General features: G+C 55.1%; 57 protein-coding genes (2 of these 57 only partly in view). 26 read left to right on the plus strand and 31 right to left on the minus strand.

Annotated elements, in window-relative coordinates; all coding sequences use genetic code 11:
- The 4 genes from fadD to BEI65_RS16460 all read right to left on the minus strand — a co-directional run.
- Positions 1–2 carry a 2-nt sliver of a long-chain-fatty-acid--CoA ligase FadD gene (fadD, locus tag BEI65_RS16445; protein ID WP_099064258.1) on the minus strand. 1,687 nt of this gene lie to the left of the window's left edge, so a 2-nt sliver of its 1,689-nt coding sequence is all that appears in the window; its start codon straddles the left edge of the window (only 2 of its three bases are visible, at positions 1–2); its stop codon lies off the left edge, out of view.
- Positions 3–209: 207 nt separating this feature from the next.
- The gene (locus tag BEI65_RS16450) at positions 210–800 is read right to left on the minus strand and encodes a Slp family lipoprotein (protein WP_099064259.1); all 591 of its coding nucleotides are present in this window, start codon (positions 798–800) and stop codon (positions 210–212) included.
- 100 nt (positions 801–900) lie between these two features.
- Positions 901–1,602 carry a tRNA (adenosine(37)-N6)-threonylcarbamoyltransferase complex dimerization subunit type 1 TsaB gene (tsaB, locus tag BEI65_RS16455; protein WP_099064400.1) on the minus strand — a complete coding sequence of 234 codons (702 nt, stop codon included), beginning with the start codon at positions 1,600–1,602 and terminating at the stop codon, positions 901–903.
- An 80-nt stretch (positions 1,603–1,682) separates the two neighbouring features.
- A complete protein-coding gene (locus tag BEI65_RS16460) occupies positions 1,683–3,587 on the minus strand; it encodes an ATP-dependent DNA helicase (protein ID WP_099064260.1) in 1,905 nt (634 codons plus the stop codon).
- Positions 3,588–3,720: 133 nt separating this feature from the next.
- On the opposite strand from BEI65_RS16460, the gene BEI65_RS16465 reads away from it, so the two are divergent.
- Complete coding sequence (locus BEI65_RS16465; RefSeq protein WP_044551823.1) at positions 3,721–4,065, plus strand: RidA family protein; 345 nt, start codon at positions 3,721–3,723, stop codon at positions 4,063–4,065.
- Positions 4,066–4,123: 58 nt separating this feature from the next.
- On the opposite strand, the gene mdtI is transcribed toward BEI65_RS16465, so the two are convergent.
- The 4 genes from mdtI to zwf all read right to left on the minus strand — a co-directional run bounded on the left by mdtI (position 4,124) and on the right by zwf (position 7,643).
- Positions 4,124–4,453: a multidrug/spermidine efflux SMR transporter subunit MdtI gene (gene mdtI / locus BEI65_RS16470; protein ID WP_012145489.1), complete on the minus strand. Its 330-nt coding sequence runs from the start codon at positions 4,451–4,453 to the stop codon at positions 4,124–4,126.
- Positions 4,440–4,808 (minus strand): multidrug/spermidine efflux SMR transporter subunit MdtJ, encoded by a 369-nt coding sequence (gene mdtJ / locus BEI65_RS16475; protein ID WP_176979420.1) that lies wholly within the window; start codon positions 4,806–4,808, stop codon positions 4,440–4,442. The genes mdtI and mdtJ overlap by 14 nt, the downstream gene beginning before the upstream one ends.
- 565 nt (positions 4,809–5,373) lie before the next feature.
- On the minus strand, positions 5,374–6,015 hold the full coding sequence (locus BEI65_RS16480; protein ID WP_099064261.1) for a bifunctional 4-hydroxy-2-oxoglutarate aldolase/2-dehydro-3-deoxy-phosphogluconate aldolase: 642 nt from the start codon (positions 6,013–6,015) through the stop codon (positions 5,374–5,376).
- A 152-nt stretch (positions 6,016–6,167) separates the two neighbouring features.
- Entirely contained in the window at positions 6,168–7,643 is a 1,476-nt protein-coding gene (gene zwf / locus BEI65_RS16485) for a glucose-6-phosphate dehydrogenase (protein WP_085117144.1), read from the minus strand.
- Between the two features lie 352 nt (positions 7,644–7,995).
- On the opposite strand from zwf, the gene BEI65_RS16490 reads away from it, so the two are divergent.
- The 3 genes from BEI65_RS16490 (at position 7,996) to BEI65_RS16500 (ending at position 11,490) form a co-directional block, all read left to right on the plus strand.
- Positions 7,996–8,868 carry a MurR/RpiR family transcriptional regulator gene (locus tag BEI65_RS16490; RefSeq protein ID WP_099064402.1) on the plus strand — a complete coding sequence of 291 codons (873 nt, stop codon included), beginning with the start codon at positions 7,996–7,998 and terminating at the stop codon, positions 8,866–8,868.
- Positions 8,869–9,056: 188 nt separating this feature from the next.
- Positions 9,057–10,499 carry a pyruvate kinase gene (gene pyk / locus BEI65_RS16495; protein WP_085117145.1) on the plus strand — a complete coding sequence of 481 codons (1,443 nt, stop codon included), beginning with the start codon at positions 9,057–9,059 and terminating at the stop codon, positions 10,497–10,499.
- A gap of 106 nt (positions 10,500–10,605) precedes the next feature.
- A complete protein-coding gene (locus tag BEI65_RS16500; RefSeq protein WP_099064262.1) occupies positions 10,606–11,490 on the plus strand; it encodes a leucine-rich repeat domain-containing protein in 885 nt (294 codons plus the stop codon).
- A gap of 66 nt (positions 11,491–11,556) precedes the next feature.
- Here the strand turns inward: BEI65_RS16500 and lpxM are convergent, their stop codons facing one another.
- The 3 genes from lpxM to znuA all read right to left on the minus strand — a co-directional run bounded on the left by lpxM (position 11,557) and on the right by znuA (position 14,984).
- Entirely contained in the window at positions 11,557–12,525 is a 969-nt protein-coding gene (gene lpxM, locus BEI65_RS16505) for a lauroyl-Kdo(2)-lipid IV(A) myristoyltransferase (RefSeq protein ID WP_012145495.1), read from the minus strand.
- Positions 12,526–12,674: 149 nt separating this feature from the next.
- Complete coding sequence (gene mepM, locus BEI65_RS16510) at positions 12,675–13,997, minus strand: murein DD-endopeptidase MepM (RefSeq protein ID WP_099064263.1); 1,323 nt, start codon at positions 13,995–13,997, stop codon at positions 12,675–12,677.
- A gap of 21 nt (positions 13,998–14,018) precedes the next feature.
- Entirely contained in the window at positions 14,019–14,984 is a 966-nt protein-coding gene (gene znuA, locus BEI65_RS16515) for a zinc ABC transporter substrate-binding protein ZnuA (protein WP_099064264.1), read from the minus strand.
- 78 nt (positions 14,985–15,062) lie between these two features.
- On the opposite strand from znuA, the gene znuC reads away from it, so the two are divergent.
- Both znuC and znuB read left to right on the plus strand, forming a co-directional pair.
- A complete protein-coding gene (gene znuC / locus BEI65_RS16520) occupies positions 15,063–15,821 on the plus strand; it encodes a zinc ABC transporter ATP-binding protein ZnuC (protein ID WP_099064265.1) in 759 nt (252 codons plus the stop codon).
- Positions 15,818–16,603: a zinc ABC transporter permease subunit ZnuB gene (znuB, locus tag BEI65_RS16525; RefSeq protein WP_099064266.1), complete on the plus strand. Its 786-nt coding sequence runs from the start codon at positions 15,818–15,820 to the stop codon at positions 16,601–16,603. Before znuC ends, znuB begins: the two co-directional genes overlap by 4 nt.
- 70 nt (positions 16,604–16,673) lie before the next feature.
- On the opposite strand, the gene ruvB is transcribed toward znuB, so the two are convergent.
- From ruvB to BEI65_RS16560, 7 genes are all read right to left on the minus strand, one after another.
- Positions 16,674–17,678, minus strand: coding sequence for a Holliday junction branch migration DNA helicase RuvB (ruvB, locus tag BEI65_RS16530; protein ID WP_099064267.1), 1,005 nt, complete (start codon positions 17,676–17,678; stop codon positions 16,674–16,676).
- A gap of 20 nt (positions 17,679–17,698) precedes the next feature.
- Positions 17,699–18,310, minus strand: coding sequence for a Holliday junction branch migration protein RuvA (gene ruvA / locus BEI65_RS16535; protein WP_099064268.1), 612 nt, complete (start codon positions 18,308–18,310; stop codon positions 17,699–17,701).
- Between the two features lie 112 nt (positions 18,311–18,422).
- Entirely contained in the window at positions 18,423–18,944 is a 522-nt protein-coding gene (gene ruvC / locus BEI65_RS16540) for a crossover junction endodeoxyribonuclease RuvC (protein ID WP_085117154.1), read from the minus strand.
- A 73-nt stretch (positions 18,945–19,017) separates the two neighbouring features.
- Positions 19,018–19,761: a YebC/PmpR family DNA-binding transcriptional regulator gene (locus tag BEI65_RS16545; RefSeq protein WP_099064269.1), complete on the minus strand. Its 744-nt coding sequence runs from the start codon at positions 19,759–19,761 to the stop codon at positions 19,018–19,020.
- Positions 19,762–19,780: 19 nt separating this feature from the next.
- Positions 19,781–20,227 (minus strand): dihydroneopterin triphosphate diphosphatase, encoded by a 447-nt coding sequence (nudB, locus tag BEI65_RS16550; RefSeq protein ID WP_099064270.1) that lies wholly within the window; start codon positions 20,225–20,227, stop codon positions 19,781–19,783.
- On the minus strand, positions 20,227–22,008 hold the full coding sequence (gene aspS, locus BEI65_RS16555; RefSeq protein WP_099064271.1) for an aspartate--tRNA ligase: 1,782 nt from the start codon (positions 22,006–22,008) through the stop codon (positions 20,227–20,229). Before aspS ends, nudB begins: the two co-directional genes overlap by 1 nt.
- A 74-nt stretch (positions 22,009–22,082) precedes the next feature.
- Complete coding sequence (locus BEI65_RS16560; RefSeq protein ID WP_332871787.1) at positions 22,083–22,313, minus strand: zinc ribbon domain-containing protein; 231 nt, start codon at positions 22,311–22,313, stop codon at positions 22,083–22,085.
- Between the two features lie 202 nt (positions 22,314–22,515).
- On the opposite strand from BEI65_RS16560, the gene BEI65_RS16565 reads away from it, so the two are divergent.
- The 5 genes from BEI65_RS16565 (at position 22,516) to cmoB (ending at position 26,290) form a co-directional block, all read left to right on the plus strand.
- Entirely contained in the window at positions 22,516–23,088 is a 573-nt protein-coding gene (locus BEI65_RS16565) for a hydrolase (protein WP_099064272.1), read from the plus strand.
- Between the two features lie 74 nt (positions 23,089–23,162).
- Complete coding sequence (locus BEI65_RS16570; protein ID WP_099064273.1) at positions 23,163–23,978, plus strand: DUF72 domain-containing protein; 816 nt, start codon at positions 23,163–23,165, stop codon at positions 23,976–23,978.
- Between the two features lie 102 nt (positions 23,979–24,080).
- Complete coding sequence (locus BEI65_RS16575; protein ID WP_099064274.1) at positions 24,081–24,476, plus strand: MAPEG family protein; 396 nt, start codon at positions 24,081–24,083, stop codon at positions 24,474–24,476.
- Between the two features lie 102 nt (positions 24,477–24,578).
- Positions 24,579–25,322, plus strand: a complete 744-nt coding sequence (cmoA, locus tag BEI65_RS16580; RefSeq protein ID WP_099064275.1) for a carboxy-S-adenosyl-L-methionine synthase CmoA — start codon at positions 24,579–24,581, stop codon at positions 25,320–25,322.
- Positions 25,319–26,290, plus strand: coding sequence for a tRNA 5-methoxyuridine(34)/uridine 5-oxyacetic acid(34) synthase CmoB (cmoB, locus tag BEI65_RS16585; RefSeq protein ID WP_099064276.1), 972 nt, complete (start codon positions 25,319–25,321; stop codon positions 26,288–26,290). Before cmoA ends, cmoB begins: the two co-directional genes overlap by 4 nt.
- A 71-nt stretch (positions 26,291–26,361) precedes the next feature.
- Here the strand turns inward: cmoB and cutC are convergent, their stop codons facing one another.
- Positions 26,362–27,120 (minus strand): copper homeostasis protein CutC, encoded by a 759-nt coding sequence (gene cutC / locus BEI65_RS16590; protein ID WP_099064277.1) that lies wholly within the window; start codon positions 27,118–27,120, stop codon positions 26,362–26,364.
- Between the two features lie 101 nt (positions 27,121–27,221).
- On the opposite strand from cutC, the gene BEI65_RS16595 reads away from it, so the two are divergent.
- Entirely contained in the window at positions 27,222–28,373 is a 1,152-nt protein-coding gene (locus tag BEI65_RS16595; RefSeq protein ID WP_099064278.1) for a MalY/PatB family protein, read from the plus strand.
- Here the strand turns inward: BEI65_RS16595 and BEI65_RS16600 are convergent.
- On the minus strand, positions 28,370–28,933 hold the full coding sequence (locus tag BEI65_RS16600; RefSeq protein ID WP_099064279.1) for a VOC family protein: 564 nt from the start codon (positions 28,931–28,933) through the stop codon (positions 28,370–28,372). The two genes, BEI65_RS16595 and BEI65_RS16600, sit on opposite strands and share 4 nt — an antisense overlap.
- Before the next feature lie 897 nt (positions 28,934–29,830).
- Between BEI65_RS16600 and argS the strand changes: the two genes are divergently transcribed.
- Positions 29,831–31,561, plus strand: coding sequence for an arginine--tRNA ligase (argS, locus tag BEI65_RS16605; protein ID WP_099064280.1), 1,731 nt, complete (start codon positions 29,831–29,833; stop codon positions 31,559–31,561).
- A 75-nt stretch (positions 31,562–31,636) separates the two neighbouring features.
- On the opposite strand, the gene murJ is transcribed toward argS, so the two are convergent.
- From murJ to rimJ, 4 genes are all read right to left on the minus strand, one after another.
- Complete coding sequence (gene murJ, locus BEI65_RS16610; RefSeq protein ID WP_099064281.1) at positions 31,637–33,172, minus strand: murein biosynthesis integral membrane protein MurJ; 1,536 nt, start codon at positions 33,170–33,172, stop codon at positions 31,637–31,639.
- Between the two features lie 122 nt (positions 33,173–33,294).
- The gene (locus BEI65_RS16615; protein WP_099064282.1) at positions 33,295–34,215 is read right to left on the minus strand and encodes a Gfo/Idh/MocA family protein; all 921 of its coding nucleotides are present in this window, start codon (positions 34,213–34,215) and stop codon (positions 33,295–33,297) included.
- Positions 34,208–34,852, minus strand: a complete 645-nt coding sequence (locus BEI65_RS16620; protein WP_099064283.1) for a YceH family protein — start codon at positions 34,850–34,852, stop codon at positions 34,208–34,210. Before BEI65_RS16620 ends, BEI65_RS16615 begins: the two co-directional genes overlap by 8 nt.
- Positions 34,853–34,861: 9 nt before the next feature.
- A complete protein-coding gene (gene rimJ / locus BEI65_RS16625) occupies positions 34,862–35,446 on the minus strand; it encodes a ribosomal protein S5-alanine N-acetyltransferase (protein ID WP_085117187.1) in 585 nt (194 codons plus the stop codon).
- A 345-nt stretch (positions 35,447–35,791) separates the two neighbouring features.
- Between rimJ and mdtH the strand changes: the two genes are divergently transcribed.
- The 5 genes from mdtH to BEI65_RS16650 all read left to right on the plus strand — a co-directional run bounded on the left by mdtH (position 35,792) and on the right by BEI65_RS16650 (position 40,489).
- Positions 35,792–36,997: a multidrug efflux MFS transporter MdtH gene (mdtH, locus tag BEI65_RS16630; protein WP_099064284.1), complete on the plus strand. Its 1,206-nt coding sequence runs from the start codon at positions 35,792–35,794 to the stop codon at positions 36,995–36,997.
- An 86-nt stretch (positions 36,998–37,083) separates the two neighbouring features.
- On the plus strand, positions 37,084–37,332 hold the full coding sequence (locus BEI65_RS16635) for a hypothetical protein (protein ID WP_085117173.1): 249 nt from the start codon (positions 37,084–37,086) through the stop codon (positions 37,330–37,332).
- 129 nt (positions 37,333–37,461) lie between these two features.
- A complete protein-coding gene (gene grxB, locus BEI65_RS16640) occupies positions 37,462–38,109 on the plus strand; it encodes a glutaredoxin 2 (protein WP_099064285.1) in 648 nt (215 codons plus the stop codon).
- Positions 38,110–38,138: 29 nt separating this feature from the next.
- Positions 38,139–39,779, plus strand: a complete 1,641-nt coding sequence (locus BEI65_RS16645; RefSeq protein WP_099064286.1) for an AarF/ABC1/UbiB kinase family protein — start codon at positions 38,139–38,141, stop codon at positions 39,777–39,779.
- Between the two features lie 146 nt (positions 39,780–39,925).
- A complete protein-coding gene (locus tag BEI65_RS16650; protein WP_099064287.1) occupies positions 39,926–40,489 on the plus strand; it encodes a lipoprotein in 564 nt (187 codons plus the stop codon).
- Between the two features lie 94 nt (positions 40,490–40,583).
- Here BEI65_RS16650 and yebF read toward each other — a convergent pair whose 3' ends face one another.
- The 4 genes from yebF to dbpA form a co-directional block, all read right to left on the minus strand.
- A complete protein-coding gene (yebF, locus tag BEI65_RS16655) occupies positions 40,584–40,943 on the minus strand; it encodes a protein YebF (RefSeq protein WP_099064288.1) in 360 nt (119 codons plus the stop codon).
- A 70-nt stretch (positions 40,944–41,013) separates the two neighbouring features.
- Complete coding sequence (yqfB, locus tag BEI65_RS16660) at positions 41,014–41,322, minus strand: N(4)-acetylcytidine aminohydrolase (protein WP_099064289.1); 309 nt, start codon at positions 41,320–41,322, stop codon at positions 41,014–41,016.
- 39 nt (positions 41,323–41,361) lie between these two features.
- On the minus strand, positions 41,362–41,685 hold the full coding sequence (locus tag BEI65_RS16665) for a YebG family protein (protein WP_099064290.1): 324 nt from the start codon (positions 41,683–41,685) through the stop codon (positions 41,362–41,364).
- An 88-nt stretch (positions 41,686–41,773) separates the two neighbouring features.
- Entirely contained in the window at positions 41,774–43,156 is a 1,383-nt protein-coding gene (gene dbpA / locus BEI65_RS16670; protein ID WP_099064291.1) for an ATP-dependent RNA helicase DbpA, read from the minus strand.
- 242 nt (positions 43,157–43,398) lie between these two features.
- Here dbpA and purT point away from each other — a divergent pair, with 242 nt between their 5' ends.
- The gene (purT, locus tag BEI65_RS16675) at positions 43,399–44,577 is read left to right on the plus strand and encodes a formate-dependent phosphoribosylglycinamide formyltransferase (RefSeq protein WP_099064292.1); all 1,179 of its coding nucleotides are present in this window, start codon (positions 43,399–43,401) and stop codon (positions 44,575–44,577) included.
- Between the two features lie 33 nt (positions 44,578–44,610).
- On the opposite strand, the gene BEI65_RS16680 is transcribed toward purT, so the two are convergent.
- Complete coding sequence (locus tag BEI65_RS16680) at positions 44,611–44,856, minus strand: YoaH family protein (RefSeq protein ID WP_085117181.1); 246 nt, start codon at positions 44,854–44,856, stop codon at positions 44,611–44,613.
- A gap of 63 nt (positions 44,857–44,919) precedes the next feature.
- The gene (locus BEI65_RS16685) at positions 44,920–45,927 is read right to left on the minus strand and encodes a glycosyltransferase (protein ID WP_099064293.1); all 1,008 of its coding nucleotides are present in this window, start codon (positions 45,925–45,927) and stop codon (positions 44,920–44,922) included.
- Positions 45,928–46,369: 442 nt separating this feature from the next.
- Here BEI65_RS16685 and pabB point away from each other — a divergent pair, with 442 nt between their 5' ends.
- From pabB to BEI65_RS16705, 4 genes are all read left to right on the plus strand, one after another.
- Entirely contained in the window at positions 46,370–47,743 is a 1,374-nt protein-coding gene (gene pabB, locus BEI65_RS16690) for an aminodeoxychorismate synthase component 1 (protein ID WP_099064294.1), read from the plus strand.
- Positions 47,740–48,318, plus strand: coding sequence for a CoA pyrophosphatase (locus tag BEI65_RS16695; protein ID WP_099064295.1), 579 nt, complete (start codon positions 47,740–47,742; stop codon positions 48,316–48,318). Before pabB ends, BEI65_RS16695 begins: the two co-directional genes overlap by 4 nt.
- Before the next feature lie 445 nt (positions 48,319–48,763).
- Positions 48,764–50,128 (plus strand): L-serine ammonia-lyase, encoded by a 1,365-nt coding sequence (sdaA, locus tag BEI65_RS16700; RefSeq protein ID WP_099064296.1) that lies wholly within the window; start codon positions 48,764–48,766, stop codon positions 50,126–50,128.
- A 280-nt stretch (positions 50,129–50,408) separates the two neighbouring features.
- Entirely contained in the window at positions 50,409–52,025 is a 1,617-nt protein-coding gene (locus BEI65_RS16705) for an EAL domain-containing protein (RefSeq protein WP_099064297.1), read from the plus strand.
- A 17-nt stretch (positions 52,026–52,042) separates the two neighbouring features.
- On the opposite strand, the gene BEI65_RS16710 is transcribed toward BEI65_RS16705, so the two are convergent.
- Positions 52,043–53,587, minus strand: coding sequence for a TerC family protein (locus tag BEI65_RS16710; protein ID WP_099064298.1), 1,545 nt, complete (start codon positions 53,585–53,587; stop codon positions 52,043–52,045).
- Positions 53,588–54,162: 575 nt separating this feature from the next.
- Between BEI65_RS16710 and manX the strand changes: the two genes are divergently transcribed.
- The 3 genes in view from manX to BEI65_RS16725 are tightly spaced (at most 55 nt apart) and all read left to right on the plus strand, a layout consistent with a single transcriptional unit that may run on beyond the window.
- Positions 54,163–55,134: a PTS mannose transporter subunit IIAB gene (gene manX / locus BEI65_RS16715; protein WP_099064299.1), complete on the plus strand. Its 972-nt coding sequence runs from the start codon at positions 54,163–54,165 to the stop codon at positions 55,132–55,134.
- Positions 55,135–55,189: 55 nt separating this feature from the next.
- Positions 55,190–55,990: a PTS mannose/fructose/sorbose transporter subunit IIC gene (locus BEI65_RS16720; RefSeq protein WP_085117191.1), complete on the plus strand. Its 801-nt coding sequence runs from the start codon at positions 55,190–55,192 to the stop codon at positions 55,988–55,990.
- 15 nt (positions 55,991–56,005) lie between these two features.
- Positions 56,006–56,531, plus strand: the 5' portion of a protein-coding gene (locus BEI65_RS16725; protein ID WP_085117192.1) for a PTS mannose transporter subunit IID. Its footprint extends 317 nt past the window's final position; only the first 526 of its 843 coding nucleotides appear in the window; it begins with the start codon at positions 56,006–56,008; its stop codon lies beyond the right edge, outside the window.

A 56,531-nucleotide genomic window follows, 5' to 3' on the forward strand; every position in this document is an offset into this window, starting at 1 on the left:
AAGGTATTACTCCTGAAATCATTATTCATTGTCATCGCAGCCCCTAAATATGCAGCCAAACCATAACAATATTTTAACTCAGCAGACCAGTTTGAGTTTTAAACAATATTCAGGTTGCGATGTACGTCACTAATTGGCGCCGTTTCCCTGCGCCAAAAGAAAAAGGCGGCCGGAGCCGCCCTAATAAAATAGTGGATGCCTAACTAACACTACTCGGTAACGATGGTTTGCACCTGTGCCGGGCCTGGATTGTACCAGCCATAACCCACGCCCCACCCCGGGCCCCAGGTACCGCCACGCCAACCCCATGGCCCCATCGGAGCCGGCGGCATCATCACCTGTTGGGTGAGGTGCCAGCGTTTATAGCCGGTAGCATTCATGGTGACAAACTTGTACGGCGTCATGCCAATCTTGCCGTCTCTCACGCCGGTGATCGGTCCGACCACGGTAACCAACTGACCTTTGAAATCCACCGGCTCCAGGAAACCGTTAACCGAGGCTAACAAACGCCCCCGCGACGGTTCGCCCAAAATAGGCCGGGCGCCGGAGTCGAGCGGCACAGCGGCGATTTCCAACACCGTGCGCCCCTGCTCATTGGCAACATTCACCACGGTGCCACCAAAACGGGCCTCGGCCCCAACAAACAGGTTCGGCGCATTCTGCACCGAGGATAACTGCTGCACCGGTGTTTCCGTGCTGCCTTTAATGGCGTCGGGTACGGTTACGCAGCCCGACAGCACCAGCGCGCCACCGGCAATGGCCAGCAGCGACATTTTTTTATTTACAGTGCGGGTTAACATCGTCGCAATCTCCTGAAATAGCTGTAACTTTGACATCAATTCACAGAGCAAGTTGCAGTTCATTCATATCCCGATTGCTACCAAAGCACAATAGGTTGTGCTATTCACGCCCCGGCAATTTTTTCCAGGTGACTTCATTACGCAGGTAGGTTGGTTCGGCATTTTCAACCGCGACCGCCAACCCCTGTTGCCAGGCATGCAACGCCAACGGCAGCATATCTTCCGCCTGCGGCAGCAGCATTTGACCATCACCCAGGCTTAACGAGGAACCGGTGACCAGATCCGGGTAGGTTTGCCAACCGGTACCCACATGCGCCCAATGCCCTTGCAGGCCTTGCGCTCGTTCCAACGCTTGCGGTGGTGAAAGTACCGCTTCGCCTTCGCTTTCCAGCCAATGGCCGTCTTGCTGACGCTCAAACTGGCCCCAGTAAACCTCACCCATGCGCGCATCTATCGCCGCCAGCACCCGATCAGCCCCGGTGACGCGCCAGGCGCCTTGCGCCATAGTCTGCAACGTAGAGATACCCAGCAGCGGCAAGCCGGCACCCAACGCCAGGCCCTGCGCGATACCAATACCAATGCGCACGCCGGTAAAGCTGCCGGGCCCACGGCCGAAGGCCAGAGCATCGAGCTGATTAAGGGTGATACCGGATTCCGTCAGCACTTGCTGCACCATCGGTAAAATGCGTTGCGTATGCTCACGTGGGCACAGTTCAAACAGGGCGTGGATTTCGCCTTGATTCCAGATAGCAACGGAACAGGCTTCCGTCGCTGTATCGATCGCTAAAATTCGCGTGGACATGCCAACCTCAGGCGGGAAAAAAACAGGGTTTTTCATACAGGGCGCGCATTGTAGCACAGCCCTGAGGTCACGCCTATCCGCTAGCGCTCTGCCTGCAAGAAGGCAATTGCCTGGGCGATATCACGGGTGCGTGGCGTCGGCGGCAGGCTGTTGAGGAACACTTCGCCATACGGCCGCATCACCAAGCGGTTATCGCAGATCACCAGTACGCCGCGATCGTCGGTATCGCGGATCAGACGCCCAACGCCCTGTTTCAGGGTGATGACCGCATCCGGCAGTTGCACGTCGTTAAACGGATCGCCACCGCGTAACCGACAATCTTCAATCCTCGCTTTCAACAGCGGATCTTCAGGCGAGGTAAACGGCAGTTTGTCGATGATCACGCACGACAAAGCATCGCCACGCACGTCCACCCCTTCCCAGAAGCTGCTGGTCGCCACCAGCAACGCGTTACCGGACTCAACGAACTGCGCCAACAGTTGGCCCTTACTGGTTTCCCCCTGCAGCAGGACCGGCAAGGTCATGGTCGCACGGAACTCTTCCGCCAGTTCGCGCATCATCTGGTGTGAGGTACAAAGGAAGAAACAGCGGCCGTTATTGGCCTCAATCAGCGGGCGCAGCATACGCGCCAGTTGCCGAGCACCACCCGGCTGATTCGGTGACGGCAAAAAGCGCGGTACACACAGCAATGCCTGTTTGGCGTAGTCGAACGGGCTGGCCAGCAGCAAGGTTTTCGCCTTGTTCAGGCCAAGGCGCTCGGTAAAGTGCCCCATTTGTTCATTAACCGACAGGGTTGCCGAGGTGAAGATCCAACTGCCCGGTTTCTCGTCCAACAGTTCACGGAAACGATCGGCTACCGTCAGCGGTGTCAGCGCCAGGACAAAATGGCGTGAGTTGCACTCATACCAGTAGCTAAAGCCCGGTTCATTGACTTCTTTCAAACGTTTGAGACGCGCGCGATACAGCGTGGCACGCTCGAAGGCGGCGTCCAGCAGGGCCGAACGGCCCAGAGACAGTTTGACCACGTCGTAGCACAGCTCCAACGCGTCATCGAGCAGCAGTAAGGCACGTTGCACATTGGGTTGGCTTAGTACCTCGCGCAGGTTGCCGCGAAACCCCGGCTCCCCCAGCATCAGGCGGAAGTCCTGCGTGCTTTGGCTGAGGCGGTCAGCGCTTTTTTGTAACTGAGCCGCGTCACGCACTTCGGTGCGGTAGGCAATGGAAATGTCTTTGGCCAGATCCAGCAGTTGGCGGCTGGTCAGCTGTTTGCCGAAATACTGGCTGGCGATATCCGGGATCTGATGCGCTTCATCGAAGATCATCACATCGGCCTCGGGGATCAGTTCGGCAAAGCCGCCCTCTTTCACCACCATGTCTGCCAGGAACAAATGGTGGTTTACCACCACCACGTCGGCATCCATGGCCCGGCGACGCGCCTTGACCACAAAGCAATCTTTATACAGAGGACAGTCGCTGCCCAGACAGTTATCGTTGGTGCTGGTCACCAGCGGCCAGACGAAGCTGTCTTCCGCCACGTCGCTGCAGCTACTGATGTCACCCTCTTTGGTCATTGATGACCACTTGCGCAGATAGACCAGATCGATCAGCGCCTGTCCTGCCAGCTCACCACCGGCCATCGACTGCTGTTCAAGACGTTCCAGACACAGATAGTTGGATCGCCCCTTCAACAACGCCATCTTGCCTTTGTACTTCAGCGCTTTGGCGACGGTGGGCAGATCGCGTGCATAAAGCTGATCCTGCAGCGCTTTTGAACCGGTGGAGATAATCACTTTGCGATCGGCCCGCAGTGCCGGTGCCAGGTAGGCGAAGGTTTTACCGGTGCCGGTGCCCGCTTCGACCACCAACTCCTGCTTGAAGTTAATGGCTTCGGTAACCGCCTCTGCCATCTGCCGCTGTGCTTCACGCGGTTTGAAACCCTTGATTGCCTGCGCCAGGGCGCCGTCTGTTGCGAAATCGTCTGTCACGCTATCTCTCTGCCGGTGTAATTCAGCGTTGATTATGCCAATCCTGCCGCGCGGCTACCACCGACTTTATCATCAAGCATTTCTACCGGGGGCTGTGATACCCTTAAGGTGATGATGATATGGAGATAACTGAATGAATATCGAACGAATTGATCCGGACCAGCGTTGGTCAGAAGCCGTGGTTCACAACGACACGGTTTATTACACCAGCGTGCCGGAAAATCTGGATGATGACGCCACTGCGCAGACCGCTAACGCGCTGGCGGCGATTGATGTGATCCTGGCCCGTGTGGGTTCTGATAAAAGCCGGGTGCTGGACGCCACTATTTTTCTGGCCGACGGTGCCGACTTTGCTGCAATGAATGCGGCCTGGGATGCCTGGGTGGTTGCTGGTAGCGCCCCTGTACGTTGCACTGTGCAAGCCAAACTGATGAACCCGAAGTACAAGGTTGAAATCAAAATTATTGCCGCGCTGTAAAATAAAAAAACCGCAGACGATAACGCCTGCGGTTTTATTGGGTGTCACCGGCTGCTGATTAAGCCAGTTTGATGATCACCATTCCCGCCAGTAACAATACCAGGCCGATCCAGCCTTTGGCATTCAGCCGTTGACCGAACAGGATCCAGCCGGCTGCGATGGTCGCGGCAATACCGAAACCGCCCCACAATGCATAGGCAACCGACAGATCAATCCCCTTCACTGCCTGCGCCAGCGCACTGAACGCCCCCAGCACCGACAACAAAGACAACAGACCCAACCAAACCTTGCGGAAGCCGTCCGACATTTTCAGGAAAATGTTGGCAATAATCTCCAGCACGATCGCCAGCCCCAGAAACGCGATGTGGTACAACTCAAGCTGTTGCATGGTTGTCACCTCGCGGAGTGGCCTGTTTGCGTGGCTTGCGGGTACCGGATTTGACCAGCATGATACCGGCAATCAGGGTGACCAGACCCAACACTTTCAACGCCGAGATCGGCTCATCAAACCACATCACGCTGAACAGGGTAATAAACAGGATACCGATACCTTCCCACAAGGCATAAGCGACCCCCAGAGCAACGCGTTTAACTGCCAACGACAGCATCACATACGAGGCGGTGATCATCACATACATCACAATATGGCCGGTCATGCCGCCGCTGACGCTGGCGTATTTCATTGACAGGGTACCGATAATTTCGGTCACAATGGCCAAACCTAAAAAGATCCAATAAATCATGATTTCTCTCCCAAACGGCGAATAACGCACGCTAAGGCATATTTATCCCGATTTATCTCGTCAGACAGGCGCAACGAGGCGCTGACGACGCAGAGATCCCTGGGGATAAACTGACCCAAACGTAATAAAAATGTTTGCCCGGCTACGCGGAATGACGGAGGACTGAGCCTGTCACCAGCACCGGTTAAGGGAGAAAGACGCTATAGCTCGCTGCACCAGTGATGCTCACTGGCAAGGATGGCAGACAGGAAAAGCTGGCAAGTAGAGGTTCTGAGGGTAATTCCATTAGTTGTCATCATAAGTATTCTCTATTCTCAGCCGCACATAATCTTGTTACACGGAGTGCGATTTGCCCAATATCCTCATCAAGTAAAATTTTTAACTGAGATAGTTGTACCATAGCAATAATTATAAAGCAAACCGCTGTTTTCGCAAAAACGATAAAAAAACAGTTTAAAAATAAGAAAGTTAACTAATTTAAAAATAAAAAAAGACCCAACAAGTCGTTGAGCCTTCGTTTAAGTTGGACCGACCCAATAATCGGCGATCCCAGGCCCGGCGCGGGTTACGCCGTGGCGCCGTTAACTGCGGTTCGCGCCAGTTCAGTGATGCGGGCGTAGTCACCATTTTCCAGCGAATCGGCTGGCACCAACCAGGATCCACCGATACACAGCACGCTTTTCAGCGCCAGGTAATCACGGTAATTGTTCGGCGTAATACCGCCGGTCGGGCAGAAACGCACCTGCGGGAATGGGCCGCCGATCGCCTGTAGTGCCTTCACACCGCCGTTGGCTTCCGCCGGGAAGAACTTGAACTCCCGCAGGCCATGATCCATCCCCAGCATCAGCTCTGAAACGGTGCTGATGCCCGGAATCAATGGAATGGTACCTGCGGTAGCCGCTTTCAGCAGCGACGCTGTCAGGCCTGGGCTGATGGCGAATTGCGCACCGGCTTCGGTCACCGCCTGCAACTGCTGCGGGTTAAGCACCGTACCGGCACCGATAATCGCCTCCGGCACCTCAGTGGCAATAGCGCGGATCGCGTCTATGGCACAGGCGGTGCGCAAAGTGACTTCCAATACGCGCACGCCACCGGCTACCAGCGCCCTGGCCAACGGCACCGCATGTTCCAGCTTGTTAATCACAATCACCGGAACTACCGGGCCTGCGGTCAGGATCTGTTCTGCGCTGGTTTTCCAGTTTTTCATCGTTACTTCTCCATTACTTACGGGTTATCAATGGCACGCCCCTGCCACAGGGCTCCGCATCTAAACGCGGGCGTCCGGCCGTACCCCAAGTGATGTGGTGCCCCGGCACTGCAGGCAAAAAAATGCCGGCAGATAATCTGCCGGCCGGGTCATTATTCGAACTCGTTCCAGGAACGGCCATCGCGGGTGATCATCGCCACCGAGGCAACCGGGCCCCAGGTGCCGGACTGATACGGCTTCGGCGCTTCGTTATCCGCTTTCCACGCGTCCATGATGGAGTCCACCCACTTCCAGGCTTCTTCCACTTCATCCCGGCGCACAAACAGCGCCTGGATGCCACGCATGGTCTCCAGCAACAGGCGCTCGTAGGCATCAGCCACGTGCTCCTGGTTGAAGGTCTCTGAGAAACTCAGATCCAGCTTGGTGGTTTGCAGACGGTGCTTGTGATCCAGCCCCGGGACCTTGTTCAACACCTGGATCTCGATGCCTTCATCCGGCTGCAGACGAATGGTCAATTTGTTCTGCGGCAACTGCTGGTAAGAATCGCTGAACAGGTTCAACGGCGGGTTCTTGAAGTAGACCACCACTTCAGAACATTTGGTCGGCAAACGCTTACCGGTACGCAGGTAGAACGGCACGCCGGCCCACTGCCAGTTGTCGATATCGACACGGATGGAGACGAAGGTTTCGGTATTGCTGCTTTTGTTCGCCCCTTCCTCTTCCAGGTAGCCCGGTACCTTTTTGCCCTGTACGAAGCCGGCGGTGTACTGGCCACGCACCGTGGTTTCACGCACATTGGTCTGATTGATGCGACGCAGTGAGCGCAGAACCTTCACTTTCTCATCACGAATGCGGTCAGTGCTCAAGTCCGCCGGTGGTGACATGGCGATCATGGTCAGAATTTGCAGCAGGTGGTTCTGGATCATGTCGCGCATCTGGCCGGCCTGGTCAAAGTAGCCCCAGCGCCCTTCAATCCCCACCTCTTCCGCCACGGTGATCTGTACGGAGTCGATGGTGCGGTTGTCCCAGTTGGAGGCGAACAGTGAGTTGGCAAAACGCAGCGCCAACAGGTTCAACACCGTCTCTTTACCAAGATAGTGGTCAATACGGTAAACCTGGGTCTCATTGAAGTATTCCGCAACCTGATCGTTAATCACGCGGGAAGACGCCAGATCGGTACCGAGCGGTTTTTCCATCACTACGCGCGCCGGATCGTGGTTCAACTTGGCTTCACCCAAGCCTTTGCAGATCGCGCCGAAGGTGCTTGGCGGCATGGCAAAGTAGTTAATGGTGGTGCGATGCTTCTGGTCCAGCATTTTGCCCAGTTTGGCAAAGTTCTTGCTGTCGTTCACATCCAGGTTGCAGAAATCCAGGCGCGCGCTCAGCGTGGCCCAAAGTTCGTCATCCAGTTTTTCTTTCATAAAGGTGCCAAGCGCTTCCTTAACCACCTTGGTGTAGGCTTCTTTATCCCACTCGGCACGGCCGACGCCGATAATACGGGTATCCGGGTGGATATGACCGGCTTTCTCTAACTGGTACAGGGAAGGCAACAGCTTACGACGCGCCAAATCGCCTTTCGCGCCGAAAATAACCAGGTCACACGCCTGGGCTGTAGAGGTTACCGCCATGTTCATCTCCTCGTTGCAGGATATTTGTAATTTTCTTACATTACTAATGTACTCTCTTTAACTACGGCCAGTAAACCCGGATCAAAAGCAGAAAAAAAGCCCCAGAAATTGCAGTGTTAAGCGCTATCGGTGGTATATGCCGCGGACCAAACTAAAAACTGTAATTTTCTGTCTTTTTTGACGCCCTTTTACCATTATGAAAGTTAGACACAGGTCATGTTCTGATGAAAAAACTCTGCATACCCTCTGTCGACACTGCCAACGGTTACCAGCACGTAGTATATTTTCACTAAACCGGCATTGATTTCTCCTTTGATTGAAATCGACAAAACCCATGAGTGACTCTCGTTATATGAATACGCTGGAAAAAATCCAGAGCCATCTGGAGCTGTTGAGCAAATCTGAACGGAAAGTCGCTGAGGTGATCCTGGCCTCCCCGCAGACCGCCATTCACTCCAGTATCGCGACGCTGGCCCGCATGGCGGACGTTAGCGAACCCACCGTCAACCGCTTTTGTCGCCGTCTCGATACCAAGGGTTTTCCCGATTTTAAACTGCATCTTGCCCAAAGCCTGGCCAACGGCACCCCGTACGTAAATCGTAACGTGGAGGAAGATGACAGCGTTGCTTCCTATACCGGTAAAATTTTCGAATCTGTAATGGCCAGTCTCGATACAGTAAAGGCAAATTTGGATATTGCAGCAATCAATCGTGCGGTTGACCTGCTCACCCAGGCAAAAAAAATCTCTTTCTTCGGTTTAGGCGCCTCGGCGGCCGTCGCCCACGACGCCATGAACAAATTTTTCCGCTTTAATATCCCGGTGGTCTATTTCGATGACATCGTCATGCAACGCATGGGATGCATGAACTCCAGCGAGGGAGATGTAGTGGTGTTAATCTCCCACACCGGCCGCACCAAAAACCTGGTGGAAATGGCACAGCTGGCGCGTGAAAACGACGCCACAGTCATTGCCATCACCTCACGTGATACCCCTCTGGCGCAAGAGGCAACCCTGGCATTGTTGCTCGATGTACCGGAAGATACCGACGTTTATATGCCGATGGTGTCACGAATTGCGCAATTAACGCTCATCGACGTTCTGGCCACTGGATTTACCTTGCGCAGAGGGGCCAAATTCAGAGATAACTTGAAGCGGGTCAAGGAAGCGTTGAAAGAATCGCGCTTTGATAAGGGGGTAGTCATCCCCAACAATTTCGACTCGTAACCGATGTGAAAAAACCTGTCGTTCAAAATAGTCTGAACGGCGGCATTAGAGGCAGTACCCTGTTAAAACGCTCATGCGGGTAACCCGAGTGAAATATCAGTGTAGTAAAATTACATTTCACTCCTGGTTTCGTTATCCGACGTTATCGCAACACCAATAATTTGCTTCACCAGTCAACGGAGTAATACATGTCCAGACGGCTCAGAAGAACCAAAATTGTTACCACCCTGGGTCCGGCTACTGACCGCGACAATAATCTGGAAAAGATCATTGCCGCCGGCGCTAACGTAGTTCGGCTCAACTTTTCCCACGGCACGGCAGAAGACCACCAGATCCGCGCTGACAAAGTGCGTGAAATTGCTGCCAAGTTGGGACGTCACGTCGCTATTCTGGGTGACCTGCAAGGGCCGAAAATTCGCGTTTCTACCTTTAAGGAAGGCAAAATCTTCCTTAACATCGGCGATAAATTCCTGCTTGATGCCAACATGTCCAAGGGCGAAGGCGATAAAGAAAAAGTCGGTATCGACTATAAAGGCCTGCCTGCCGACGTGGTGCCAGGCGACGTACTGCTGCTGGATGACGGCCGCGTACAGCTGAAGGTGCTCGAAGTTCAGGGCATGAAAGTGTTTACCGAAGTGACCGTTGGCGGCCCGCTGTCCAACAACAAAGGCATCAACAAGCTGGGTGGCGGCCTGTCCGCTGAAGCCCTGACCGAGAAAGACAAGGCCGATATTGTCACCGCGGCAAAAATCGGCGTCGACTACCTGGCAGTTTCCTTCCCGCGTACCGGCGAAGACCTGAACTACGCCCGCCGTCTGGCCCGCGATGCAGGCTGTAACGCCAAGATCGTGTCCAAGGTGGAACGTGCCGAAGCCGTCTGCAGCGACGAAGCGATGGATGACATTATCCTGGCCTCCGACGTAGTGATGGTAGCCCGTGGCGATTTGGGCGTCGAAATCGGCGATCCGGAGCTGGTCGGCATCCAGAAAAAACTGATCCGTCGCGCCCGTACGCTGAACCGCGCCGTGATTACTGCGACCCAGATGATGGAGTCGATGATCACTAACCCAATGCCGACCCGCGCCGAAGTTATGGACGTGGCGAACGCCGTGCTGGATGGGACTGACGCCGTGATGCTGTCTGCTGAAACTGCGGCAGGCCAATACCCGGCAGAAACCGTGGCGGCGATGGCACGCGTTTGTCTGGGCGCTGAGAAGATCCCAAGCATCAACGTCTCCAAACACCGTCTGGACGTGCAGTTCGACAACATTGAAGAAGCTATCGCCATGTCTTCAATGTACGCGGCTAACCATCTGAAAGGCGTGACTGCCCTGATCGCCATGACCGAGTCCGGCCGCACAGCGCTGATGATGTCACGTATCAGCTCCGGCCTGCCGATCTTCGCCATGTCACGTCATGAGCACACGCTGAACCTGACCGCGCTGTACCGTGGCGTTACGCCGGTGTACTTCGACAGCCACGAAGACGGCGTCATCGCAGCCAATGACGCGGTTAACCGCCTGCGCGACAAAGGCTTCCTGGTATCCGGCGATCTGGTGATCGTCACCCAGGGCGACGTGATGGAAACCGTAGGGACCACCAACACCAGCCGTATCCTGCGCGTCGAGTAACCCAGACTGCTGCCGGCCGTACCTCGGCCGGCATTTTTTCCCGCTCCGCCCTTCCCCCCTGTTAAACTCATTTCCAGTCGCCACTATGGCAAATGGAGAGCCATCGATGCTTCATCAACACCCACAGCAAAACCACACTGAACAAGCGCTGGATCTCGACGGCCTGGGAATGGAGAATTTGGCAGAGGGAAGCCTGCGGGGTAACTCGCTGCTGAAAATCAGTCTGTACGACAATCGACTTCGCCAGTTCCCAATGCAAATCCTGCAGCATACCGATCTGCAGGTATTGAATATCTCCTGCAACCAGCTTAGTGAGCTTCCGGTCGAAATAGGCCAACTGCGAAGGCTGGCAATGCTGGATTGCGGCCACAATAAGGCCAGCAGCGTACCTGCAAGCATCGGTGAACTGCGTGAGCTGACCTATCTTTATCTGAGCGACAATGCCTTTTGTGACCTGCCTGTCGAGCTGGGCCGGTTACACAAGTTGCGCTATCTGAACGTGACGGATAATCAGCTCAGTGAACTGCCGGCGGCCATTGTTCAACTCGGTGCCCTGCAGGAATTGCGGTTGTACAATAATCAACTTGTCAGTTTGCCAACCACTGTCGGGCAGTTGACCGCACTGCGGGAACTGCACCTGATGAAAAACCGCCTGACCACGCTACCGGATGAAATTGCCCTGTTGGCTGAGCTGGCCGTGCTGGATCTGGAAAACAATGCCATCAACCGGCTACCGGCTGCATTTTGCCACTTGCCCAGCCTGACTCACCTCAACCTGCGAACTAATCAGCTACAGCAGTTACCGGCGGATTTTGGCCAGCTAACGGCCCTGAGCACGCTTGACCTGCGCGCTAACCACCTGAGCAGCCTACCGGACAGCATGACGGCATTGACGAACCTGCGACGGTTGGACCTGCGCTGGAACAACTTTGCCCAGATACCCGCCGTACTGGAGCCGCTGATGGCTCAGGGTTGCATGGTCCATATTTAAGCACAGCAAAAACAAAGGGCCAGACACCCTGAGATGACTGGCCCTTAACCCCAAGCAAAACCTCGCTTAGCGGTATAAATCATCACGCGAATAAGGTTCTATCTCACCTTCTTTACGCGTTTTCAACAGCTTGAGGATCCAGGTGTACTGCTCCGGGTTCGGACCCACCAGATTCTCCACCTCTTCATTCATCCGACGCGCAATAGTGTGGTCATCGGCCGTAGCCAAATCATCCATCGGCGGGCGAATATAAACATCCAGCATGCTGGTCTTGCCATCATACACCGGGAACAACGGCACAATGGCCGCGCGGCAAACTTTCATCAGGCGTCCAACCGCCGGCAACGTCGCCTTATAGGTGGCGAAGAAATCGACGAATTCACTGTGTTCAGCACCGTGATCCTGATCGGGCAGATAATAGCCCCAATAGCCCTGACGCACGGAGCTGATAAACGGCTTGATGCCGTCATTGCGCGCATGCATCCGGCCACCAAATTTACGGCGCACCGTATTCCACAGATAATCGACTAACGGATTGCTCTGGTTGTGGAACATCGCCGCCATCGGCTGACCGCGAGCCGCCATCAGCATCGCCGGAACATCCACCGCCCAACCATGCGGCACCAGGAAAATCACGTTACGGCCTTCTTCACGGATTTTATCCAGCACCTCTTCACCATGCCAGCGAACGCGCTTGAGCACTTTCTCCGGTTTGGTGCAGGCCAGTTCGGCCATCAGGATCATCGATTGCGGCGCGGTGGCGAACATCTCATCAATGATGTGCTCACGCTCGTTTTCCGGCACTTCCGGCAGGCAGTACAGCAGGTTGATACGCGCGCGGCGTCGGGCACCTTTGGCCACTTTGCCGGCCAGCTTGCCAACCGCACCAAGCACCGGATCGCGCAGGCGAGCAGGCACCAATGAAATGCCGGCCATCAGCCCGGTTCCCAGCCAAACGCCCCAGTAGCGTGGGTGGTAAAAGGCTTTTTGAAATTGTGGAATGAACTCTGAGTTCGATTTTTTTTCGTTTTGCATGCACAAGCTCTTAACTTAGCGGTTCGGCTAATCATAATTGCAAAGGTCGATTTTGCAATTAACCACGGCGAAGCACCAATATAAAACAACATCGGCCCGAAATCAGGCCGATGGAATCACTGGCGCAGTAACGCGCCCGAACAAAGGGATTAATCCAGTTGCAGTTGCGGAGTGACTTCCTTCACCTGCGCCAGATAATCACTGCGATCTTTACCGCTCAGCCCTTCAGAGCGTGGCAGTTTCGCCGTCAACGGGTTCACCGCCTGTTGGTTGGTCCACATTTCAAAGTGCAGATGCGGGCCGGTTGAGCGGCCGGTGTTGCCGGACAACGCAATACGGTCACCACGTTTCACCTTCTGCCCTGGCTTAACCAGCAGCTTTTTCAGGTGCATATAACGCGTGGTGTATTGGCGGCCATGACGGATCGCCACATAGTTACCGGCAGCGCCGCTACGCTTGGCGATCAACACTTCACCGTCACCCACGGCCAACACCGGAGTACCGACCGGCATCGCAAAATCGACACCTTTGTGCGGCGCAATGCGCCCGGTGACCGGATTAACCCGACGCGGGTTGAAGTTGGAAGAAATGCGGAACTGCTTCATGGTTGGGAAACGCATAAAGCCTTTCGCCAGACCGGAACCCTGACGATCGTAGAATTTACCGTCCTCGGCACGGATAGCATAGTAATCCTTGCCGCCGGTACGCATGCGCACACCCAGTAACTGGCTCTGAGCACTCTTGCCGTCAAAGTGTTCGCGGGACATTAATACCGAGAATTGATCGCCCTTGCGCAGTTTGCGGAAATCCAACTGCCACTGCAGCGCTTTGATCACCGAATTGATTTCTGCTCGGCTCAGGCCGGCACTGCTGGCGCTGCTGACAAAGCTGCCGTTCAAACGGCCGCTGATCACGTTGTTGCGCCATTCGCCCTGTTGAGATTCCTGGGTTTCTTTGAAGTTGTTGCCAGTACGATCGTAGGTGCGGGTCTCACGCCGGGAGACTTCCCAGGTCAAACGCTGCAGATCGCCGGCATCATTCACTGTCCATGACAGCTGCTGGCCGATTTTCAGATTACGCAGATCGCGGTTTTGCGATGCCAGCAGCGTGACGTCCGACATATCGATACCATATTGGGTCAGGATACTGCCCAGGGTATCGCCAGTGGAAACCACATATTCATGCACTCCATCCTCACCGGCGACCTTCTGGTCCAGCTCATCCTGTGGGATGTCATCATCGGGGGTGGCTTGGTCGAGATCGATCGGCTCACTGGCTTCGGGCAGCAAGGACCGTAACTGACTGGATTCTAATTCAATACTCTTAACGATGGGGTTATGTTCTGGGTGATAAACAAAAGGCCGCCAGACGGCAACGGCCAATGTAACCACTGTCAGCGACCCCAGCATGACGCGATGGGGCCGTGGCAGGTTGTTATACGCCAGAGCGATAGTTTTGACTATCTGCTGCACTCGATTTTATCCTCATAATCTTTACTTCAGGCAGCTCACGTACTGGTTTGACAGCTGAGTCAGGAAGTTCCCGTAGCTGTCTTTCCCCAGTGCGATGCCGGTGCCCAGCGGGTCCAGCGTTCCAGAACGCACTTTGGTCCCCTTGGCAACCGCATTGATTACGGCTGGCCTGAATTGTGGCTCAGCAAAAACGCAGACTGCTTTCTGCTCAACCAACTGTGTTCGAATTTGGTGTAAGCGCTGTGCTCCAGGCTGGATTTCGGGATTAACGGTGAAATGGCCCAATGGGCTCAACCCGAAATGTTTCTCAAAATAGCCGTAAGCATCATGAAAAACAAAATATCCCCTACCTTGCACAGGCTTAAGCATGTTACCAACATTTTTGTCAGTTTGCGTCAGCAGATTCTCGAACTGGCGCAGGTTTGCGTCTAATTTGTCCTTATTTTGTGGCATAAGTTCCAATAACCTGTCGTGAATCGCGATCGCGGTCACTTTTGCCACCTCCGGAGACAGCCAAACGTGCATGTTATACTCGCCGTGATGGTGTCCATCGTCCCCGGCATGATCGGCATGATTATGCGCATCGGCTGCATGATCATGGTCGTGCTCATGGTCGTGTTCGTCGTCTTCACCCTTCATCAGCAGAGGTTTCACCCCACTCAATTCGCTGATGGCAAGTTGGCGGTTAGCCGCCACTGAGGTTAAGGGTTTGGTCAGAAAAGCCTCCATATCCGGCCCCACCCACACCACCAGATCGGCGGCGCGCAGACGCTGGATATCGGAAGGCCGCAGCGCGAAATCGTGTGGTGATGCACCCGCCGGCAACAGCACCTCGGTCGGCGTCACGCCGTCGGCTATTGCCGCAGCGATAAAACCGACCGGGCGAATCGAGGTCACCACCGCCGCAGAGGCGCTGCTCAGGGGCCCGGCCATCATCAATGCGGTTGCCAGCAGCGTGCGCTGCAGCCATTTATTTTTCTGTGCCATTCTCAGTTATCCCGTCGTTTTCATCAGCGAGGCGTGATATTATAACATTCGGTTAGTTCTGCAAAATGTAATCATGAGATGTCCACACTGACAACGCTAAAAAATATCTCCGTCTCCTTTGGTAACCGCAAGGTGCTGTCGAATATTTCGCTCAGCCTTCAGCCGGGCCGTATTCTGACGCTGCTCGGCCCTAATGGTGCGGGCAAATCCACGCTGGTGCGAGTGGTGCTGGGCCTGGTTGCGCCCACCGAAGGAACACTGGTGCGTGAGCCTGGCCTGCGCATTGGTTACGTGCCGCAAAAATTGCACCTCGACGCCACTCTGCCGCTTACCGTCAGCCGCTTTATGCGCCTGAAGCCCGGCGTCAAAAAGGCCGATATTCTGCCTGCGCTGAAACGCGTGCAAGCGGCCCACCTGCTCGATCAACCCATGCAAAAACTCTCCGGCGGTGAAAACCAGCGCGTATTGCTGGCCCGTGCGCTGCTGAACAAGCCACAACTGCTGGTGCTGGATGAGCCGACCCAGGGGGTAGACGTCAACGGCCAACTGGCGCTGTACGATCTGATCGACCAACTGCGTAAAGAGTTGGGCTGTGCGGTATTGATGGTGTCCCATGACCTGCACCTGGTGATGGCAAAAACCGATGAAGTGCTGTGCCTCAACCAACACATCTGCTGTTCCGGCGCACCGGAAGTGGTCTCGATGCATCCTGAATTTATCGCCATGTTCGGTAACCGCGGTGCGGAACAGCTGGCGGTCTATCGTCACCACCATAATCACCGTCACGACCTGCAAGGACGAATTGTGTTGAAGAATACCGGGGGCCGTGAGGCATGATCGAACTGTTATTACCCGGCTGGCTGGCCGGCGTGTTGTTGGCCTGTGCCGCCGGTCCGCTCGGCTCATTTGTGGTCTGGCGTCGTATGTCCTATTTCGGCGATACCCTGGCGCACGCTTCATTGTTAGGCGTGGCGTTCGGCCTGCTGCTGGACGTGAACCCCTTCTATGCGGTGATTGCCGTAACGCTGGTCCTGGCGCTGGTGTTGGTGTGGCTGGAGCGTCGCCCGCAGCTTTCCGTTGATACTCTGCTCGGCATTATGGCGCACAGCGCACTTTCATTGGGGCTGGTCGTGGTCGCGCTGATGTCCAACGTGCGGGTCGATCTGATGGCCTATCTGTTTGGCGATTTGCTGTCAGTCACCCTCACCGATATCTGGATGATTGGCATTGGGGTCACAGCCGTGCTGCTGATCCTGTGGTGGCAGTGGCGTAATCTGCTGTCGATGACCGTCAGCCCTGAGCTGGCACACGTTGACGGCGTTAATCTGGTGCGCGCACGTACCGTGTTGATGCTGGTGACCGCCCTGACCATTGGCCTGGCGATGAAATTCGTCGGTGCGCTGATCATCACTTCACTGTTGATTATTCCTGCGGCGACTGCACGTCGCTTCGCTCGCACGCCGGAGCAAATGGCGGGATATGCGGTGTTGGTGGGCGTGCTGGCCGTAACCGGCGGGTTAACCTTCTCGGCCTTCTACGATACCCCGGCTGGCCCATCAGTAGTCTTAAGCGCCGCAGTGCTGTTTGTTTTGAGCTTATCCAAAAAGCAGCAGGCCTGATTTCAGGCTGCTACAGATGTACAAAGGGCCGCAACGCGGCCCTTTTTTGATGCTGACGGTTATCCAATACTTACTCTTCGCGCACCATGCCAAAGTGTTTATAGGCATGATTGGTAGCCATGCGTCCGCGCGGCGTGCGTTGGATAAAGCCTTGCTGGATCAGGAAGGGTTCGATAACGTCCTCGATAGTTTCCCGCTCCTCGCCTATCGCGGCTGCCAGGTTATCCAGACCCACCGGCCCGCCAGTGAACTTGTCGATAATCGCCAGTAGCAGCTTGCGGTCCATGTAGTCGAAACCTTCGGCATCAACGTTCAGCATATCCAGCGCCTGCATCGCCACTTCACCATTGATCACCCCATTGGCACGGACTTCGGCAAAGTCACGCACCCGACGCAGTAAGCGGTTGGCAATACGCGGAGTCCCACGTGCGCGGCGAGCCACTTGATGGGCCCCCTCTTCCGACAGATCCAGTCCCAGGCAATTGGCGCTGCGTGAAACGATATGCTGCAAATCGGCGACCTGATAAAACTCCAGACGCTGCACAATGCCAAAGCGGTCACGCAGTGGCGAGGTCAGTGAGCCGGCGCGGGTGGTTGCGCCCACCAGCGTGAACGGCGGCAAATCGAGTTTGATCGAGCGTGCGGCCGGGCCTTCGCCGATCATGATATCCAGCTGATAATCTTCCATCGCCGGATACAGCACTTCTTCTACTACCGGAGAGAGACGGTGGATTTCATCGATAAACAAAACGTCGTGAGGTTCGAGGTTGGTCAGCATCGCGGCCAGATCGCCCGCCTTTTCCAATACCGGCCCGGAAGTGGTGCGCAGGTTAACGCCCATTTCATTGGCAACGATGTTGGCCAGCGTGGTTTTACCCAACCCTGGTGGACCGAAGATCAGTAAATGGTCCAGCGCGTCGCCACGCTGCTTGGCCGCCTGAATAAAGATTTCCATCTGCTCGCGGACATGCGGCTGACCAACGTATTCTGTCAGCAGCTTCGGCCGAATGGCGCGATCAAGAAATTCTTCTTCATTGATCGGTTCGGCAGAAATCAGGCGATCGGCTTCAATCATTATCTACCCCTTATTGACGCTTACAGCGCGGCGCGTAACGCGTCACGGATCAGGGTTTCGCAATCGGCGCCCGGTTTGGCGATTTTGCTGACCATGCGGCTGGCTTCTTGCGGTTTGTAGCCCAGGGCCACCAGCGCAGAGGCCGCTTCGGCTTCCGCATCCATTTCGGCAGCTTGTGCTGCGGTGGGGAGCGTGATTTCACTGCTGTTGTTGAACAGATCGCCATTAAGCCCTTTGAAGCGGTCTTTCATTTCCACCACCAGACGCTCAGCGGTTTTCTTGCCAACCCCAGGCAATTTCACCAGCGTGGTGATCTCTTCACGCTCTACCGCACTGACAAACTGTTGCGCTGACATGCCGGACAAAATAGCCAGCGCCAGCTTTGGCCCTACGCCGTTGACTTTGATCAACTCGCGGAACAACGCACGCTCTTGTTTATCATTAAAGCCGTACAGCAGTTGTGCATCTTCGCGCACCACAAATTGGGTAAACACGATAGCCTCTTGCCCCAGTTCCGGCAGCTCATAAAAGCAGGTCATCGGCATATGCACTTCATAGCCCACGCCGTTTGCCTCCAGTAATACCAGTGGTGGCTGCTTTTCCAGAATATTTCCTCTGAGACGACCTATCATTTACCCTCCTGCAGAATTCATGAGCATGACCTGCTGCCATGCCGTGCTGGTAAAGCTTATAACATAAAAAAGGCTGGATGAATATCCAGCCCAAGTGATCACTGATTAAACCCTACTTTAAACGTCCCCGCGCCAGGCTCAATCGCCCTTCGCTCATCCGCAGCACGTTTTGGCTGAGATGGCAGTGGGTGATGGCGATGGCCAACGCATCGGCGGCGTCAGCCTGGGGATTGGCCGACAGTTTAAGCAAGGAGCGCACCATATGCTGCACCTGCGCTTTTTCCGCCGCGCCGGTACCGACCACCGTTTGCTTCACCTGGCGAGCCGCATATTCAAACACTTCCAGATCCTGGTTCACGGCAGCGACAATCGCCACGCCGCGCGCCTGCCCAAGCTTGAGCGCCGAATCCGGATTCTTCGCCATAAACACCTGTTCGATGGCGAAAAAGTCCGGTTTAAACTGGGTGATGATTTCGCTAACGCCCGCATAAATCAACTTCAAACGCGTCGGCATATCATCCACCACGGTGCGGATACAGCCGCTGGCAATATAGGTCAACTGGCGGCCCTGCTGGCGAATAAGGCCATAACCGGTGACGCGCGATCCGGGATCGATACCGAGAATGATCGTCATCCCTACACCCACCTTGCGTTAAGCATTAACTTCGCCAGGCGCTGCCACAAAGCAGCGCCGTACTTCAACCCGATTACAGCGTCGCTGCAACTTCGTCGGAGATCTCACCGTTGTGGTAAACCTCCTGCACATCGTCACAGTCTTCCAGCATGTCGATCAGGCGCAACAGCTTAGGCGCGGTTTCCTCATCCATATCGGCCTTGGTCGATGGGATCATGGAAACTTCTGCCGAGTCGGCGGTAAAACCGGCTGCGGTCAGCGCGTCTTTCACTTCGCCGAGGTTTTCCCAGCCGGTGAATACGTCGATCACACCGTCGTCGTAGCTGACGATATCTTCAGCACCGGCTTCCAGTGCCGCTTCCATCACCACGTCTTCATCCAGGCCCGGTGCGTAAGTGATTACGCCCTTCTTGGTGAACAGGTAAGCCACGGAGCCGTCGGTGCCGAGGTTACCGCCGCACTTGGTGAAGGCATGACGCACTTCGGCCACGGTACGGTTACGGTTGTCACTCAGGCATTCGATCATCACGGCAGTGCCGCCTGGACCGTAGCCTTCATAGATGATGGTTTCCATGTTGGAATCATCATCGCCACCCACGCCGCGCGCAATGGCACGGTTCAGGGTGTCACGCGTCATGTTGTTGGACAGCGCTTTGTCGATCGCCGCACGCAGACGCGGGTTAGCCCCCGGGTCGCCACCGCCCAGTTTCGCGGCAGTCACCAGCTCGCGAATAATTTTGGTGAAAATTTTACCGCGCTTGGAATCCTGCGCTGCTTTACGGTGCTTTGTGTTGGCCCACTTACTATGACCTGCCATAAAAAATCTCCGAAAAAAATTACTGGACTGAATTAATCACAAACTCTTCAATCGCCTGCTGATTGCTCCAGGACTTGGTCAACTTCACGGCTTGTGCCGCCTCAAGCCACTGGTAGGCGTGATGCTCGGTAATCACCGGATCGCGCTCTTCAGGCAAAGCCAGACAGAACCAGTGCTCTTTATTGCGCGTGGTTCCCGGGGCATAGCGATGTCGCAAATGGACAAAGAGTTCAAACTCCACACAGCGCTGGCAATCGAACAACGGCAGATTCTCTGCTTCGATATCGATGCCGACTTCTTCCATGACCTCACGCCGTGCGGCATGCGGCGGCGACTCATCCTCCTCCAGGCTGCCGGTCACCGACTGCCAGAATTCAGTATCATCGCGCCGCTGTAACATCAGCACCCGGCCACTGGAGATGGCATAAATCACTACCAGAATTGACTCGGGTCGCTTGTAGTTCATCACTCGCTCTCTTGTTCAGAGGCTTTCTTCACCACACAAATCCCCAACTCCTGCAACGACGCCGGGTTGGCGAAGCTCGGCGCTTCGGTCATCAGACAGGCCGCAGCGGTGGTTTTCGGGAAGGCGATGACGTCACGAATGTTGTCGGTACCGGTCAGCAGCATCACCAGACGGTCCAGGCCGAAAGCCAGGCCGGCGTGTGGTGGGGTACCGTACTTCAAGGCGTCCAACAGGAAGCCAAACTTCTCGCGCTGTTCGTGTTCGTTAATCCCAAGGATGCTGAACACCGTTTGCTGCATTTCGCTGCGGTGAATACGCACCGAACCGCCACCCACTTCGTAACCGTTGATGACCATGTCATAAGCGTTGGCAATGGCGGTGGTTGGCGCAGTTTTCAGCTCTTCCGGGCTCATGTCGCGCGGTGCGGTAAACGGATGGTGCATCGCCGCCAGACCGCCTTCGCCGTCTTCTTCGAACATCGGGAAGTCGATCACCCACAGCGGTGCCCAGCTGTCGAGTTTGGTCAGTTGCAAGTCACGACCCAGCTTCAGACGCAGCGCGCCCATCGCATCGGTCACAATCTTGAAGCTGTCGGCACCGAAGAACAGAATGTCGCCAGACTGCGCGTTGGTGCGCGCCAGGATCGCTTCCAGCACTTCCGCGCTGAGGAATTTGGCGATCGGGCTCTGTACGCCTTCCATGCCGGCGGCGCGGTCATTGACCTTCAGCCATGCCAGGCCTTTAGCGCCATAGATATTAACGAAAGCACCGTACTCGTCGATCAGCTTACGGGTCAGCTGTGCGCCGCCCGGAACGCAGATCGCGGCAACGCGGCCTTTGGCATCGTTAGCCGGGCCGGAGAACACTTTAAACTCTACGTCTTTCACCAGATCGGCAACGTCCACCAGTTCCAGCGGGTTACGCAGGTCGGGTTTGTCGGAGCCGTAACGGCGCATGGCTTCTTCGAAGGTCATGATCGGGAAATCGCCCAGATCTACCTTCTTCACGTCCAGCCACAGTTCACGCGCCAGTTTCTCCATCACTTCACGCACCTGTTCGGCAGTCATGAAGGAGGTTTCCACGTCGATCTGGGTAAATTCAGGCTGACGGTCGGCACGCAAATCTTCGTCGCGGAAGCATTTGACGACCTGGTAGTAACGATCAAAACCGGACATCATCAGCAACTGCTTGAACAGCTGTGGTGACTGCGGCAACGCGTAGAATTTGCCTTTATGTACGCGGCTCGGTACCAGGTAGTCACGAGCGCCTTCAGGCGTGGCTTTGGTCAGCATCGGCGTTTCGATGTCGAGGAAGCCATGGCTATCCATAAAGCGGCGCACGAAGCTGGTGATCTTGGCGCGGGTTTTCAGACGGTCAGCCATTTCAGGGCGACGCAGATCCAGGTAGCGATATTTCAGGCGCGCTTCTTCGCTGTTGACCTGGTTGGAGTCCAGCGGCAATGGCTCGGAGCGGTTGATGATCTCCAGAGCATGGGCGAACACTTCCACTTCGCCGGTCGCCATATCTTTATTGATCTGGCTGTCCGGACGGGCACGCACGGTGCCGACGATCTGGATGCAGAATTCATTGCGCAGGTCATATGCCTTATCGAACGCAACCTTTTGGTCCGGATCGAAGAACACCTGCACGATGCCTTCGCGGTCGCGCATATCAATAAAGATCAGGCCGCCCAGATCGCGACGACGGTTGACCCAACCACACAAAGTGACTTCCTGGCCCACGTGAGACAGATTCAACTGCCCGCAATATTCAGTACGCATACGCTATCCTTTTGGCTTAAGCCGATGCCGCGCGGGCTTTTGGCACCTGCCACACGGCTGTTTTCTGATGAACTCTATTTATTACCCGGTTTGGCGTCTGATGCATACCAACCGGTGCCCTTTAACTGGAAACCGGTGGAAGAAATCAGCTTGGTTAACGCGGGCTGCCCACACGCCGGACAATCTGTCAGCGGCGCATCGGAAAATTTTTGCAGTTTCTCTAATCGAAGGCTGCAAGCACCACATGCATATTCATAAATCGGCATAGGTCGTTGGAGTAAAGTGTGTTGAAAAAAGGCGATCATTATAAAGGAAATTCATGCGCCAGATAAGTGCGAACACAGCTTTGTTGCAGCACTAAATGACCTGTTTTTGTCCGAAATAACACATTGCTTAACAAATTTCTCATTAACCCGTGACGCTTTTTTCACGTAGCCTGAATCCACGCTTGTTTGGCGCGTCACTTCAGTTGCGCGTATTTCATCCACCCCGTAACGAGATCTTCCCATGTTAAAACTTGATGCTCAAACCACAGCTTTGGTATTGATTGATTTGCAAAAGGGTATTCTGCCTTACGCCGGCGGGCCTCACAGCGCCGAGAGCGTGGTGGCCAACGGAGCGCAACTGGCGGCACACTTTCGCTCACTGGGCGCACCGGTGATCCTGGTGCGCGTCGGTTGGTCAGAGACCTTTGCCGAAGCGCTGAAACAACCGGTGGATCAACCTTCCCCAGCCGGTGAGTTGCCTGCCAACTGGTGGGAATTCCCTGAATCGCTGGCGGTTAACGACGGCGACATTCTGGTGACCAAACGCCAATGGGGCGCATTTTACGGTACCGACCTTGATCTGCAACTGCGTCGTCGCGGCATTAAATCCGTCGTGCTGGGGGGGATTGCCACCAACATTGGCGTGGAATCAACCGCCCGCGCTGCCTGGGAGCACGGCTACGAGTTGGCGATCGCCGAAGACCTGTGCAGCGCACCTAACGCTGAAATGCACCAGTTCGCTTTCGACAACATCTTCCCGCGTCTGGCGCGCGTTCGCAGCACCCGCGAAATTCTTGCCGCCCTCAGCAAGTAACGTTAAGTTGTAAGGGCGCGGCATACTGCGCCCGCGTTTGACTGACAGGGAAAATTAAGGAAGATGCCAGCTTGATGTATATCGGACTCCCACAGTGGCAACACCCGGCCTGGAACCGTATCGGGCTGCGCGATCTGGCGGATTACAGCCGCTACTTTAACTGCGTGGAAGGCAATACCACCTTCTACGCGTTACCTAAACTGGAGATCGTTCAGCGCTGGCGCGACATGACCACTGATGATTTTCGCTTCTGTTTCAAATTCCCCGCCACCATCAGCCATAAGGCCGCACTACGCAACTGTGATGCCGATCTACAGGCGTTCTACCACTGTCTGAGCCCGGTGCATCAGCGCATCGGCCAGCTTTGGCTGCAACTGCCTGCCGCGTTTGGCCCGGCGGAATTACCGGCGATGTGGCAATTCTTTGATGCCTTGCCGAAAGAGTTCACCTACGGGGTGGAAGTTCGTCACCCGTCGTTTTTCGCCAAAGGTGAAGAGGAACGGCTGTTAAATCAGGGGTTGCATCAGCGCGGCATCAATCGGGTGATCCTCGACAGTCGCCCGGTGCATCACGCCGTCCCCAACAGTGCAGCGGTTCGTGATGCTCAGCAGAAAAAACCCAAACTGCCGGTGCATGCGCTGGTCACCGCCAACAATCCGCTGGTGCGTTTTATCGGTGGCGATGTGTTGCAAGATAACCTGCGCTGGTTTGATGCCTGGCAACAAAAACTGCCTGCCTGGCAATCACAGCATCAGCCTTTCCTGTTTATCCATACGCCAGATAACGGCGATTCCCCCCAGCAGGCACAGAAAATTTGGCAGCAACTGCGTCAGGCTATTCCGAATTTACCGCCCCCACCAGACTGGCCCGAGCAGGATGCACTGTTTTGACCTATTAATCTGACCAATAACATCAGATTTTTCCTCGCGACAGTGAATGCAATGGCGGCTATGATGCTGGCTGCCAGTTTTGGTTAGGGAATGGAGTTAAAAATGGTAAGCGCGCTTTATGTCGTGCTCGGCGCACTGTTGTTGATCAAACTATCTTATGACGTGGTTAGGCTAAGGATGCAATACCGTGTCGCTTACGGAGACGGCGGCTTTTACGAGCTACAAACCGCCATCCGCGTTCACGGCAATGCCGTAGAATACATTCCTATCGCCGCCGTTTTGCTGGTGATCATGGAGATGAACGGCGCTGAAGTGTGGATGATCCATATTTGTGGCCTGATGTTGATGGCCGGCCGTCTGGTGCATTATTACGGTTTACGCAATCGTGAAGTCCGCTGGCGTCGTTCCGGCATGACTGCCACCTACCTTTCGTTGGTGTTAATGGTGCTGGCCAATATTTTCTATCTGCCGTGGGATATTATTTTCAGCCTTCATTGATCCCCGCACGACCTCAGGCGGTTACGCCGCCTGCTTCCGCTGCTCTTTCTTGCCATTTTCTGTTAGCATATGCGCCTTCGAATTCTGAACTGATTTGCCGCCATGCCAAACCGCGATACTCTTTTTTCTGCCCCAATCGCCAAACTGGGCGACTGGACCTTCGACGAACGCGTCGCTGAAGTGTTCCCTGACATGATCCAGCGTTCCGTTCCCGGCTATTCCAATATCATTTCGATGATTGGCATGCTGGCCGAACGTTTCGTTCAGCCCGACAGCCAGGTCTATGACCTCGGATGTTCACTGGGCGCAGCAACGCTGTCGATGCGAAGGAATATCAAGGTGGCCGGGTGCAACATCATTGCCGTAGACAATTCCCCGGCGATGGTGGAACGCTGCCGCCGCCATATTGACGCCTTCCGCGCCGACACCCCGGTAGAAGTGATCGAGGCCGATATCCTCGATATCAACATCGAAAACGCCTCCATGGTGGTGCTTAACTTCACCCTGCAATTCCTCGAGCCGGCCGATCGCCTGCGCCTGCTGGAACAGGTTTACCGCGGGCTGCGTCCGGGTGGCGCGCTGGTGTTGTCGGAGAAATTCAGCTTTGAAGATACCGATGTCGGTGAGTTGCTGTTCAACATGCATCACGATTTCAAACGCGCCAACGGCTACAGCGAACTGGAAATCAGCCAAAAGCGCAGCATGCTGGAAAACGTCATGCTGACCGACTCCGTTGCCGCCCACAAGACCCGTCTGAAACAGGCCGGTTTTGAACATGCGGAAGTTTGGTTCCAGTGTTTTAACTTCGGTTCACTGATCGCCCTGAAATCAGGAGCTGCAGCATGATTGAGTTCGGTGATTTTTATCAGCGCATCGCGAAAAGCAACCTCAGCCACTGGCTGGATACTCTGCCCGCGCAGCTCAGCGCCTGGCAGCGAGAATCGCTGCACGGCAAGTTCAAACAGTGGTTTAACTCGGTTGAACACCTGCCGGCGCTGACGCCGACCCGCCTCGACCTGTTGGACGGCGTGCGTACCGAAATGGACCCACCGCTGTCACCGGGCCAGTTGGAAGGTATCGAAAAAATGCTGCGCACCATGATGCCGTGGCGTAAAGGGCCGTTCTCTTTGTATGGCATCGATATCGACACTGAATGGCATTCCGACTGGAAATGGGATCGCGTTTTACCACACATTTCACCGCTGGCCGGTCGTACTATTCTCGATGTCGGCTGCGGCAGCGGCTATCACCTGTGGCGCATGCTTGGCGCGGGTGCGCAGTTGGCGGTGGGCATCGACCCGATGCAGCTGTTCCTGTGTCAGTTCGAAGCGGTGCGTAAACTGCTGGGCGGCGATCAGCGCGCTCACCTGTTGCCACTCGGCATTGAACAACTGCCTGAACTGGCTGCCTTCGATACGGTATTTTCGATGGGCGTGCTGTATCACCGTCGCTCGCCGCTGGATCATCTGTACCAGTTGAAAAACCAGTTGGTTAACGAAGGCGAATTGGTATTGGAAACCCTGGTGATAGAAGGCGACCGTAATCAGGTCCTGGTGCCAGGCGACCGCTATGCGCAAATGCGTAACGTCTACTTTATTCCGTCAGCCGAAGCGCTGAAATGCTGGCTGGAGAAGTGCGGGTTCGTCGACGTGAAGATTGCCGACATGTGTGTGACCAGCACCGAAGAACAGCGCCGCACCGATTGGATGACCAGTGAGTCACTGGCCGAGTTCCTCGACCCTAACGACCCTGGCAAAACCATCGAAGGTTACCCCGCCCCGCTGCGTGCCGTGCTGGTGGCCCGGAAGCCTTAAGGCACAAAACAATCATCCCCGCTGGATTTGCATTCAACGGGGATGATGTTGTCAGTCAGTAAAGGGTTTGGCTAGGCGCTTTGCGCCAGCGGATCAACCAGCGCCAGCGAGTTTTTCATCGCCTCAACCATTTCACCATCCACGCAATAATGACTAAACTCATCAAACTCACTGTCTGAACACATGGTCACACCGGCTTTACGATAGCGCATGGTCGAAGGCACCGCATGACCGGATGAGCTGTGCAGTTCCTGAATGCCGATATCAACAAACTTATGCAGATTGCTCAGCCGCACACCGGCACCCGCCATAATCATCGGCCCCTCACTGGCCTGCAGCAGGTCACGTAGCAAGGGTAAACCCAGTTCTGCGTTTTGCTGTTGGCCGGAGGTCAGTATCCGCGCGACACCCAACTGAGTCAGTTGATCGAGCGCGACCATCGGGTTCTGGCACATGTCAAAAGCACGATGAAAAGTCACCGCCATATTGCCACTCAACCGCATCACTTCGCGCATGCGAGGCAGATCGATATGCCCTTCTTCATCCAGCATGCCAACCACCACACCGGCAAAACCCATATCGCGGATCTGTGCAATATCATGCTTGATTACGTCGAAATCCACCGCACCGTAGCAAAAATCTCCGCCACGTGGGCGAATGATAGGATGCACCGGCACGCTGACTCTGTCGCGCGCCAGGCGTAATGAGCCGTAGCTGGGTGTCAAACCGCCCTCACTCGGGCTGGCACACAATTCTATGCGATCGGCACCTGCCCGCTCAGCCGTCAGCGCGCAATCGACGCTATAGCAGCAAACTTCCAGTTTAATCATTGTCACCCCCAGATGACGGCTAACCTGCGACGGCAATTGTTAATTTTTCCATTTATCTCGTAGGCTGATACAAAGGTATAAACCTATACAGGGTAGTAACTATGGCATTCAATTTTGATCAATGGGTAGACCGTAGTCACAGTGACAGCGTTAAGTGGGATAAATATCGTGACCGCGACATCATTCCACTCTGGGTCGCCGATACCGATTTCCCGTCACCGCCGGCTATCATCGACGCATTACAGCAGCGCGTAGCGCATGCAGTATTCGGCTACAGTCATCCCTCCCCTGAACTCATCGAGGTTTTTACCCGCCGCATGCTAGAGCGCTACGGTTGGCGTATCAACCCCGAATGGCTGATTTTCCTGCCTGGAATGGTTTGCGGTCTTAATTTATGCGTGCGCGCCTTTACCGCCGAAGGTGAAGGCACCCTGGCTCCGTCACCGATTTACCCCCCGTTTCGCAAGGCGGCAAAATTCGCAGGTCGCTCACAGCTGTCGGTGCCCTTAACCCTGCACCACCGTCGCTGGCTGTTAGACTTCAATGCCATCGCCGGTCAGCTCAATGGCAAAGAGAAATTACTGTTGTTGTGCAATCCGCAAAACCCGGGTGGAACCGTCTACCGCAAACAGGAGCTATTGCAGCAACAGGCGTTTGCCCAGGCCCATGGGTTGATCGTCTGTTCGGATGAAATTCATTGCGACCTGTTGCTTGAACCTGGCTGCGAACACATCCCCTTTGCTACCTTGAATGAAGACGCTGCCCAGCGCAGCATCACGCTGATGTCGCCGTCGAAAACCTTCAACATTGCCGGGCTGGGCGCCTCGATGGCGATTATTCCCAACCCAGAGTTACGGCAAAAGCTGGTCCGTGCGCGCAGTGGCATCGTGCCGGAGGTCGACGTGCTGGCACTGGTTGCCGCACAGGCCGCCTACCAGCATGGACAAGCCTGGCTTGACGCGCTGTTGATATATCTGCGCGCCAACCGTGATTTGGTGACCGAACGTATTAATGCCATACCCGGTCTGTTGCTACAGCCCATCGAAGCGACCTATCTGGCCTGGATCGACTGCAGCCAACTGGCGGTCGATAACCCACACGCCTTCTTTGAGCAGGCCGGAGTCGGTTTAAGTCCGGGGCTGGATTTTGGCAACCGACGCTTTGTCCGCTTAAATTTCGGTTGTCGGCGCGAGTTGTTGCTCCAGGCGCTGGATCGCATGACGCTGGCAACCCAGGCGCTGATGCCAAATTAGGCTTGTTCGCTGGCGACAATGTCCCGGATCGAATAAGGATGAAATTTAATGGTCACCGTACCGTCGGTGATCGCCAGGGTTGGGTTCGGCAAACGTTCGCCCTCGCCCTGCGGAGAGCTCTGTTTCAATTTAATCCCGGGTGCCAGCAGCGCCTCATCAGGCAAATGACTCAATGCCCGCGCATACAAGGTGGCCGGTTCGCCGCTCAACACCAGCTCAACATGTTCCCAACCCTCATGCGGATAACGTTTATCGCCGGGATAAGGCAGCTCCACGCAGTCAATCAGCCAGGGTCCAACCTCAAGCGGCTGTTGGAGATCAAACAAACAAATCGGACGACCATTAATCATCGACTCTGACAACAGTGAGCCACACTGCTGCAACCCCTGCCGCCAGCGATCGGCCGTGGTGTTTTGGTGACAACGTACCGAAATATGATCGGCCGTAAACTGGGACAAATCCAAGTGTAGTTTTTCGGCAAACCGGCTCAACGCCAGTTCAAAGCGTGGCAGGTCCAGCGCTAAATCATTCAGTTCGGCAATCGCCGGGAAGGTGGTCATAGGATCCTCGCAACTACGGAAAGCGGTTTTCAGGGGGGGTAATTTACACGCCTGAGGCGTAGCTATCCACTCGGCTGACGGGGAAAGTGGCCATTTCCTGGTTCAAATTTCCACGCCAGAATAAATCTGCCATTCATTTGTCATAAAAAGCACAAAAGAATAATTTCCTCGGCTTTATTACACTTTGGCTTAGCCTTTGCTGGTTTTTAATTCATGAAAATAGTTGCAGCATAAGTTTATAGCTTTTTCTTATGACTGGCATGTTGAAAGTATTACTAACTTATTAAGTAAGGCCATTCACGCCATCCGTTACTTACAAAAGCTTAAGAAATAGTTAACCTCCTAACGAGGAAAATGGAGCCAGACTCAAACAAAAATACCAACAGACTGTTTTTACATCACTTTATTAATCACCACACCTGAGAATCTTCCTAAACAGAAGCGACGTAATTGCTTGAAAATATCAATTGAGCTACTTTAGTGAAAATTGAGTTAGAGATAATCACTTATGTTCCTTTTAATAGTTTCTTTGCTATTGGTAGTCATTGCTGCCTATGCGATATATCGCCACTTTAAATCGCGTCGCAATAACACGCTGGATGCTGGCCGTCGAAAGAAAAAACACTAACCTCGCTGATTCCATTTTATCCCATTCATGTCTTTTCTCGTATGCACCCCTCATTGCCATCTGCATTTTTCACTCATAGCCGGCGGGCATTTATGAACCCCGACTTTCGCCTAATCCTCCCGCGTCAACTGCTGACGTAACCCATCAGATCGGTTACAATTACAGGCTGTTTTGTGGTGGGCCGCCGTCTTGACGCGCAGCCAGAAAACCACCTTTGAATCCCGCAGGGGCATGGCACACGGCCCCTCGTTCGTCATTAAGGTAACCCGGTGAATATTCAGGTTCTTCTTTCAGATAAAGTCAGCCAGGCGCTGATTGCCGCAGGCGCACCCGCCGATTGCGAAGCCCAGGTCCGTCAGTCCGCAAAAGCGCAGTTTGGCGACTATCAGGCCAATGGCGTGATGTCCGTTGCCAAGAAACTTGGCATGCCACCGCGCCAGTTGGCGGAAAAAGTGGTGCAACTGCTTGATCTCGGCGACGTCGCCAGCAAAGTAGAAATCGCCGGTCCCGGCTTTATCAATATCTTCCTGAACAGTTCATGGGTCGCGCAGCAAGCCGATCGCGTGCTGAGCGCACCCAAACTGGATATTGCCCCGGTAAAACAACAAACCATCGTTATTGACTACTCTGCCCCTAACGTGGCGAAAGAAATGCACGTCGGCCACCTGCGTTCCACCATCATCGGTGACGCCGCCGCACGTACCCAGGAGTTCCTGGGCCATAAAGTGATCCGCGCCAACCACGTTGGCGACTGGGGCACCCAGTTCGGCATGTTGATCGCCTATCTGGAAAAAATGCAGAACGAAAACGCCAGCAATATGGACTTGTCCGATCTGGAACAGTTTTATCGTGAAGCGAAGAAGCACTACGATGAAGACGCCGATTTTGCCGAACGCGCTCGCGCCTATGTGGTGAAGCTGCAAGGCGGCGATCAATACTGCCTGAAGATGTGGCGCAAGCTGGTCGACATCACCATGGCGCAAAATCAACTGACCTATAACCGTCTGAACGTCACCCTGACCGAAGACGACGTGATGGGTGAAAGCCTGTACAACGCGATGCTGCCAGGCATCGTTGCCGATCTCAAGGCTAAAGGCCTGGCGGTGGAAAGCGAAGGCGCTACCGTGGTCTTCCTCGACGAATACAAGAACAAAGACGGCGATCCAATGGGCGTCATCATCCAGAAAAAGGATGGCGGCTACCTGTACACCACCACCGATATCGCCTGTGCCAAATACCGTTATGAAACGCTGGGCGCCGATCGCGTGCTGTATTACATCGATTCGCGTCAGCACCAACACCTGATGCAGGCCTGGACCATCGTGCGCAAAGCCGGCTACATCCCGGACAGCCTGTCGCTGGAACACCACATGTTCGGCATGATGCTGGGTAAAGACGGCAAGCCGTTCAAAACCCGCTCAGGCGGTACGGTGAAACTGTCCGATCTGCTGGATGAAGCTGTGGAGCGCGCCGGTAAACTGATTACCGAGAAAAACCCGGACATGCCGGCGGAAGAAATGCAAAGCCTGGCCAATGCCGTGGGTATCGGTGCGGTTAAATACGCCGACCTGTCAAAAAGCCGCACTACCGATTACATCTTCGATTGGGACAACATGCTGGCGTTTGAGGGCAATACCGCACCTTATATGCAGTATGCCTATACCCGCGTGGCCTCCGTATTTAAGCGCGCAGGGATTGACGAAAGCAATCTGACCCTGCCGTTGGTAATGACCGAAGAGCGTGAAATCACTCTGGCGACCCGTCTGCTGCAGTTTGAAGAAGTGATCACCACCGTGGCGCGCGAAGGCACTCCGCACGTGATGTGTAGCTACCTGTACGACCTCGCGGGTCTGTTCTCCGGCTTCTACGAACACTGCCAGATCCTGAATGCGGACAGTGAAGAAGCACGTCAGAGCCGCCTGAAGCTGGCGCTGCTGACCGCCAAAACGCTGAAAGCGGGTCTGGATACGCTGGGTATCGAAACCGTCGAACGTATGTAAGCCATCAAGGCTGAATACGAAAAAGGGTCGCCGAGAGGCGACCCTTTTTACTGTATTGGTGACAGGGATATCCGTTTATGCCACCCGACGGGCAAAGTCGCGAGGGCGGAAGCCCAAACCGCCCAACACGCCAAAGTAAGCTACCACGCCGGTGACCACCACCAACGCCAGACGCAGCAAACGCTCCAGCATATTGCCCTGATCCCAGGCCGGCATCAGCCACATCACACCCACCAGCACTACCGACATCACAATCACCGCGATCACCAGCTTGGTCAGGAACATCGCCCAACCCGGTTGTGGGTGGAAAATCTTCTGCTTACGCAACTGCCAGTACAGCAGCGAGGCGTTAATACAGGCCCCGAGACCGATCGACAGCGACAGCCCGGCATGTTTCAACGGCCCGATAAACATCAGGTTCATCACCTGAGTCAAAATCAACGTGATAATGGCAATTTTAACCGGCGTTTTAATGTCCTGGCGCGAATAGAACCCGGGTGCCAACACCTTGACCACGATCAGCCCCATCAGCCCGACCGAATAGGCCACCAGCGCACGCTGAGTCATGGCAGCGTCAAAGGCGCTGAATTTGCCATACTGGAACAGCGAAACGGTCAGCGGCTTGGCCAAAATACCCAGGGCAATCGCACTCGGCAGCGCCAGCAGGAAGCACAGGCGCAGGCCCCAATCCATCAGGCGTGAATACTCGTCGTGGTTACCACTGGAGAAACTTTTCGCCAGTGACGGCAACAGAATAGTCCCCAGTGCCACGCCCAGCACGCCGGAAGGGAACTCCATCAGACGGTCGGCATAGTACATCCAGGAAACCGAACCTGAAACCAGGAACGAGGCGAAAATGGTGTTGATAATCAGTGAAATCTGGCTAACCGAAACGCCAAAAATCGCCGGTCCCATCTGACGCATCACGCGCCATACGCCGGCATCGCCAAGCTTGATGCGCGGCAGCACCAACATGCCGATCTTCTTCAGGTGCGGAAGCTGGTAACCCAGTTGCAGTACCCCACCCACCACCACCGCCCAGGCCAGCGCCATCACCGGTGGATTGAAGTAAGGGGCGGCAAACAGCGCAAAACCGATCATGCTGACGTTCAACAACGTCGGCGCAAACGCCGGGATCGAAAAACGGTTCCAGGTATTGAGGATCGAGCCGACCAGCGAGGCCAGCGATATCAACAAAATATAGGGAAAGGTGACGCGCAACAGCGACGACGTCAGGGCAAACTTGTCCGGCGAATCGGCAAAGCCCGGAGCCGTAATGTAGATAACCCAGGGCGCGGCCAACATGCCCAACACCGTCACCAGCGCCAGTATCAGCGTCAACAGCCCGGATACATAGGAGATAAAGGTCCGCGTCGCCTCTTCACCCTGCTGGTTTTTATATTCGGCCAGGATCGGCACAAACGCCTGCGAAAATGCCCCCTCGGCAAAAATACGCCGCAGCAGATTGGGCAGTTTGAACGCCACGAAGAAGGCATCTGTTGCCATACCGGCGCCAAATACCCGCGCCACGATCGCGTCACGGGCAAAGCCCAGCACCCGCGAAAACATCGTCATAGAGCTGACGGCGGCCAATGATTTTAGTAGGTTCATGTGGTTTTTCTGATGTGCCCTGTAAATGTCGACGCCTGCATCAGCAGGCGTCAGTAAAACTATCGGCTAAGTTTACCCGTCCACGGCAGAATAGCTACTGCCATATGTTACATGGGGTTACCTTATAAACCGGCATCACGCAGCAGTTTTTCAATCACCCTTTGGGCGGAAATTGCCTGCTCGCCGGCGGTTTCCGGCACCGTCTGATTGCTGACAGCAGCAATGAAATGGCGGATCGCGCCGTCAAAGCCGCGCTGTGCCAACGTGGTTTGCCAGCCTGGCGCCGGTTGCTCCAGCACGCCTTGTGAGTCTTCCCGCAACCACTGGCGCATATCGTTCAACTGATAGACTGCACCCTCGGTTACCGCCTGCACGCTTTCACGCTGACTGCCGGCCCGGCGATGCATACTGGTGGTGACCAGCGTTTCACCGCACGCAAAATGATGCTCGGCATAGATCAACTCACCGGCATCCGTAGCACGCAGGCTACCGCTGAGCAATGTCCCCGCATCGCCACCCAGCCACAGCGCGGTATCCACCACGTGCAGATAATCGTCCAGCAGGGTAAAACGCAGGCCGTTTGGCCCGACGCTGTCGGCGCGATGTTTGTCCATGCGAATCGACGCCGGTTGCTGCATCTGTTGCTTTAACTGACGATACAGTGGCGCAAAACGACGGTTAAACCCCACCATCAGCGTTTTGCCCTGTTTTTCCGCCAGCGCGATCAACTGTTCGCCCTGCTCTACCGTCTCCGCCAGCGGCTTGTCGACATAAACGTGGACGCCCAGACGTAGCAACTCCTCGATCACCTGAAAATGACTGGCGGTGCTGCTGTGCACGAATACCGCATTACACTGCTGTGCCAGGCTGTCCAGCCGCGAAAAACAGGTCATGCGATAGCTGTCACAAACCGGCTGCGCCTTTTGCTGATTAGGCGAAAATCCGCCGACCAGCGTCCAGTCCGCCGCCTGGCTGAGGATCGGCAAATAGGCTTTTTGCGCAATACCACCCAGCCCAACCACACCAATGCGTAATTTACTCATCCGTCCCCCGGGCCAATAGCGCCTGCAGTTGTTGCTTGAGCTGCGCCACTTCGTTTTCCAGTGCGCTCACTCGCTCGTTCAATTCGGCGTCATTGGCCGGGAGTGCTTCTGCCGGTGCCTCGTCAATTTGGCCACTGAACAGATGCATAAATCGGCTTTCGCGCTTACCCGGTTCCCGCGCCAACCGCACCACAAAGGGCCCATCCTCACGAGCACTCAGGTTCGCCAGCACCTGCTCCACTTCGGTAACGTCATTAAATTCATGCATGCGATTGGTACGGGTACGCAGTTCACCGGGCGTTTGCGCGCCACGCAGCAGCAAGGTGGCAATCACTGCCAACTCGGCAGCAGACAGCTTTAGCTGACCAAACTCCGAATTGCAGAAGCGGTGCTCATACTTGACCACCCGATTGCCGAAGCCGCTCAAGGTGCGCAGAAAATGTTTCTTCAGCAGCAGGTCGAGGATTTGCTGAACTTCGCTTTCCGTCAGTTCCATCACCGGCTCGCGGTTGGTTTTCTGGTTGCAGGCAAGCTGAATGCCATTGAGGGAAAGGGGATACTGGTCCGGCGTGGTGACCTGCTTTTCCAACAGGCAGCCAATCACCCTGGCTTCTTTAGCGTTTAATTCATATTTCATTATTTGGCCTTAGCGTGGCGGTAGCCATTCTTTATTGGTTAATGCCGTCAGTACGTGATCCTGCCACTGCCCGTCGATCAGCAGATAGTCCTTGGCATAACCTTCACGTTCAAATCCCAGGCGGGTCAGCAACGCGCCGCTGCGCTGATTGTGCGGCATATAGTTGGCCATAATGCGGTGCATTCGCTGCTGACGCACCATATAACGGATAGCGGACTGCAGCGCTTCATACATCAGCCCTTGCCCCTGCCATTTTTCGGCCAGCGAATAGCCGAGGAAACAGGCATGGAACGAACCGCGCAGCACGTTGCTGAAGTTGGCCACGCCCTGCACTTCATGTTCTTCCGGATCGAGCAGGATAAAGTAGTAGGCGCTGCCCTGCTTTTGCATTTCGGTGATCATCCCCAGCCGCGCCTGCCAGCCGGAAGGATAACAATGGCTTTCATCCCGTACCGGTTCCCAGGGTTTGAGGAAGGCTCGGTTTTCGGCATAGTATTCGGCCAGCCGGTAGGCATCGCGTTCATGGACTAAACGGACAACCAGTCGGTCGGTGGTGAGGCGTACTTTTGGTGATGCAGAGCGATAGCCAAACATCATTTCCCCCGCGGTCAGAACGGTTCGATAAGAAGTATTTATTGGGCGCACGTCCGGATATTCATCCTGCGACGAACCTATCCTGAGCCATTATTTCTCAAACACCGGCGCAGAACCGCACTTACCCTCATTTAATATAACCGCAGCCTGCCCCGCAGGTAAAACTCCGGCCGCTCAGTAAATAAGCGATTAGTCATTTTACGGCTATTTTCGTGCTGTTTTGCTGTTCAGCCAACATATTGACGATAAAAAAATATTATCTACCTCGCCCCTATCGGCAACCCGGGATTGGGTACAAACTAGAGCGGTCGCACTCCTCCCCCCTTTAATTGCTCGTGGTGAAGCATGTCTCTGGTATCGCAAGCTCGGAGCTTGGGTAAATATTTTTTATTACTCGATAACCTGTTAGTGGTTTTAGGCTTTTTTGTGGTTTTCCCGCTTATTTCGATTCGCTTTGTCGACCAGCTTGGCTGGGCGGCCGTGGTGGTCGGTGCCGCACTGGGTTTGCGACAATTGATCCAGCAAGGATTGGGCATCTTCGGCGGGGCGATAGCCGATCGATTCGGCGCTAAACCGATGATTGTCACCGGTATGCTGATGCGTGCCGCCGGTTTCGCCACCATGGCAATGGCCGATCAACCCTGGCTACTGTGGTTCTCCTGTGCCCTTTCTGCCCTCGGCGGCACGCTGTTTGACCCACCTCGCACCGCCCTGGTGATTAAGCTCACCCGGCCACACGAGCGCGGCCGTTTCTATTCTCTGTTGATGATGCAGGACAGTGCCGGCGCGGTGATTGGCGCTCTGATCGGCAGTTGGCTGCTGCAATATGATTTCCACTTTGTCTGTTGGGTCGGTGCGGGTATTTTCGTGCTGGCGGCAGGCTGGAACGCGTGGCTGCTGCCGGCCTACCGTATTTCTACCGTTCGTACCCCAATGAAAGAAGGCATGATGCGCGTCTTGCGCGATCGGCGTTTCCTGACCTACGTATTGACCCTTACCGGCTACTACATGCTGTCGGTACAGGTGATGCTGATGCTGCCGATCGTGGTTAATGAAATCGCCGGTTCACCCGCGGCGGTAAAATGGATGTACGCCATTGAGGCCGCGCTGTCGCTGTCATTGCTCTACCCGTTGGCACGCTGGAGCGAAAAACGTTTCCGGCTGGAACAGCGGTTAATGGCGGGCCTGCTGCTGATGACCCTCAGCCTGATGCCGGTCGGGCTGGCGACCAGCCTGCAGAGCGTCTTCACCCTGATTTGCTGTTTCTATCTCGGCTCGATCATCGCCGAACCGGCACGTGAAACCCTCAGCGCCTCGCTGGCCGATCCACGCGCGCGCGGCAGTTATATGGGATTCAGTCGCCTGGGGCTGGCATTGGGCGGCGCATTGGGTTATACCGGCGGCGGTTGGATGTACGACACCGGCCATGCGATGAACATGCCGGAACTGCCGTGGATCCTGCTCGGTATCGTGGGCTTTATTACCCTGTTCGCACTTTATTGGCAGTTCAATCCGCGCAGTAGCGCACCGGCAATTGCTCCCGGAGGCTAAGGTTTTTCTCTAAGTTGCCAGAAAATCAGCCGAATTTCCCATAGCTGCTATCCTGATAGTAAAAACATAAACAGGAGAAGTTGGCGATGACTGATGAATCAAAATTACCGCAGCTGCTGGAACACATGGTACTGAACCTGCGGATGCTCTACGCACGCTCAACGTTGGTAGAAAAAGCGCTGGCCCATATCATCGCAGGGAATGCCGACCTGAAGAGTGACATCATCAAACAGTTGCAGATCGTTAACGCCACCAACGAGCGGGATAAAATCGATCTGGAAGAGGCGCGTATGCACCTGATAGAAGTGATCAATTCCGTACCAACCAAAAAATAACCCCTGCTTTAGTCCCGCGCAGATGCGCGGGTAATACAACGATAACGCACCTTCCAGCAAGAACTCTTCGCGACAGCCTCAGTATGCTGTGATAACTATTGCTGTTAAAACCTGACAACCGGAGCAAGCATGAAACTGTTTATCTACGATCATTGCCCATTCTGCGTTAAAGCCCGCATGATTTTTGGCCTGAAAAACCTGCCCGTCCGCCTGGTCACCCTGCTCAACGATGATGAGGCGACACCGGTCAGCATGATTGGCAAGAAAATGGCGCCCATTTTGCAAAAAGACGACGGCAGCTATCTGCCGGAAAGCATGGATATCGTGCATTACATCGATAACCTCGACGGCAAGCCACTGCTGACCGGTAAAACCAACCCGGCAATCGCCGACTGGCTGCAACACGTTGGGAGCTACAGCCTCAATTTACTGCTGCCGCGCTTCGCCAACGCCGACTTTGAAGAGTTCGCCACCGACAGCGCCCGTCAGTATTTTACCGACAAGAAACAAGCCTCGATCGGTGACTTTTCCACGCACCTGGCCGACAGCGCCGATCTGATTGCCCAACTGGAGGCCGATCTTCAAACGCTTTCCGGGCTGATTGTTTCCCCTGAAGCCGTCAATGGCAGCCTGTCGGAGGACGATATTCACCTGTTCCCCCTGCTGCGTTCGCTGTCGATTGTTGCCGGACTGACACTGCCGGATAACGTTGAAGCCTATCGTAACCGTATGGCGCAGCGCAGTGATATTCCGCTGCTGTTCGATATGGAACAGTGATCTTCTCGCAATAAGGATATAGCGCGCAAATGTTGAAAATGGTGCTGGTCACCGCCCGCGATCGGGCACGGCTGAAAGAAATCTCCGCAGTGCTAATCCGCTACGGATTGCAGGATGTGATCCGCCTGCTGGGCCTGGGTACCTTGCTAAGTGGCGGTGAAGGCGGCAGTGAGTCGCAAGATAGCCAAACCTTGCCGCAACGCCTGCGCGCCGCGCTGGAAGCGCTGGGGCCGACCTTTGTTAAATTCGGCCAGATCCTGGCTACCCGCTCCGACCTGCTGGATCCTAGCTGGACCGACGAACTGGATCGCCTGCACAGCCAGGCGTCTACCCTGTCCTGGAGCGAATTGGCGCCGCAGATCACCGCAGATTTAGGTGCCTCGCCACACAGCCTGTTTGCCGAGTTTGATGAAACACCCCTGGCCGCCGCCTCGATGGCACAGATTTACCGTGCCCGACTGCACAGCGGTGAAGCGGTAGTGATCAAAGTATTACGCCCCGGTCTGGCGAAAACCATTCACGCCGATTTGCGCCTGCTGGCCTATCTGGCGGAAACCGTGGAGCAGCAAAGTCCGGCGCTGGCCCGCTATCGCCCACGGCAGATGGTACGAGCGCTGGCGACGGCGCTTAATCACGAGCTGGACCTGACGCACGAAGGCAATAACTGTGAACGGGTAGCCCAGCAATTTGCCCAACAGCCCGACGTAGTGATACCGAAAATCTACTGGCAATGGTCGTCAAAACGTCTGCTGGTGCAGGAGTTTCTGCCCGGTATCGCGCCGGAAAACCCACAGCAATTGGCCACCGCCGGCTTTGATGGCCCGCTTCTCGCCCAGCGCGGCGCCCAGGCCTTTATGAAAATGGTGCTGGAACACCGTCTTTATCACGCCGACCCACACCCAGGTAACGTGATGGCGTTGGCAGATAATCGCGTCGGCTTTATCGATTTCGGCATGGTGGGCCAGCTTTCCGAACGGCGGCGTAATCAGTTGCTGCTGTTGCTGCAGTCCATCGCTGAACGAGAATCCGGCGGCATCGTCAATACCCTGATCGCCTGGTCGGATAGCGATCCTTTGGATCTGCTGGATCTGGAACTGGCGGCACAAAACTTTCTCGACAAGCAGGCCTCCGCTACTTTGACACTGGGCAAGGCGCTGACCGATCTTCTGGTGATGGCGCGTGAACATCAGCTAGCGCTGCCGCCGGATCTGGTATTGCTATTCAAGGCGTTAATCACCGCAGATGGCGTATTGCACCGACTGGATCCCAACTTCGATATCATCGCTACCCTGAAACCGATGCTGCAACAGGTCATGCTACAGCGTTACACCCCTGAAGCGGTGCGTCGGCGTATGTTGGCGCTGGGCGGTGAAGCACTGGACGCAGGTGAAGAACTTCCGCAAACCCTGCGCCTGCTCATGCGCCGCCTTAAGCGCGGGCAAATCAGCGCCGATATCAACCTCAAGAACCTCGATCAGTTAAGCAAAGCGTTGGAACGGGCTGCCGTCACGCTGGCCATTGCCATTGTCACCGCCGCCTTCACGCTCGGCCTGGCCCCCTACCTGATGCAATCTTCGCTGCGGTTATGGGGCATTCCGCTGTTTCCGGCACTGGGTGCGCTGGCCTGTCTGGGTGGCGTATTGCTGTTGGTACTGCGGTTACGCCGCTAAACAGTTTCAGCGTTATCCGATAGGTCATGGCGGGTTTCACGCGCACTATCTGTGTTATCCGCCGATGAGCAGGATTTCTTTAGCCGTCGGTTACCCTTTATAATGAAAAATCAATTAGCTACACAGTTAGTATTTATGAGGCAAAAATGAAGAAGATTCTGATGGGTGTGGCAGCCCTGGCGTTTGTTGGCGCAATGGTCGGTTGTAACCAACTGACCCAGTACACACTCAGCGAGCAGGAGGTCAACGACTACCTGCAAAAGCATAACGATTACCAGAAGCAGATCGGCGTGCCGGGATTGCTGGACGCCAATATCGTGCTGACGCAGTTGCAGAGCCAAATTGGCCGCAGTGAACCGGGCAAGGTCACCCTTTCCGGCGATGCGAAAGTGAATATCACCTCGATCCTCGGCCCACAGACTGCGGACCTGAAGCTGACGCTGAAGGCACAGCCGGTCTATGACCGTGAGCAAGGCGCGGTATTCCTGAAGGACATGGAATTGACCGACTATAGCGTGCAGCCGGAGAAGATGCAGACGGTGATGAAAGCGCTAACGCCTTACCTGAATCAGTCGCTGAAATCCTACTTCGACCAAAAACCGGCCTACGTGCTGAACCCGGATAACAGTAAAACCGAAGCGATGGCGAAGAAACTGGCTAAAGGTCTGGAAGTGAAACCGGGTGAGTTGGTGATCCCGTTTACCGACTAAGAGCCGCAGTTTAAAACAAAAAGCCCGCTGATAAGGCGGGCTGAGTCTTTTCAATTGGGCAAGCTATGCGCAGCACCGCCTGAAAATCATGTGATTACTGTGGTTCGCTGTAGGTAATCTTACCGGCGTTACAGTCCAGGATCACGTTATAGGTTTTATCCTGTTTGGTACCGCGGACCGTCAAGGGAACCTGCCAAACAGCGTCCTTACCGGTAATGGCTTCCGGGCTAATCCAGGCTATCGGGGTGGCTGTGCCAAGCAGCTTTTTATCTGATTCCCAACGCGTGATACGGTTTTGCAGAAAATCGCGTTTCACCTGAGCGGCGACATCAGCCGGTTGCAACCCCTGGCATTGTGCCACTTTGGCGCTGCGTTGCTCCTGCGCCTGCACCGTGGTGGTTAAACCCGCCATAGCCAACAGCGCTACGGCCAAACTCAGTCCCGTTGTTTTCATATTCCCTCCAGTTGTGATTAACGCTATCCGCAGGCATTGGCCCTTGGCTCACAACTGGCCTGGCGACAGATCAGCGTTTGGCGAAGGTGATGACAAACAGCTCATCCAGCCCCGGATAGATTTCCTTGATCACCTGCTTCAGTTCGCTGAGTGACATGCTCTCCTGCCGGGCATGCAGTTCGGTTAACGCCTCCAGGCGCACCGGTGTGACTGACAGCACTTCAATCTGGCAGAAAAATACGTCGTCTTCATTGCGGCTAACGCGTAAAACCTCACCGGGTTGAAAGTGGGATTCACTGGCATCCCGAATGGTAATGGTTTTGCGCCCGGCCAAAATATCTTGCTCAAAGCGGCTGAAGAAAGTTATTTCACGGCTCATTCTAGATCCTTTTTCATCACATTGCCGCAACATAAGTCATTATGCTGCCTGCTTTTCTGACGCAGATCCCTCTTTAGTGGTAGCGACAGGTTTTTCCGTTTTCACTTTGGCGGGTTTCTTCGGTGCTTCCGCCGGTGCAGCGCCGCGCAGAATTTGCCCCAGCACGTCTTTATTCTCCGCCAGGAAGAAGCTCAGCCCTTCACGCTGCTCATCATCCAGGGTCAGAGGTGACTGCTGCAGCCATTCACCGAGGCTATCCGCCAGATCCAGCATTTTGTCGTAAGCGTCGGCTTCTTTCTTGGTTGCGAAAGTCATCTTTTCCTCACCGTTTCTCACCACCACATATTTAACTTCAACTGCCATGTGTGCATTCCTCAAAGGTTAGAATACTGTATTTTTATACAGTATAAGGTGATATTACGCAGGGATGCAAGCACACCCCTGACGCGACTTATTTCAACAACCGCACCTTGCAGTTCTTACCCTTGATTTTGCCCTGCTGAAGCTGTTGCAGTGCCTTGCGCGCGCTTTCCTTGCGGATCGCTACATAGGCATGCACCGGGAACATGTCGATCTTGCCGACTTCTGCCGCCGTCAGCCCGGCATCGCCGGTCAATGCGCCAAGAATGTCGCCTGGACGGATCTTGGCCTTACGCCCACCGTCGATGCACAGGGTGACCATTTCGGCTTCCAGCGTGGTATTACCCGCGCCGCTCAGCTCAGATACCGGTGCCCACTTAACCTTGATCTGCAAATATTCTTCAATCGCATGCGCACGCGTCATTTCTTGCGGCGTACACAGACTGATCGCCTTGCCACTCAAACCAGCACGGCCGGTACGACCGATACGGTGCACGTGGATTTCCGGATCAAATGCCAGCTCATAGTTGACGACCAGCTCCAGCTCTTTGATATCCAGACCGCGCGCAGCGACATCGGTCGCCACCAACACCCGGCAACTGCGGTTGGCAAAGCGCACCAGCACCTGGTCACGATCGCGCTGTTCCAGATCGCCATGCAGCGCCAGCACGTTAATGCCGCGAGCTTCCAGCGCTTCATACACGCTCTGACAGTCACGCTTGGTGTTACAGAACACCACGCAGGAAGAAGGCTGGTAATGACGGATTGCCGACACCAGCACCGCAGGACGCTGATCGCGGGTGGTTTCATAGAAGCGTTGTTCGATGGTGGTTTGTTCTTCACCGTCGTCCACTTCCACATTTAACGGGCTACGCTGCACACGGGCGCTGATGCGTTCAATCCCGCTCGGATAGGTTGCCGAGAACAACAGCGTTTGACGCTGAGGCGGTGTATAGCTGATCACGTCATCGATGTCATCGGCGAACCCCATGTCCAACATGCGGTCGGCTTCGTCCAGCACCAGCACTTTCAGTTCATCCAGTACCAGCGTTTTCTTGCGCAGGTGTTCCTGAATGCGCCCCGGCGTCCCCACCACGATATGGGGGGCATGCACCAACGAATCGAGCTGTGGCCCCATAGGCTGGCCGCCGCACAGAGTCAAAATCTTGATGTTCTGGGTGAAGCGTGCCAGACGGCGCAGTTCTTTGCTCACCTGGTCAGCCAGCTCACGCGTCGGACACAGGATCAGCGCTTGCGCGGCCACCTGGGCGACGTTAATTTTGTCCAGCAAACCGATGCCGAACGCCGCCGTTTTACCGCTGCCGGTTTTTGCTTTGGCACGTACGTCCTGCCCATTCAGGATGGCGGGCAGTGCGGCGGCCTGCACCGGTGTCATTTCGGCATACCCCAGTTCGTTGAGGTTGGCCAACTGTTCGGCTGGCAGCGGCAGGGAAGAAAAAGATACTGTGCTCACGGCGATAACTCTTATATGGCAAATGGAATGGCGGCGCGCCCACGGCAGCACCGAATCAGCCGCAGATGATAACAGAGATAGGCTGGATTACGGATTTCACGCATAAAAAAAGCCGCTCCCCACGCCTTTTCCCCCTCTCACCGACAGCACAATAGCCCCCGGCTGCACACGCAAACGTTTTCGTATATACTGCGAGGCCATTATCAGACCGCGTTACACGCCACAGATCCAGGTACCAGACTATGTTAACTATTGGAACCGCCCTGCGCCCGTCCGCCACCCGCGTTATGTTGCTCGGCTCCGGCGAGCTGGGTAAAGAAGTTGCTATCGAATGCCAGCGTTTGGGGCTCGAAGTGATTGCCGTCGATCGCTACGCCGACGCCCCCGCCATGCACGTGGCACATCGCAGTCACGTGATTAACATGCTGGACGGCAACGCGCTGAAAGCCGTGATTGAGCAGGAACGTCCTGATTACATCGTGCCGGAGATCGAGGCTATCGCCACCAGCATGCTGGTCGAGTTGGAACAACAAGGACACCACGTAGTCCCCTGTGCCGAAGCAACCCGTCTGACCATGAACCGCGAAGGCATCCGTCGTCTGGCCGCAGAAACCCTCGGCTTGCCGACCTCCAGTTACCGCTTTGCCGACGGCGAACCTGCATTTCGGCAGGCAGTCGATGAAATCGGCTACCCGTGCATTATCAAGCCGGTGATGAGCTCCTCCGGCAAAGGCCAAAGCCTGATTCGCAACCCGGAACAACTGCAAGCCGCCTGGGATTATGCCCAACAGGGGGGGCGCGCCGGCGGTGGCCGGGTAATTGTCGAAGGCCTGGTGAAGTTCGATTTTGAAATCACTCTGTTGACCATCAGTGCGGTCGACGGTGTGCATTTCTGCGCACCGATCGGCCATCGTCAGGAAGATGGCGATTACCGTGAGTCATGGCAGCCACAGCAGATGAGCGAACTGGCGCTGAGCCGCGCGCAGGCGATTGCAGAAAATGTGGTGAAGGCGCTGGGGGGTTTTGGCCTGTTTGGCGTTGAGCTGTTTGTCTGTGGCGATGAGGTGATCTTCAGCGAGGTTTCACCGCGCCCACACGACACTGGCATGGTGACTCTGATTTCACAAGACCTGTCAGAATTCGCGCTGCACGTTCGCGCTTTCCTCGGTCTGCCGATTGGTGCCATTCGCCAGTTCGGCCCTTCAGCCTCTGCGGTGATCCTGCCACAGCTGACCAGCAGTGATCTGCGTTTCAGCGGTCTGGATCGCGCGTTGGTCGGCCACAATCAACTGCGTCTGTTCGGCAAGCCGGAAATTAACGGTCAACGTCGGATGGGCGTCGCGCTGGCTACGGCAGAAAATGTAGAGCTGGCGGTGGAGTCGGCCAAATTGGCCGCGGCGGCGGTGGTAATTGAAGGTTAACGCTTTGGGGCCGGCTTGCCGGCCCCAGCAACATCAATAGTTTTCGTCTTCTTCCGAGTCATCGTCAGCCTGATCGTCCGGCCGTTCCTGATACTCTTCTTCGTCGTCTTCATCATCAAACATGACGCTAACCTGGTCACCCTGATGTTTTTCGCGGATTTCCTGCGCGACGCGCGCGATGGCTTCACCACTGCTCATGCCTTGTTCCATCAACAGATGGATACGGTCCGCAGCTTCCTGCTGCTCTAGATGGCTCAGTGACGGCATACCTGCAAGCATGTGTTTCTCTCCGGCAAAATGGAGGCTGAGTATACGCCTTTAACCGGCAGAACCCTACGCCTGTTATTCAGTAGCCTGCAGTGAACGTGAGTCGCCGTGCCGCCACTGCTTCAGACGGTGCAGCCAGAGAATGACGTGCCAATCCTGTTTGAGCCCGCGTGCGTTGTCAACCATCGCCCGATCGATGCCATTTTGATAGAACTCATCGGTGATCTGGCACTGCGCCGCCAGTTCAGGTTCACGGCGAATGCTGTGGCAAATGCCCAATGCCTCGCGGGTGATCTGCCAGTGGAAAGCCGGGCGAATGTCGATTTTGTCGGCATAGCGCTGGTTAAGCGCCACCAGCATGGCCACGATTTTCATGTAATGACGCTGATACTCTACGTTTGCCTTACCCGTGCGGCGGCGATTACTGATCGATTGATCGTGCACCCGCTGGCGATACAGCGCTTTGCTGAGGTATTTCACCCGCTGCGCATTAAACATCACCTCTGTCGTCCAGGGAATATCCTGATGATGCAAACCCGGTTCGAAATACAACCGGTGCTGCTTAATAAAATCAAGGCGATACACCGCCAGCCAAACCACATGAATAAACTTTCTTGATTTTAGTGCGCGTTCCAGCCATTGGACGCCGCTAATAACGCCGGTGTCGCCCAATCGTTTTAGCGGAATAATCGGCTGCAGTTCATCTGCGTCGGTGAAATAACGTTCACCGTTACACTGCATAACATCCAATTGATTTTGCTCGGCCAATTCTACCAGCGTTGAATACATTTCAGGCGCCAATAAATCATCGGCATCGGGGAACGCCACATATTTACCCCTGGCGATCGCTAACCCGGCATTACGCGCATTGGACACGCCGGCATTAAGCTGGTCGATGACGGTAATATGTGGGTGTTGCTTTGCATAACGGTGAGCGATATCTCCAGAGCCGTCGGTAGAACCATCATTAACAATGATCACCTCCAGCCGCTGCTCATCTTGTGCCAGCAGCGATGCCAGAAACGGCTCAAACAATTTACCCACGTTGTGCAACGGGACAATGACACTCAGCATTAGGGGCATAGGCAGCTCTTCGCAAAGGTAACGAATGAATATTTCTATTTTTAAAAAATATCAGGGTGCAATTAAATTAAATAAGGCACGGGCCAACCGACAAAGTCGCAGGCACAAATGCGTCTTGTTACCATTTATATTTTAAGCTCTGTGCTCTCACAGATGACTGATAACAAGCAAAAACAATAACTGAATGAAACTAATAGTGAATTTTAGTGTTTGAAATTCAAATCATCGAAATCAAGAATTATCTTAGCCATTCATTGATGTAGTTTTTAACATATTGGATTATAGCCAAAGTCGCAAAAAATGCTTCATTTGCAAAATTGTTTACTCGCGGTTTATATGAAGTGTGCAGTGTAGCGTGCAGCCAGAGCATGCGCCAACCGGTTGAATATGGCAGAATAGCCTGCAGAAACAGCCGCCCCGTCAGTCAGGTTTATTGAGGCCCATGAGCGCAACCGCACCGAATATCAAGTCTTTGCCCTACACCCGCACCGCCCTGCTGGAGCTGTTTGCCCCGCTGGCTTCACAGCCTTGGGCGATGTTGCTGCATTCCGGTTTTGCCGAACACTCGCATAACCGGTTTGATATTCTGGTCGCGGCGCCCTGTGCCACTCTGACCACGCGCGGCCCCTCAACCGAGATCCGCCGTGGTGAAGCCTGCTGGCAGTCGCCGGAAGATCCTTTCAGCCTGTTACAACAGCAGTTGGAACAACAGAACCTGCAGCCGGATGCGGATACCAACCTACCGTTCCAGGGCGGGGCCCTCGGGCTGTTCGGTTACGATTTAGGCCGCCGGGTAGAGAAACTGCCGCAGCGGGCACTGGCGGATATCGCCTTGCCGGACATGGCGGTCGGCATTTATGACTGGGCGTTGATAGCCGATCACCACCAACAAAGGCTAACCCTGCTCAGCCATGCTGATGTAGAGCAGCGCTGGCAGTGGCTCCACAGTCAACAGCCCGCGCCCCGGTCAGCATTTTCCTTGACCAGCCCCTGGCAGGCCAACATGACGCGGCAGCAGTATGGTGATAAATTCCAGCGTATTCAGCATTACCTGCGCAGCGGGGATTGTTATCAAATCAATCTGGCGCAACGTTTTTCTGCCGACTATCAGGGCGATGAATGGCAAGCCTTTCAGCAATTGAGCGCCAGCAACCGCGCACCCTTCTCCGCCTTCCTGCGCCTGCCGGACAACGCCGTGCTCAGCGTTTCACCCGAGCGTTTTCTGTGGCTGGAGAATCAACGGATCCAAACCCGGCCCATCAAAGGCACCCTGCCGCGGTTGGCCGATGCTGAACAGGATGCACAGCAGGCGCAACGGTTGGCGAATTCCGCCAAAGACCGTGCGGAGAATCTGATGATTGTCGACCTGCTGCGCAATGATATCGGCCGCGTCGCCGAACCGAGCAGCGTGCAGGTTCCCGAACTGTTCGTGGTCGAACCTTTCCCGGCGGTACATCATCTGGTCAGCACCATTACCGCCACCCTGCCGCAGCACACTCCGGCGACCGAACTGCTGCGCGCCTGTTTCCCTGGGGGGTCCATCACCGGTGCGCCCAAGGTGCGAGCGATGGAAATTATTGAAGAACTGGAACCCCAGCGACGTAATGCCTACTGCGGCAGCATCGGATATATCAGCGCCTGCGGCACCATGGACACCAACATCACTATCCGCACCCTGATCACCGAAAACGGCCGTATTTATTGTTCCGCCGGTGGCGGCATCGTTGCCGACAGCCAGGAACAGGCGGAATACCAGGAAACCTTTGATAAAGTCGGCCGCATCCTGCCGCAACTGGGGGAGTTTATCGCTTCGTGAATCCACCGACTTATCCGGCCTCGCTGGCAGCCTTTATCAGCCGCTTTCAACTGCAACTGCCACAGGCAGCGCAGATCTCACATAACATTCGCCCGGCCGCGGTGCTGATCCCGATTATCTGTCGCCCCGAACCCACACTGTTACTGACGCGCCGTGCCGATTCGCTGCGCAAACACCCGGGCCAGGTGGCGTTTCCGGGCGGTAAAACCGACGCTGAAGACGGCTCGGCGATTATCACCGCCCTGCGCGAAGCTCAGGAGGAAGTGGCTATCCCCCCGCAGGCAGTGACCATTCTCGGTCAACTGGCCCCGCTCGACAGCAGCACCGGTTTTCAGGTGACCCCGGTGGTCGGTTTGATCTCACCCGATGTGCAATTTTTCGCCAATGAAGACGAAGTGGCCGACGTGTTTGAAATGCCGCTGCACGAAGCGCTGACACTTTCGCGCTATTACCCGCTGGATATTCAGCGTGCCGGCCATTCGCACCGCATTTATTTGTCCTGGTATCAGAGCCAATTTGTCTGGGGTTTGACTGCCGCCATCATTCGAAGACTGGCGCAACAGGTCAGCATTTAGCGCCAATAATGTAACCCCCATCACAAGCCAAACGGTTACCTGTACCACTGGCGTGGGTAAAGCGATCGTCATCACTTCATTGGTTTGTTTTTTCAACTACCTTCCTGTCTATCAGAGTTTTAAAAAAACTGTAAACCCTCTCTTCAACCTTACGAAATACCTGTAAAATACCGTCGTCCGGAATAAACCACTATTTAAGCAAGGTTTAAGCCGGCCGCGTTCAGCAGTGGAAGCTGGCGCGATTGCCATTAACCGAGTTTAGGCAACGGAGGTTCCACGGCCGGCCGAATGCCTGAGGCAATCAGCAACAAAACTAACACCACGGATTATTTTATTTCATGCGAAAAAGGCAGCCAAACCCGCGTGGCCCTTTTACAATATCGCTGTTCCCTGCTCGGTTTTTAACCGCCGCAGCCATAACAATATGCCTCTAAGGAGTTTTAGCGTGATTAGCGTTTTCGACATGTTTAAGATCGGCATCGGCCCGTCCAGCTCTCATACGGTTGGACCGATGAAAGCCGGCAAACAGTTTGTCGACGATCTGGTAAATCAAGGCCTGATGCCTTCTATCACGCGTGTTGCCGTAGATGTTTACGGCTCACTCTCATTGACCGGTAAAGGTCACCATACCGATATCGCTATCATCCTCGGCCTGGCGGGCAATATGCCAGATACCGTTGATATCGATAGCATCCCGGGCTTTATTCGCGATGTAGAACAACGTCAACGCCTGATGCTGGCCAACGGCCTGCATGAGGTTGATTTCCCACGTGATGGTGGCATGGTTTTCCGCAGCGACAATTTGCCGCTGCATGAGAACGGCATGCAGATCCACGCCTTCGCTGGGGACAAGCAAGTTTACAGCAAGACCTACTACTCGCTCGGCGGCGGTTTTATCGTCGACGAAGAGAACTTCGGCAAGGCCGACGCGCACGAGTTGAGCGTTCCTTATCCGTTCAGTTTTGCTCGTGATATTCTCGCCCACTGCCGTGATACCGGGCTGTCCTTTTCCGGTCTGGTGATGCAGAACGAACTGGCGCTGCACAGCAAGCAGGATATCGAGACCTACTTCGGTAATATCTGGCAGACCATGCGCGCCTGTATCGACCGTGGCCTGAATACCGAAGGTGTGCTGCCGGGGCCACTGCGTGTACCACGCCGTGCTTCTGCGCTGCGCCGCCTGCTGGTGTCTTCCGACAAGCTGTCCAGCGACCCAATGAACGTGATTGACTGGGTCAATATGTTCGCGCTGGCGGTCAACGAAGAGAACGCCGCCGGTGGCCGTGTGGTTACCGCACCGACCAACGGCGCCTGTGGTATCGTTCCGGCCGTGTTGGCTTACTACGACCACTTTATTGAATCCGTCAGCCCGGATATCTACATCCGTTACTTTATGGCGGCGGGCGCAGTCGGTGCGTTGTACAAGATGAATGCCTCTATCTCCGGCGCCGAAGTGGGCTGTCAGGGGGAAGTGGGTGTAGCTTGCTCAATGGCGGCAGCCGGCCTGGCCGAACTGCTGGGCGGGAGTCCGGAGCAAGTTTGCATCGCGGCAGAGATCGGCATGGAGCACAACCTGGGGCTGACCTGTGACCCGGTTGCCGGCCAGGTTCAGGTGCCTTGTATCGAACGTAATGCCATTGCTTCCGTGAAAGCGATCAACTCGGCGCGTATGGCCTTGCGTCGCACCAGTGAGCCACGCGTGTCTCTGGATAAGGTGATCGAAACCATGTACGAAACCGGCAAAGACATGAACGCCAAATATCGCGAAACCTCTCGCGGTGGGTTGGCGATCAAAGTGCAATGTGACTGACCCTCTAACCCCGCCTTAATGGCGGGGTTTTTCTTGCTATGACCCTGATTAATCAAATCATTAACGTCACTTTAGTGACAGCGTCACACCAAGCCCACGAAGAATATTCCGTCTATCCTGCGGTTAACCTGCAATTTAGCCCTCTGTTTCACTAAATTTAAATAATTTACTGGGTTACCATCACTCTTGTATAACGACAGGCTAGAATTAGCCGAGGATCATGCAGGGCTGTTTGGCCTGACGGTGGTTCTGGGCTGGCTTACCGAACAAGGATTGAGCGATGTTGATGACCCAACTTGCCGTGACCAAATACCGCTATTACCGTTGGCTACTGGCCGGGGCGGTCGGGTTGGCTATTCTACTGCTGTCACTGTATACCCGCTATTATCAGGAGCTTGGCTCCATTGAACAAAGCCGACAGGTGCTTGCCACCCGTACCGTCGCCAAGATTAATGATTTGCTGACGCCAGCCAAGCTGCAAGCCAAACGCAGTATGCCGATGTTGAGTCAATCCTGTGAAATCGCGATGCCGACGTTACGTTTTCGCGCCGCACAAAATCAGGCTTTACGGGCCATGCTATTGGTCAAAGACGGCATTATTTACTGTTCCAGCCTGTTTGGTGCCCGTACCTATGTTTTAGCCGCTATTTTGCCCGCAATAGCAAACGATGGCGCGACGTTGGCGCTGCGCCCTTCACTCTCGGTCGCCAAAGGCGTGCCAACCCTGATCATGTGGACCCCAACCGAGGCAGATAACCGCAGCAACGGCGTGTTACACGTCTTCAATATTGAGTTATTGGCAAACTTCCTGCTGGAACCCCAGGAACCCTATGCACAGCGGGTGGTGCTGAACGTCGGCGACTACAGCCTGGAATATGGCCGCCGGGAAATTTTGCGTAGCGATACCCTGACAACCAACCTGCGCTTTACCGCAAAATCCACTCAGTATCCGTTCTCTATTTCGCTGTTCGGCCCTCAGGCCAGCATGCTGGCGTTGGCAGCGCTGCCACGCCATATCCCATTGTCGTTGTTGATCAGCCTGCTGGCGGCCTATGTGGTGTATCTGCTAACGGCAAACCGCATGAGCCTGTCGTACCATATTGGTCACGCCATTTCCCATCGCGAATTCCGCGTTTACTGTCAGCCAATCATCAATGCAGAAACCGGCCGCTGCGTCGGGGTTGAGATGCTGCTGCGCTGGAAGAACAAACGCCAGGGCTGGATCTCCCCCGACGTTTTTATTCCGCTGGCGGAGCAGCATGGCTTAATCATCGCCCTGACCCGTTACCTGATGACCACCGTGGTGGAAAACCTGCAGTTATTCCCGCCACGCCCATCTTTTTATATCAGCATTAACGTCGCGGCTGAGCATTTCAATGGGGTGACCATTATCGATGACATCCGCCGCCTGTGGCTGCCGGCCCACCCCATGCCTTCGCTGATGCTGGAGTTGACCGAGCGCACCGCCCTGTCGGAAATTCAGTATGAGCAAATCAAAACGCTGAAGGAAATGGGTATCATGTTGGCGATCGACGATTTTGGCACCGGGCACAGTTCACTCAGCTATCTGAAGAAACTCAGCCCAGACGTATTGAAGATCGACCGTGGCTTTACCGCGGCTATCGGCACCGATGCGATTAACGCTACCGTCACCGATACCATTATCACGCTGGCGCAACGCCTGAAATTAAGGCTGGTGGCCGAGGGCGTGGAAACCGCCGAGCAGGCGGATTATCTTCGCTCACGCGAGGTGAACGCGCTGCAGGGCTTCTATTTTGCCAAGCCGATGCCGATCAATGTATTCCCGCTGTGGTTACAGCAGTACGAATCAAGATTGCGGACGGTGAATCAGCGGGAGGAACGGCAGAAGGAACAAGAAAGCAAGCCGGAGGCGTGATGCCCCCGGCCCCGGTGTTACTGGTGTTCCTCGTCGTGAGGCTCCACCTTGGTAATACGCACCAATTCAATGCGGTACTCGGACACGGCAACGACTTCGAAACGCAGTCGGTTAAGTTCTACCGTTTCGCCCACCGCCGGCATCTGACCGTAGTGGGACAGCAGGAACCCCGCCAGGGTGGCGAAATCCGCCGTCGGACTAACCAGATCCTCGCAGTTCAGCGCCTGTTCCAGTGAGTGCAGATCGGCTCCGCCCTTCACCAGCCAGCCGGCATCTTCCACCACGATATCGGGCGTTTCATCCTCGTCCGGGAATTCACCGGCAATCGCCTCCAGCACATCCAGTGGCGTGACCAGCCCCTGCACTACGCCAAATTCGTTGGTCACCACCACCAGACGCCCCTTGGCACGGCGCAATACCGCCAGCAGGTTAATCACGTCCATGGTGTCCGGCACCACAATCGGTGGCGTGCGCGCGGCAAACTCGGCAATATCATCACCCCGTTCTACCGCCACCAGCAGATCCTTGGCACGAACCACACCGATAATTTCATCCAGCGAGTCACGGCAAACCGGGAACAGGCTGTGCGGCGTATCCAGCAGTTGCTCACGCACCTCTTCACGGGAACGATCGCAATCCACCCATGAAATCTCGGTGCGTGGCGTCATCACGCTACGCAGTGAACGTGAGGCCAGCGTTAACACGCCGCTGATCATATAACGTTCTTCTTCGGCGAAGGTTTCATCCACCGGCTGCGGTGCCGTTTCGTCCGTCTGCTGTGCCCGCTGTTGCCCCATCAGGCGCATGATCGCCTCTGCGGTGCGTTCACGCATCGGGCGATGAGCCTGATGCTTGATAAAGTTGCGGCGGGCGATTTGGTTAAACAGCTCAATCAGGATTGAGAAACCAATCGCGGCGTACAGGTAACCTTTAGGAATATGCAAGCCAAAACCTTCGGCGATCAGGCTCAGGCCGATCATCAGCAGGAAGCTCAGACACAGCACCACAATAGTAGGATGCGCATTCACGAAGTTAGTCAGCGGTTTTGAAGCCACCAGCATCACCACCATGGCGATGACAACGGCGGTCATCATGACCGGCAGGTCGTTCACCATGCCCACAGCGGTGATCACCGCGTCGAGTGAGAACACGGCGTCAAGGATCACAATCTGCACCACCACCGCCCAGAACTTGGCATAGCCGCGGTTGGCGCCATCCTGGTGCGTTTGCCCTTCCAACCGTTCGTGCAGCTCCATGGTGGCCTTGAACAACAGGAACACCCCGCCGAACAGCAGGATCAGGTCGCGACCGGAGAAGCTGAACTCCCCAACGCTAAACAGCGGTGTGGTCAGCGTCACCATCCAGGAAATAACCGACAACAGGCCCAGACGCATAAACAGCGCCAGCGACAGGCCGAGGATGCGCGCTTTATCACGCTGCTTCGGCGGCAGCTTATCGGCCAGAATGGCGATAAACACCAGGTTGTCGATACCCAGTACAATTTCCAATACCACCAGTGTCAGTAACCCAGCCCAAATTGAGGGGTCCATTAAAAATTCCATATCAGACTCCGAAAAAAAGACGGGATGGCCGAGCGGTGCTCAGACGTGACAATGCCGACGCAGCAAGGGCGCGGACAGAAACAGCAAGATATCGGGATTGCAGTACCGGGGGATGGCCGAACGGCCGTGTGACTTGTACAACGCCAGCAGGTGGCGGGTGGAACCTTGAAAAACAGTAACTTCGGTGACAGTCCATAGGGTGGGCTGAGGCCCTTCACTCCTAAATATGAAAGAAGAAATACTCTAGCAGGAATTTTTTTGCCGGCAAAGAAGCTTTTTTACCTTCTGCATCGTCTTGTAACAGCTCTGGTGTTTAATTCCGCAAACACCGGCTTAGGACTTATCCGAGCGTTCAATAACAGAGCAACGTCACAAAATTTATTTTTTCACTCACTAAAATAAATGGCGTTGATGGGGTTCATTGCGCACAGGCGTTTGAAACTGCGCGGGAAATGTTAACGGCGGGTTTCCAAATTTCTACCATAATGTATCTGAACCACGCAGGTGACTGCCAGCAAGGAAATGAACTAAACAACGACACAATCCGTGCATGAAGTTCAATGAGGAGGTAGCGAGTGGCAATAGCTATTATCATCGGCACACACGGGACCGCAGCAGAACAATTGCTGAAAACGACGGAAATGCTATTGGGCGAACAGGACAACGTCGCTTTTATAGATTTCGTCCCCGGTGAAAATGCCGAAACGTTAATCGAGAAATACAACGGAAAAATCAGTGGGCTCGACACCAGCGGTGGCGTCCTGTTCCTGGTCGATACCTGGGGCGGCAGCCCGTTCAATGCGGCCAGCCGCATTGCCGTCGATAAAGAAAACTATGAGGTCGTCACCGGGGTTAACATTCCGATGTTGGTGGAAACGTTCATGGCACGAGATGACAACCCTGGCTTCGACGATCTGGTCGCACTGGCGTTGGAAACCGGCCGTGAGGGCGTGAAAGCGCTGAAAAAACCAGCCGAAGAGAGTGTTAAGCCCGCGGCACCACAGAGTGCTCCTGCCGCAAAACCCGCTGCGCCTCAGGCACCGCTGGGCCCTAATGACCATATGAAAATCGGCCTGGCCCGCATCGATGACCGTTTGATTCACGGTCAGGTTGCGACCCGCTGGACCAAGGAAACCGACGTCACTCGCATCATCGTGATCAGTGACGAAGTTGCCGCCGATCACGTTCGCAAGACCTTACTGACTCAGGTTGCCCCGCCGGGCGTCACCGCACATGTGGTTGACGTGGCGAAAGCCATCCGCGTCTGGAACAACCCGAAATACGCCGGCGATCGCGTGATGTTTCTGTTCACCAACCCGACCGACGTCTGGCGTTTGGTGGAGGCCGGTGTGGATATCAAGTCGGTGAATATCGGTGGTATGGCGTTCCGTCAGGGCAAAACCCAGGTGAACAACGCCGTTTCGGTTGATGAAAAAGATATCGAAGCGTTTAAGAAATTAAACGAGCGCGGTATTGAATTGGAAGTTCGTAAAGTCTCGTCCGACAGTCGGTTAAAAATGATGGACCTGATTAACAAACTCAATTAATGGCGACAGCCAATAATTACTTTACTCAGAGATCTTTGGTCATAGGAGAAGTGCAATGGAGATTACCACTCTTCAGATTGTACTGATATTTATCGTTGCCTGTATCGCCGGGATGGGTTCTGTCCTCGACGAGTTTCAGTTTCACCGTCCGCTGGTCGCCTGTACCCTGATCGGTTTTATTCTCGGTGACATGAAAAGCGGTATCATCATCGGCGGTACGCTGGAGATGATCGCACTGGGCTGGATGAACATCGGTGCGGCGGTAGCGCCAGATGCGGCGTTGGCGTCAATCATTTCCACCATTCTGGTTATTGCCGGTGGGCAAAGCGTCGGGGCCGGTATCGCCCTGGCCATACCGCTGGCAGCCGCTGGGCAAGTGCTGACCATCATCGTGCGTACCCTGACCGTGGCCTTCCAGCATGCGGCAGACAGCGCGGCGGAGCGCGGCAGTTTACGCGCCATTACCTGGTTGCATATCTCCGCCCTGCTGTTGCAGGCAATGCGTATCGCCATCCCGGCGGTTATCGTTGCGGTTTCGGTGGGCACCTCAGGCGTTCACGCGCTGCTTAACTCGATCCCGGAAGTCGTCACCAGCGGCCTTAACATCGCCGGTGGGATGATCGTGGTGGTTGGTTACGCCATGGTGATCAACATGATGCGTGCCGGCTACCTGATGCCATTCTTCTACCTCGGTTTCGTTACCGCTGCCTTCACCAACTTTAACCTGGTCGCCCTCGGCGTGATCGGCGTGGTGATGGCCGTGCTTTATATCCAGCTCAGCCCGAAATACAACAAGTCTCAGGTAGTCCAGGCTGGTCCGGCTAATGCCAACGACCTCGATAACGAACTCGACTAGGAATAGGTGAGAGAAATGGTTGATACAACAGCTCAAAAGAAACTCACGCCAGCCGATATTCGCGGTGTGTTTATGCGCTCGAATCTGTTCCAGGGTTCATGGAACTTCGAACGTATGCAGGCGCTGGGTTTTTGCTTCTCAATGGTGCCGGTGATCCGTCGCCTGTACCCGGAAAATAACGACGACCGCAAACAGGCGATCAAACGCCATCTGGAGTTCTTTAACACCCATCCTTACGTAGCGGCGCCGGTACTTGGCGTTACCATGGCGATGGAAGAACAGCGCGCTAACGGGGCACCGATCGACGATGCGGCTATCAACGGCATCAAGGTTGGTTTGATGGGGCCACTGGCCGGCGTCGGCGACCCGATTTTCTGGGGTACCGTACGGCCGGTATTCGCCGCACTCGGCGCCGGTATTGCCATGAGTGGCAGCCTGCTGGGTCCGCTCTTGTTCTTCGTTCTGTTCAACCTGGTGCGCCTGATGACCCGCTATTACGGCGTGGCCTACGGTTACCGCAAAGGGGTGGATATCGTTAATG

The organism is Serratia sp. BW106 (genome assembly GCF_002607755.1).
Lineage (GTDB): Bacteria > Pseudomonadota > Gammaproteobacteria > Enterobacterales > Enterobacteriaceae > Serratia > Serratia proteamaculans.

Excerpts from the sequence above, each read along its gene's own strand:
- tsaB (WP_099064400.1), bottom strand. The coding sequence starts at position 1,602 with ATGTCCACGCGAATTTTAGCGATCGATACAGCGACGGAAGCCTGTTCC.
- BEI65_RS16450 (WP_099064259.1), bottom strand. The coding sequence starts at position 800 with ATGTTAACCCGCACTGTAAATAAAAAAATGTCGCTGCTGGCCATTGCC.
- BEI65_RS16665 (WP_099064290.1), bottom strand. The coding sequence starts at position 41,685 with ATGGCAGTTGAAGTTAAATATGTGGTGGTGAGAAACGGTGAGGAAAAG.
- BEI65_RS16710 (WP_099064298.1), bottom strand. The coding sequence starts at position 53,587 with ATGGAATTTTTAATGGACCCCTCAATTTGGGCTGGGTTACTGACACTG.
- purT (WP_099064292.1), top strand. The coding sequence starts at position 43,399 with ATGTTAACTATTGGAACCGCCCTGCGCCCGTCCGCCACCCGCGTTATG.
- pabB (WP_099064294.1), top strand. The coding sequence starts at position 46,370 with ATGAGCGCAACCGCACCGAATATCAAGTCTTTGCCCTACACCCGCACC.
- BEI65_RS16645 (WP_099064286.1), top strand. The coding sequence starts at position 38,139 with ATGTTGAAAATGGTGCTGGTCACCGCCCGCGATCGGGCACGGCTGAAA.
- znuB (WP_099064266.1), top strand. The coding sequence starts at position 15,818 with ATGATCGAACTGTTATTACCCGGCTGGCTGGCCGGCGTGTTGTTGGCC.
- cmoB (WP_099064276.1), top strand. The coding sequence starts at position 25,319 with ATGATTGAGTTCGGTGATTTTTATCAGCGCATCGCGAAAAGCAACCTC.
- pyk (WP_085117145.1), top strand. The coding sequence starts at position 9,057 with ATGTCCAGACGGCTCAGAAGAACCAAAATTGTTACCACCCTGGGTCCG.
- BEI65_RS16720 (WP_085117191.1), top strand. The coding sequence starts at position 55,190 with ATGGAGATTACCACTCTTCAGATTGTACTGATATTTATCGTTGCCTGT.
- BEI65_RS16620 (WP_099064283.1), bottom strand. The coding sequence starts at position 34,852 with ATGAAATATGAATTAAACGCTAAAGAAGCCAGGGTGATTGGCTGCCTG.
- BEI65_RS16465 (WP_044551823.1), top strand. The coding sequence starts at position 3,721 with ATGAATATCGAACGAATTGATCCGGACCAGCGTTGGTCAGAAGCCGTG.
- ruvC (WP_085117154.1), bottom strand. The coding sequence starts at position 18,944 with ATGACGATCATTCTCGGTATCGATCCCGGATCGCGCGTCACCGGTTAT.
- grxB (WP_099064285.1), top strand. The coding sequence starts at position 37,462 with ATGAAACTGTTTATCTACGATCATTGCCCATTCTGCGTTAAAGCCCGC.
- yebF (WP_099064288.1), bottom strand. The coding sequence starts at position 40,943 with ATGAAAACAACGGGACTGAGTTTGGCCGTAGCGCTGTTGGCTATGGCG.
- BEI65_RS16705 (WP_099064297.1), top strand. The coding sequence starts at position 50,409 with ATGTTGATGACCCAACTTGCCGTGACCAAATACCGCTATTACCGTTGG.
- BEI65_RS16595 (WP_099064278.1), top strand. The coding sequence starts at position 27,222 with ATGGCATTCAATTTTGATCAATGGGTAGACCGTAGTCACAGTGACAGC.
- BEI65_RS16635 (WP_085117173.1), top strand. The coding sequence starts at position 37,084 with ATGACTGATGAATCAAAATTACCGCAGCTGCTGGAACACATGGTACTG.
- BEI65_RS16545 (WP_099064269.1), bottom strand. The coding sequence starts at position 19,761 with ATGGCAGGTCATAGTAAGTGGGCCAACACAAAGCACCGTAAAGCAGCG.
- BEI65_RS16570 (WP_099064273.1), top strand. The coding sequence starts at position 23,163 with ATGTATATCGGACTCCCACAGTGGCAACACCCGGCCTGGAACCGTATC.
- BEI65_RS16565 (WP_099064272.1), top strand. The coding sequence starts at position 22,516 with ATGTTAAAACTTGATGCTCAAACCACAGCTTTGGTATTGATTGATTTG.
- BEI65_RS16575 (WP_099064274.1), top strand. The coding sequence starts at position 24,081 with ATGGTAAGCGCGCTTTATGTCGTGCTCGGCGCACTGTTGTTGATCAAA.
- znuA (WP_099064264.1), bottom strand. The coding sequence starts at position 14,984 with ATGGCACAGAAAAATAAATGGCTGCAGCGCACGCTGCTGGCAACCGCA.
- znuC (WP_099064265.1), top strand. The coding sequence starts at position 15,063 with ATGTCCACACTGACAACGCTAAAAAATATCTCCGTCTCCTTTGGTAAC.
- cmoA (WP_099064275.1), top strand. The coding sequence starts at position 24,579 with ATGCCAAACCGCGATACTCTTTTTTCTGCCCCAATCGCCAAACTGGGC.
- BEI65_RS16490 (WP_099064402.1), top strand. The coding sequence starts at position 7,996 with ATGAATACGCTGGAAAAAATCCAGAGCCATCTGGAGCTGTTGAGCAAA.
- yqfB (WP_099064289.1), bottom strand. The coding sequence starts at position 41,322 with ATGAGCCGTGAAATAACTTTCTTCAGCCGCTTTGAGCAAGATATTTTG.
- rimJ (WP_085117187.1), bottom strand. The coding sequence starts at position 35,446 with ATGTTTGGCTATCGCTCTGCATCACCAAAAGTACGCCTCACCACCGAC.
- mdtJ (WP_176979420.1), bottom strand. The coding sequence starts at position 4,808 with ATGATTTATTGGATCTTTTTAGGTTTGGCCATTGTGACCGAAATTATC.
- BEI65_RS16560 (WP_332871787.1), bottom strand. The coding sequence starts at position 22,313 with ATGATCGCCTTTTTTCAACACACTTTACTCCAACGACCTATGCCGATT.
- ruvA (WP_099064268.1), bottom strand. The coding sequence starts at position 18,310 with ATGATAGGTCGTCTCAGAGGAAATATTCTGGAAAAGCAGCCACCACTG.
- zwf (WP_085117144.1), bottom strand. The coding sequence starts at position 7,643 with ATGGCGGTAACCTCTACAGCCCAGGCGTGTGACCTGGTTATTTTCGGC.
- murJ (WP_099064281.1), bottom strand. The coding sequence starts at position 33,172 with ATGAACCTACTAAAATCATTGGCCGCCGTCAGCTCTATGACGATGTTT.
- ruvB (WP_099064267.1), bottom strand. The coding sequence starts at position 17,678 with ATGATTGAAGCCGATCGCCTGATTTCTGCCGAACCGATCAATGAAGAA.
- BEI65_RS16600 (WP_099064279.1), bottom strand. The coding sequence starts at position 28,933 with ATGACCACCTTCCCGGCGATTGCCGAACTGAATGATTTAGCGCTGGAC.
- BEI65_RS16480 (WP_099064261.1), bottom strand. The coding sequence starts at position 6,015 with ATGAAAAACTGGAAAACCAGCGCAGAACAGATCCTGACCGCAGGCCCG.
- BEI65_RS16685 (WP_099064293.1), bottom strand. The coding sequence starts at position 45,927 with ATGCCCCTAATGCTGAGTGTCATTGTCCCGTTGCACAACGTGGGTAAA.
- cutC (WP_099064277.1), bottom strand. The coding sequence starts at position 27,120 with ATGATTAAACTGGAAGTTTGCTGCTATAGCGTCGATTGCGCGCTGACG.
- BEI65_RS16500 (WP_099064262.1), top strand. The coding sequence starts at position 10,606 with ATGCTTCATCAACACCCACAGCAAAACCACACTGAACAAGCGCTGGAT.
- BEI65_RS16615 (WP_099064282.1), bottom strand. The coding sequence starts at position 34,215 with ATGAGTAAATTACGCATTGGTGTGGTTGGGCTGGGTGGTATTGCGCAA.
- mdtI (WP_012145489.1), bottom strand. The coding sequence starts at position 4,453 with ATGCAACAGCTTGAGTTGTACCACATCGCGTTTCTGGGGCTGGCGATC.
- lpxM (WP_012145495.1), bottom strand. The coding sequence starts at position 12,525 with ATGCAAAACGAAAAAAAATCGAACTCAGAGTTCATTCCACAATTTCAA.
- aspS (WP_099064271.1), bottom strand. The coding sequence starts at position 22,008 with ATGCGTACTGAATATTGCGGGCAGTTGAATCTGTCTCACGTGGGCCAG.
- mdtH (WP_099064284.1), top strand. The coding sequence starts at position 35,792 with ATGTCTCTGGTATCGCAAGCTCGGAGCTTGGGTAAATATTTTTTATTA.
- BEI65_RS16680 (WP_085117181.1), bottom strand. The coding sequence starts at position 44,856 with ATGCTTGCAGGTATGCCGTCACTGAGCCATCTAGAGCAGCAGGAAGCT.
- nudB (WP_099064270.1), bottom strand. The coding sequence starts at position 20,227 with ATGAACTACAAGCGACCCGAGTCAATTCTGGTAGTGATTTATGCCATC.
- BEI65_RS16650 (WP_099064287.1), top strand. The coding sequence starts at position 39,926 with ATGAAGAAGATTCTGATGGGTGTGGCAGCCCTGGCGTTTGTTGGCGCA.